The organism is Actinoplanes sp. NPDC000266 (genome assembly GCF_042899005.1).
GTDB lineage: Bacteria > Actinomycetota > Actinomycetes > Mycobacteriales > Micromonosporaceae > Actinoplanes.
Genome location: NZ_JBIAZI010000023.1, coordinates 1 through 56,804, shown reverse-complemented (window position 1 = coordinate 56,804; position 56,804 = coordinate 1). Strand labels below are relative to the sequence as shown.

Here is a 56,804-nt window from a genome sequence, read left to right as displayed (position 1 = left end):
GGCGGCTTTGCGGGTGAGGTCGGTGTAGTCGATGCCGCCGGTCGCGGTGGCCGCGACCGGCACCGCGGGCAGGGCGAGCAGGTGGCAGGCTTTCGGCACGCTGTAGTGGGTTTCGGAGCTGTAGTAGACGGCCGCGCCGGGTAGGGCGGTGCGTGCTTGCAGCAGCGCGTAGAGGTTGCCTTCGGTGCCGCCGGTGGTGACGTAGCCGCCGTGTCCGGCGGGCGCGTGAAACAGGTCGGCGAAGAAGGCGAGGACGTCGCGTTCGAGGTCCATGGTGTGGCCCGGATATTGCGGGTCATTCTGGGGGTCGCCAACGTTGTTGAGTAGGTGCGCGAGCAGCGGCGCGAGCGGCTGGTAGTCCAGGTCGGTGGCGGCGGGGAAGCCGATGTTGCCTGGGGCGGTGGCGGCGCGGGCGCACAGGCCGGCCAGCCGGGCCTCGAGCGCGGCTGGCGGGGCGGCGGGTGAGGTGGCGAGTCTGGTCATCGGATGCCTGCTTCGGTGCTCGGGTGCGCGATGGGGCAGCTTCCGGTCTGCTGGGGGTGTGCGGGCATCGTGCGGTGCTGGCGCAGGGCGGCGCTGGGCCGAGTCGTGAGAGGACGGCTGGTGTCGACGGTGAGGTTGGGGACACGGCGGGCGAGTAGGTGCAGGGCGGTGGTCAGTTCCAGGCGGGCCAGGGCCGCGCCGATGCAGTGGTGGGATCCGGCGCCGAAGGCCAGGTGCTGCCCAGCGCGCGGCCGTGTCGGGTCGAAGACGTGTGGCTGTGAGTAGACGTCGCGGTCGTGTCCGGCGGTGCCGATCGGCACGAGGCAACGGCTGCCTGCCGGAATGGTGACTTGGTCGAGGGTGACGTCGGTGAGGGTCAGCCGCAGCCAGCCGTCGATCGCGGGGCAGTGCCGCAACGTTTCTTCGACGAAGCCGGCCAGGTACTGGTCGTCGCGGGCGAGTCGCGCCCAGCGGCCGGGTTCGGCCAGGGCATGCCGCAGAGCGTTGCCGAGGGCAGCGGCGGTTGTTTCCGAGCCGGCGCCGACGATGTTCAGGGTCAGCGCGGCGACTTCAGCGACGGTGAGTTTGGCGTCATCCTCGTTGCGGTAGCGCAGTAAGTCCCCGACGATGCCACCGCCGAACTGGGTTGCAGCGGCGCGGTGTTCGACGGTGTGCTGGCAGTACTGCCAGAGGGCCACACACGAGCGGGCGCAGGCCAGCTGCTCGTCCGGCGTCGGGTTGCCCCATACGAGGTGGGCGAAGTCGTCGGTCCACGCCTGGATGTCGGCGGCGTCACTGGCGGGCAGTCCAAGGACGTCGAGGATGACCCGCAGGGGCAACTGCACACTGAAGTGCATCAGGTCGACGGTTCCCCGGCCGGCCAGGCTCGTGATCAGCTCCTCGGTACGGGCGGCGACTATCGGCCCCCACTGCTGGCTCGCGCGGGCGGGTGTGGTGGGGAACAGGGCACGCAGGACGGCGCGGGTGCGCAGGTGCTCGGGCCGGTCTGCGGTGACCGAGACCGGGCGTGCGTCGATTCCGGCCAGGACCGCGCGCGTTTGCGGGCTGGCGGCCTGGATCGGGGCGAGAGTGGCGGCGTTGGAGAAGCGGTCGGTGTCGGCGAGCACGGTGCGGACGTTGTCGTGGCCGCCGATCAGCCACAAGTCGAGGGCGGGGTCGTAACCGACGGTGTAGCCGGTGGCGAGCAGCCGTCGCCAGGCGGCGGCGGGGTCTCGGCTGTAGGCAGGACTGAACGGGTCGAGTCGCACGCTGCTGGTCCTTCAGTCAGGATGGCGGAACCCGGACGCCGGGCCGTGCCGCCCGGCAGTTGCCGGGTTTCAGGTCAGGGTGATGTGGTGCCGCTCGAGCCACTCGGCGACTTCGAGGACGTGAGTGATGGGGCTGTGCCTGTACGGTCCGCGGGCGACTGCGGGCATCGTGAGCGCGTCGGCGACGCGTTGGGCGTCGAGCAGGCTGGCCAGCGGCGTGTCCTTGTCCCGGATGAGTTCGAGCAGCCGCAGGTGTTGGGTCCGGTGCCAGGCGGCCATGTTCGGCATCGCCGGGAACGGCAGGGGTTTGAGCCAGGTGATCGGGGCCGGTACGAGGTCGGCGACGGCACGCAGCAGCAGGCCGTTCGCGACGCCGCGCGGATGCCGCAGATAGTTGGGAATGTTGTACAGGTAGGAGGCCAGCAGCCAGTCCGCCATCGGCGTCTGCACGGCCAGACCGGCGGCGCCGGCGAGTTGGTCGAGCCGGACCAACAGCCGCGGCAGGTAGTGCGTCAACGCCAAGTGGGTTTTGATGCGCTGCTGCCTCCCGAGCATCCCGGCGCCGGAAAGATGAGGGACGGTGGCGGTGGCCTGGTCGTAGCGGCGCAGCCGGTATCGGTCCGGGCGCAGCCGCGCCCGGGTTTCCGCGTTGAGAAGATCGGTGGCGGCGAGGCCGTAGGGCCGCCACGGAAAGTCCGCCGTCGCGGGAGAGCTTGGCTGTCGGAGCCAGCGATAGCTACCGAAGACGGTGGCGGCGCCGTCTCCGGTGACGATACTTTCGGCGCCTGTGGCCGCGATCCGGTCCAGCAGTGCGACCAGCGGGGCATCGATCGCAGGCTCGCCTGGCAGGTCGAGGGCAGCCCGCGCGGCGGCCGGCGCTCGGGGCAGCCCCAGCCAGCCGGCGATCAGCAGATGGTGGCGCAGCCGCAGGTGGGACGCGGCCAGGCTGGCTGCTCTCAGATGCGGGACTTTGTTCGGCTTCAGCGGCGTCGAGCCGCCGGAGATGAGAGTCCAGACGCTGCGCTGCTGGTCGCCCGGCCCTGCGGTCATGGCGCCGGCGGCGGCGGACGCGACGCCGCCGGACAGCAGCACGGCGTCGGCGGGGTGAGCACGCAGGTGCTCGGTTCTTGCGGCCAGCAGATCGTGGATAGTGGCGACCGTTTCCGTGAGGCTGTGGTGGTGCACGTCAGCCTCGAAAGAGAAGTAGCGGCGCCGGCGCACCCCGGCGGGAGTAGTCCGGACGAGCTCGCCAGGCAGCACCTCGGCCACGTCGCGGATCACCCCATGCCCCGGGGTCCGAACCGGTCCGAGCGCGAGCAGCTCGTTGAGGCCGTCCGCGTCGACAATCGGTTCGACCTCGGGGTGCGCCAACAGCGCGGTCACCGTTGAGGCGAAAACAACGCCATCGCCGCGCTGGGCGTAGAACAGTGTTTTGGCGCCGATGGCGTCGCGCATCAGGACTAGCTGCCGGGCGCGGTTGTCCCAGATTGCGATCGCATAGCTGCCATCGATGCGGTCGGCGAGCCCGGCTCCCCAGGCCCGGTAGGCGTGTAGCAGCAGGTCCGCGTCACTGGCCAGCGGCCGGGGACGTTCGAACAACTGGTGTTCGAGGTGGGTCCGGTTGCTCAGCTGCCCGTCGACGACAACGGAAAGGTCTGGATCGGGGTGTTCGGGGTGACGCCAGTCGGCGTATCCGGTGCGTGGATGGCAGTGGCCGAACGCGGCGTGCCGGGCGAGCCGGACAGAATCCGCCGGCATCTCGCAGATGCCGAGGGCGGTGGTCATCGTGATGATCGTGCGGTGTTCGTCGCTCAGGTCGCGGGCGTGATGAATCCAGCCGATGAGGCCCATACAAGCCTTCGCTCCAGTTCAGGGTGGTCAGTTGAAGCCGGGCGGCCAGAGCTGGCGGCGCTCCAGGTCTGCGGTGGGCGTGCGCAGCATCGGCTGCACCCAGGGGCCGCCATCAAGCCGGTACGGATCGCCCGGCTGGTACCCGGCCGCGCTCAGCCGCCGGATCGCGGCAGGATCGGCGGCCTGCGCGAACGCCGGAACTGCCGCGCGGTCGAGGCCTCGATGCCGATGGGCGAGCAGGGCTGCCGCATCGGCGTCGTCGGTTGCGACGAGGACCGCAAGATCCAGGTGTTCCACGTCGGGCTGATGTGCGGCCAGGACGGCCAGCCGCTGCAGAACCTTCTCGGTGGCTGTTCCGTCGTTGAGGTTGGCTGGACGGGGCAGGTCCGTGGTTCGATCGAGCCAGATCGCTGCGGAGCGCCCCGCAATCAGATCGACGTACCCATGGCCGAGCGCGTGCGTGACCAGAATCGTCGCAAGCCACCTGAGAATGTGCTCGCGACGTTCGGCACCGGCAATGAGCCAGTCAATGACCGGCTGTCCAGCCATGTAGGTGGCGGCAAGGCTGGCGACCGCGGCGATGTCAGTGGGCGTCGCACACACCACCGCCGCCGGCAGTCGCGCAAGGTGAGCTGCGGTGTACGCGCCGGAATCAAACACGTGTTCACCTTGGCTGAAGCCCACAGGTGCGGGGTAGTTGTCTGGGGTTGTCTGGGGTTATCCGACGCGGTTCGCCTTGACGCACGGGACGGCAAGCGGTTATGCACCTTGAAGACCGTCCGGAACCGAACCGTGCGGTCGCCCGCGATTGCACTGTTCGACCAGGAGACGCCCCAGATGCATGTGCAGACACAGCAGTTGCTGCAACCCGACACCGGAACGCAGCTGACCAATGCGGTGCGCCTGGCGCTGATCGAGATGGGCGAGGCCTGCAACCAAGCCGGCCTGATCGTCAATCAGGCGATCGTCTTCCACGCGCAGGTGCAGGCATACGCCGAGCCGAAAAGAGCCAGGCCCACCGACATCGGTCTGACGACGCAGCTCATCAACGATCTCGAACTGCTCGCCGAGCAGCATCACGATCAGGCGCTCGTAGTGATGGCACGAGCTGCCACGGTGTACGCCGTCTACGCCTCACAAGTGGCGACCGCGGTGGCGCTTCAACAGGTTCCACCGCTGCCACAGGCGGAGGTGATCCTGCCTTCGGACCTGATCCTCGCCTTCGATCATTACCTGCCGCCTGTTCCGTTCAGCGACCCATCGGCGCAATCGGCTGAGCAGATCGACACTCTTGCCGCGGCCCGCCAAGACCTCGCCAGGTTGATCAGCGAGCAGATGCAGGGCGAGCCGATCACCTACTACGACGACGTCGCCGCAGTCACCGCCGAGCTCGGCAGCACGGACCGGCTCACGGACTTCCCTGACGCCCTACACGCCTACGCCGCCGCGCTGGTGTGGTACCTCAGCATCGCCAGCAACGACGCTGAGTGCGACGACGGCAGCCCAGCGCCGCACTAGCGGACCTCCACAGCCGCAGTCCGCCCTCGGGCAGGATGTAGATCAGCAGGCTCTCAGCTCAGAAGCGGAAGTCGGGATCCGCCCACAGGCCTAGATCGACGACAGTCACTCCAAGCGCATGAGCCAGCAGGTGCCGGTTGTACTGGCTGGGCACCTTGTGGCCGTTCTCCCATTTACTCAGCATGATCTTCAGGCTCTCCAGACGGGCTGTGCCACCATGACCAACAGCCGCGTCACGCATCCGCTGCGCGAGTTGTGGCTGTGACCACCGCCGAGCAAGGCGCATCCGGCGCAAGCGCGCCCCGAACAATTTGCCGGTGGGGCGGTCCGGCTCAATTAACTGGCTCGGTTCTATGCAACTAGCTGCAGGCGTTCGGCGGTCAAGCGGCCGCGGAACCTGAGTGGTGCACTCGTCGTCATTTCCATCGTGCCGGCTCACCGCTTCGCCGCCAGCTTGTCGCCCGGTCCGGCGAGATGGATCGCGTACATCGAACCTTCGGTTTCTTGTGCCACCCCCGTCAGGATCCCAGCCTCGGCTGCTATCACATCGCAACGAATGTCCGACATACTCTCCCCCACGAGCTCTCCTCATGAGGCCGCTGGGATGCAGGGCCTCCACGTTCGCCGGCCACGCCTTATGCAGCCGTTGCTGACAGCGGCTCAGGGTGCGGCGATATTTCGCCTGACCCGCCTCGCCCATTTCCTCGCCGAAACGGACGGAAGAACGACTTTCGGTCCCGGCTCAACCCAGGGAAGGCAACACAGGAAGCGCGCCAATCGTGGCCGTGAACGCAAGAAGCGCATCGCACTGCACTGTTCGGATACCGAGTCTGAGCATCAAGGCCGGCGACCGGCTGACCACTCGTTGCAACACCGTCCGGCACAACGCCTCCTTGGCTGCCGTCAACTGGGAACGATGAGCGCGGGCGCTCGCGTACCCGCCGGTTGACACAAGACATAGCCGATCATGAGTATGACTCGCGTCATTGTCAACTGACAGACCGTGATTAAGATCCCGCCTTGAGCACCAGTTGACAACCCATCGAGACGAGAATTCCCAGCTCAAGCCAGCCATGTTCCCCATAGCCGACTTATGAGACATTTAGAGTGAGGTCCCCTTATGGGGACGTAGGGCTCGGCCGAACCGGAGGACGCTCCGACGGCTTGGCCCGCAGATGCGCGCCAACCTCCGCCGCGCTCTACGACGCTGCAGATTCACCAGGCAAGGGCAGGCCAGTCCAGGCTCCAAGCTCATCTGAGCCTCAGCCCGTCAGCCGTCAACCAGTCGTCTCCGCCGACCCCGCGGCCCCAACCGCTGGTTGACACCCTGCCGATCATACGTAGGATCCTCGATGGACGGTTGCCATTCGCATCGATGAATCGCCCGCTGGACAGTTGTTCGGTTGATGAGGGAGCAATGACACGTGGACGCCAAAGAAGGTCCCCCTGAGCTGGACACTCTGCAAGAGCGACTTGCCTACCTGTTCGACAAGATGCGGCCCGCCGGGAAACCCAGGTACACATACCGGCAGGCATCCGACGCTATCCGCGAAGACCAGGGATTCACCATGTCGGGCGCCTACATCCACCAGTTGACTACAGGCGAAAGAGTCAATCCTCGGATAGATCAGGTCAGGGCACTGGCCAGATTTTTCGGCGTTCCGCCAGGCTTTCTCCTCGGCGATGAGGGCAGCGATATCGTCGCCGAGCAGATCGAGCGGCTACAGCAAGCGAAGGAAGCGAAGGAACGACTCCAAAAATTGGATGATGCGATGAAGGATCCGAGCGTCCGTCTCGTCGCGCTGAAGGCACGTAATCTGTCGCCGTCGCATCTCGGTTTGGTATCGGCCGTTCTCGACGAGGTGCTCCGGCTCGAGGGCAAGGAGGACGATGACCCCCCATCGCAATGACAACTACCTGCACTACCTTGGCAGCTCGCATGGCCAGTCAGCCAACGCTGACCGCCTGCTCCATACGTGTCAAGCGCGCCCCCACGACGGCGGGGGCCTCGCGAGGAGTTCTGCGGTGGATGCGAAACCAGTCAGGCGCTACGAGCAACGTCTCCGTGACCTCAAGATCACCATCCCAACCCCGTTCGACGCCCGAGCCTTCTGCGATCATGTCGCAGAACAACGCGGCCGACCAATGACAGTGATCATGATGGATGCGGGCGAGGCGACCGCGCCCTGCGGTTTGTGGCTTGCCACCAAAAAAGCTGACTACATCGTCGTCGACAGCACCGTACCGCCGGTAATGCGCGACCACATCCTTCTCCACGAGACGGCGCACATCATCTGCGATCACCGAGGTTTGCTCAACGTGACACCAGAGATGCTGCAGCTCGACGTCCTGGACCCGGCCGTCGTCGAACGAGTACTCGGGCGAAACAGCGGCATCAATGATCGTTACGACACTGCCGAGGAACGCGAGGCCGAGGGCTTAGCAAGCGTGATTACCGAGTTCGCAGCACGTTGCTCGCCCGTCCCGCGTCCCCGTCAGTCTGGCACCGACACTGCCGCCGTGCTTGACCGATTCAGTTCCGCCCTGGTCGGCGACAGGCACTGGCGGTGACCCGTCCCGATTACGTTGTCGCCGCGCTCATCGCGTTCGTCGCCTGCGGCGTCAAACTCCGCCAACTTCGCCGGGATCCGCACAACCCCGCCCTGCGTGCCATCTGCGGGGCTCTCGCCGCACTCGGGCTGTGTGTCGTGGTCGGCTGGCCGCCGCTGTACGTCGCGCTCGACGAGGCCACCGGCTTGCCGAATATCGCCCGCTACATTGAGCACTCCATCTCCCTCGTTGCCGCCGCCTCGGTGCAGACCCTGTTCCTGTTCCTCGGCGATCCAGAACGGGCCCCTCGTCGAGTACAAATCCGATGGATAGCCCTCGGCGTAGCCGTTGCAGTCATGGGCGCGGCATTTGCTCAGGGCAAGTTCAACGTGGAAGCACCGCTGGACTTCGCAACCCGTTACGCGAACACCCCGCAATTGTCGCAATACATGCTCGCGTTCCTGGCGTTTCTCCTCGTGACGATGTACGACATCCTGCGCAGGTCGGCGCAGTACGGTCAGCAGCTCCCGCCGTCACTACTCCGGCTCGGCACCCGCCTACTGCTGGCCGGCTCCGTGGTCGGCCTGATCTACGTGGCGCACAAGGCAACGTTTCTCATCTGCAGACTGCTCGACCTTCCCCTGTCCTGGGACGAAGGCCCGGTGTCGCAGACACTGTTGCTGCTGGGCATCACGCTCGTCGCGGGAGGCCTCGTAATCCCCGGCATCGGCCCCTACCTAACCGATGTCTGGCAATGGCCACGCAGGTACCGGCTCTACACCGACATGATGCCGCTGTGGGAGGACATCCACGGCGTGGTCCGCGACGTCAACCTGCATCCCCCGCGTAGGCGCCCCAGCATCCGGCTCATGAGCGTCGCGCTGTATCGGCGCGTCATCGAAATCCGCGACGGACTACGCGAGCTACGCAAGTACGTCAACGCGACGGTCGTCTCCCACGCCACCCAACTAGCTACCGAACACGAACTTCCCGCCCGAGACGCCCGAGCCACCGGAGAGGCCGCCGGCATCGCAGTCATGCTGGACTACGTCATCGCCACCCCCGCCGACGCTAGAAAGCCCCTCGCCGACAAAAGCGCTACCCGCGTGACCCAAGACGCCGGAGACAGCCTCGACGAAGACGCCCAATGGCTCGCATCCGTATCCCGTGCATACGCCCAGTCACCTATCGTTGCCGAGGTTCGCCGTGCCCAGCGTCCCACCGCCCCCTAACGACACAACATCGCCGGCGAAACCGGCTGGCGTCCAGCGCCTCGCTCGGTGGATCACCGAGATCTTCACTCCCGGAATCCTGGTCGCCGTCCTGCTGATCCTGGTCGCCTGGCACGCCACCGGCACCGCAACCCAAGCCGCGATCTACGGTCTTATCGCGGCAGGGACCGCCAGCTTCCTTCCGCTGCTCTACATCATCCGCGGCGTACGGAAGGGCCGGCTGAGCGACAAACACATCGTCGTGCACTCCCAACGACGCATCCCCATGTTCGTCATCCTAGTCTCGACCACGGCCGGCACCGCTGCGCTCGCCCTCGCCGGAGCACCTAGGGAACTACTCGCGCTCATCGTCTCGATGGTGGCCGCCCTCCTCGTCGCGGTACCGATCACCGCCTTCGCCCGGTGGGGCGTCTCGATCCACTGCCTCGTCGCGGCCGGCACCGCGGCCGCTCTGGGTGTCATCTATGGCACACTCACCTCGCCATGCTGGTTGCTCGTCGTTGCGATCGGATGGGCGCGGATACAACTGAAAGAGCACACCCTGCGTCAGGTGCTTGCGGGAGCGGCAATCGGAGCTTCCGCGACGGGCTTGCTGTTTCCACTCCTGTCATAAGGGGCTGCGAGACCGATAACGTCCGACACAGGTTGACGACGCCACACAGGACGGCGGCGGACGGAACGGGACGGCGGCACTCTTGTCGGGGTGCGAGTAGGTAAGTGTCGCACCGGTTGATGCCGTATCGGCGGTCATTGAGTGCTCGAACGCTCCACCCATGGCGGCTGGGTGGAACTGGGGTTCGATTCGATTACCTCAAGGACATCCAAATTCGTTCCGGAACCTTCTGAGCTGCGATGTCCAGCACGCGCTCCAGCGACACGGCTAGGCGTGATCGGTCGGGATCAATTGCCCTCGCCCATGCTGCAGGGTAGTAGCGCACGAGGCACGACAAGCCGAAGAGTAAAGCCCACCACAGCATGAACGGGTGAGGCGCCGGCCCGCCTGCGATTGCTGGCAGAGCGAAGCCGACAAGGTGCGGCACCGGCCTAAGCGGGTGGTCCGGCGAAACCTCGATCACAGGAAATAGCCGATCCTCCAGCTCCCAATATTCGGCAAAGGCCATCGATCCGGGGACGGGTAGGCCGAGTGCTGCTCGCTGATCTTCTCCGTGACCGTATGGACCTCGAGTAACTGGATCGTCGGGCTGAGCTTCGATCAGCCCGTTGGGCCCTTGCTTGATCGGCGTCAGGCCGACAAGCGACGGGTAATCGGTGAGCGCAGCCGCGACCTCACTCGCGGTCGCACCGGCGAGTGGGACTTCCACCCCAAGAAACCCACCTGTGGTGATCGGCTCGGTGGTCGAGTCGAAGGTCGGGTTCTGGTACTGATGAATGCCTCGTCCCCCGATCATACGATCAATCGGCCCGTGCCAACTTCCGAACTCGGGCGGTCTCGGTACGTCCTTCAGATCCGGGTTGGCAGCCCACAACGCCCCGAGCTCACCTGCGCCGGCCAGGGAAGGGGAGCCCAGCGCCGCGCAGACGGCTTGGAACGCCCCGTCCCCATGTGGCGTAACCGCGCCTTGAAGAATGTTCTTCTCGCGATGATCGAGGTTGAGCTTCAATCCGTGGCGCTGAGGATATAGGCCAGTACTCTTCGCTGCAGAGATCGCAAAGCCCGCCTGCTCCATTGCGTAGAAAAGGGGCAATGCGCTGGATGCGTATCCTGCCGCAGCAGCTGCGCCTCCAAGCTCCTCGGCATGCCGGAGAGCCGCCCGATAGGTCTCGACCCGCTTGTCATGCGCTTCGTTGAGTACGGCAGGAGCTGCTCTCATCGCGCGGATGTCACGCCATAGATCGCTGGACACCCGATGGTTTTACCATCAACCGCTCAGCACCCGCGCACGGTGTAGCGTGTCCGCCGCGACAGAGGGTGAGGCAGGCTGCCACCGAAGCCTCCCAGCGACGTCGAACAGGGTCCTGGCGAGCCCATCGGCTCCATTCCAAGGTGCCCGGCGGCTTCAGGTATGCATAGGTATCGCGCGTAAGGTGATGTAAGCCGTGCGTGTGCGCCAACCGGGTCATGATCGAGGTTCGCTCTCGACACAAGACGCCGCGTACCCAGGACTCCCGTTCGAACCGCCACATACACCCCAAGCGTCCACACGCAATCGACGTCACGCCATTGGCACCCCCTCGCGGACGAATAACCAGGAGGTCAGTACCAAACCGGCCAGCTGCGGCCACCTTCCGGCAACTCTGCATCTAGCTCCCAGACCGCCGCCTGATGCAGGCGGCGGCCGACAGCGAAGGCAACGTCCAGCGCATCAGCCGTGCGGCACACGCTGCGCTTCCTGCTCCACACGCTTGCCGGCGATACGACGGTTGGCGGATGCAGCCTCTTCAAATCAACCCTGCCCTCAACAATCAGGTCGCCGCGGATGTAGAGATTGGCGTCCAACCACTTCGTACCTTGATCGGTCCAGGTCCCGGCATACAGCACGGACTCCTCCGCCAAAACATCCAGAACAGCCCCAAGGCCACGGATGACGCCTAGCTCCGCGAACCAAGCTCTCGGTTCAGTGCACGCCTGCTCCACCTGCCGCCACCAGTCCGCGACCTCCGCATGAGACCAATCACCGCGACCGGCAAGGGAGTATCGCGGCACGGAAATCAGAAATCCCGTCGCCGGCAGAACATGCGAACCGACCTCGACAGTTGCAGCCTCGCGGCATAACTGATTGACAACCGCAGCTTGCATGCCGACCACCGGAGCCGAATCCATTCGACGAAAACCTTCCTAATAGCCAGCTTCAGGCACGGCTGACCCGAGTCTCACCAGCCGTACTCATCGGAACAAGCCTCCCCCGTCGTCCTCAATAAACGACAGTTGTCTGCGGTTAACCCCGATTGCCAGGCCGGACCGCCTCTCCGACAGCGCAGGAGACAACCACAGACAACTACCCCCATCGCTCTTCATCTGCCAACGCTAGAAGCGGAACCAGCCCATCTAGAGATGGTCGGACTTCCCTTCTTCACGAAGGAGCTTCGCGCGCGCAGGGGGAACCCATGTCAAGGTACGTGGAACGACAGCGCACAACACATCGCCGACGCCGGACAACCCGCCACTCGCTTCACACGTCCCTCGCAGAATCCAATGCCGCTAGGCAGTCCAGCACAATCGATCACAGGTCCGGTGAATAGCTTTGGACCACCCTGAGCAAGCCGCCGGAAATGTCGTAAGAAACTCGGATGAAGCCAGTCATACTGAGCCGGCCGCCCCTCCACCGAGTTGCCCGACCGCCGAAGACTGCTGGGACCAGTTCTGGCTCATCATCGCGCGGGCCCACGCAGACGCATGCCGGCGGGAAGCGGCCCAAGCACGATCTGCACGAGACCAGACCGGCACGCCAGAAAAGCACGCATGAACTATCGTGCCGCAGGACCTACAACTGAGCCATGGCCTTGGTCTTCGTCCAGCTTTCGCCATCGCTCGACCGGAACCACGCGATCCGGTTGCATACGCACATACGCAGGCGCCTTCGGCATCACCACGAAATGATGTACAACCGAAAGCAAAGCATCCCGCTTCGCCGCGTTGTCGAGCCTGTGCCACTCATCAGCCAAAACGCCAAACGCCCGCGTCTGGTCCGGACCATTCAACTGTTGGCGTTCTTCAGCGTCAGACAACGCACCTTCGGCCCGATCCAGATCCAGGGCAATCTCAGCCTTCTGCCGCCGGTAGTCCTCCCGCTCAATGTCGCCATCCGTGTACCCGTCAGACAGACGCGACCGCTTAGCCTTCAACCTGCGCACCTCGGCCTTAGCCGCCTCAACCTCACCTTCGATCCGCCGCGCCAGCTCAAGCCGGCGCGCCTCCTCGGTTACATCGACAGTCTTCTGCGCGTTTGCAGTCAGCCAGGCCAGGATCGCCGATTGGGCAAGCGGGTCGCTAATGTAGTTCGGCGCGTGCGTCCGCTTTTTCCGAGCCGTATTACAACCCCAATTGAGAGCCCGGCCAGCACTCCTCTTCAGCGGTGGCCCCCACTGCACGACCATCGAGCCGCCACACTCCGGCCAGCCGCACTTCATGGCCCCAGACAGGGCATGCACGGCGACCCGCGCCCGAGGCGGCATCGCCGCCAAGATCATCCGCTTTTTCTTGTACTTGTCCCACAACGTAAGCGGAATAACCGGTTGATGGTCGCCCTGGCGCCACACGTCATAACTCGTGATCGAACGCTTCGTGTCCCGCTTCGGGTGGTCCCACGACACCGGCTTCGAATGCTCACGAATCAGGCCTGCACCGAACCCCGTGTCGAGCATCTTCGTCACAGCGGTGTCGTCCCACGCGTTGCCCCGCACGGTCGTCACACCCGCAGTGTTGAGCTCAAGCGCCAACTTGCGCGCAGACACGCCCGCCACGTAGCGCTCGTACAAGCTGGCAAGCACGGGACCGTAGTCCGGATCAGGCCAGAACGAGATTTTGTCGTTGAGATACCCAAACCGTCGGGCACCTGTGTGCGGGAGCCCATTACGCCGACGCCTGTCCTGAGCCTCCTTCCAGCCGTCAGAGATCATGTCCGACTGCAGTTGCGCGATCAGAAGCATTTGGTCGCGGGTGAAGCGACCCATCGTGGTATCTGGATCGAAGTCCTCAGTCGCGGCACGGACAACGCCGCCAGCCTCCTCGGTCTTGCCGAGATAGATTTGAGACTCCTTCATATTGCGACCCCAGCGGGACCACTTCCAGAGCACGACGTAGGTGTACTCGCCCTCGGCGACCTCTTTGACGATCTCAGAGACCTTGCGCCGCGTGAAGTTACGTCCAGACTTGTTCAGCTCTTTGATCCACTTGACGATCCGAACGCCGTTGGCGTCGGCCCACGTTGTGATCGCATACTCCTGCAGCTCAGGCGAGATCAACTCGTCGCCTCGATCGCCAACGTCAGAGACCCTGATGTATCCAATGCCCAGCTTCTCAGCAGGCGCGGTCTCCAACCCCCGCATCAACGTCCGTTGTTCGTGTTGAGCCATTCCAAACCCCCGTGAGCTGCTAGTTCACATTGTGCACTTTAGAGTGAATCATGTTCGTCTTCCAGGAGGAGTACGGAATGAGCGAGCAGCAGTTCGCGTACGTCTTCGCGGGCGGCGCCATCGGCCTCATCGGCGCCACCCAGCTCAACGTGCGGCTGCTGCGCCGCTGGCAGCCGGCCCAGATCCTGAGCGCCTCCCTGCTGCTCGGCACGGTGGCCGGGGTGGTGCTGCTGGTGTTCGCCGAGACCGGCTTCGGCGGCCTGTGGGGACTGCTCGTCCCGCTCTGGATCGTGCTGGCCGCGGTCGGCCTGGCCATGCCGAACGCGCCGGCCCTGGCCCTCTCCCGCCATGGCGAGGCCGCGGGCACGGCGGCCGCGCTGCTGGGCGCGGTCCAGTTCGGGGTGGGCGCCCTGGCCGCACCGCTGGTCGGCGTCCTCGGCAACGGGTCGACCGGCATGGCCGTCGTCGTCTTCGGCGGGATGGCCGCCGCGAACGTGGTGCTGTGGCTGGTCGTACGGCCGATGTCCCTGCCCGTCGAAGAGCCGTCACCCGAGGCGCTCGTCGCCGTCCACTGAGGTTCGTGAATGCGATGCGCGTCGCACCGGCTGCGACGCGCGTCGCTTTTCCGTGACGTGATCTCCGGGCCCGGGTACCCCGCCGCCATGCGCGATCTCTCCCGCCGGTGGGCGTGGCTAGGCGTCCTAGTCATCGGTCTGGCCCTCTACGTCATTGTGCTGCGAACGCTCGTACACACGCAGAACCCGAACCTCGTGCCCGCCCTCCTCCTGCTGGGCGCGACGGTCGTACCCCTGTCGTTCCTGACTTTCGCCCAGGCCCGGACGGGCCGCTGGCAGGTGCCCACCTCGGCCCTGGTCGTCTCCGCCTTCTTCGGCGGCGTCATCGGCATCGTGGTCGCCGGCACCCTCGAATACAACACGCTGCGCGGCCTCGGCGTCCTGCCGCTGGTGCTGGTCGCGGTCATCGAGGAGTCGGCGAAACTCATCGTCCCGGTCATCCTGATGATCACCATCCTGGCCCGGCACAGCCGCCGCCTCCCCTCGGACGGCCTGATCATCGGAGTCGCCTCCGGCATGGGCTTCGCCGCGCTCGAGACCATGGGGTACGCCTTCACGGCGCTGCTCTCCTCGGGAGGCAACATCGGCAGCGTGGAGGAAACCCTGTTCGTCCGGGGCCTCACCTCCCCCGCCGGCCACACCGCCTGGACCGGCCTGACCGCCGGCGCGCTGTGGGCCCTGATGGCCACCCCGAACCTGAAGCACGTGCTGGAGTTCATCGGCACCTTCATCGGCGCGGTCATCCTGCACACCTGCTGGGACACGTTCGGCGGCACATTGACGTACATCATCCTGGCCGTCATCAGCCTCAGCTGGCTGTTCCTCGCCCTGTGGCGCTACCGGGTCTTCGCCGAGCACCGCACGGCCCCGCTGCTCCCGGCCCCCGTACCGGCGTGAGGTGCATTAATCTCGCCGGATGCGCAGCCCCACGCAGCCCCTGCTGACCGTCGCGGACATCGACGCCATCGTGCGGGAGGGCCTCGGCGTCCCGGCGGCGACGGCGTCCGAGCTGAGCGGTGGCGGTTTCGCCGCCGTCTGGCTCGCTTCGCTCACCGACGGGCGCCAGGTGGTGGTCAAGGTGGCGCCGCCGCCGTCGGCTCGCTTGCTGTCGTACGAACGTGAGCTGATCCCGGCCGAAGCCGTGTACTACGGCCTCGTCGCCGGCCTGGCCCCGGTGCCGGCGGTGCTGGCAGTGTCCCCGCGCTGGATCATCTCGACCCTGCTGCCCGGCACGCCCCTGACCGAGGCCGACTCGCCGCGGGCGCGCTTCGCTCTGGGAGCCGCGGTCCGCCGGGTCCACACCGTCACCGGGAGCCACTTCGGCTACACGGGAGACCGCCCTTCGGGCGCCGATTGGGCCACGGCGTTCACCGCGATGATGGCGTCCCTGCGTACAGACGCGGCCTCTTGGAATGTCGAACTTCCGGCGGCGCTGGAGGGAGCGGTCGAGCGCCACGCCCCGGTCCTGAAGGCGGTGACCACCCCGGCCCTGCTCCACTTCGACCTGTGGGACGGCAACGTGCTGGTGGCTCCTTCCGGCGAGCTGAGCGGCCTGGTCGACGGCGAGCGCTACCTGTACGGCGACCCGCTGCTCGACCTGGTGTCACCCGCGCTGTTCCACCGCATCGAGGACGAGCCGGGCCATCCGTTCCTGGCGGGGTACGACCCGGGTCCGTTCGACCGGTCGGCGTTGATCAGGCTGTCGCTGTACCGCGTCCATCTCTACACGCTGATGCTGGCCGAGGGCCCGAGCCGGGGCATCGCAAGCACGGACCGCCGGCAGACGTACGTGACGACGCTGCTGGAGTCCGAATTGGAGCATCTCGATGCCCTCTGACATCACGCGGCCCACGGCGGCGGAGTTGACCCCGCTCTTCGACGAGTACCGGTCCCATTACGGCGAGGCCCCGTTCCCGGCTCGCACCACCGCATGGCTGGAAGAACAGCTGACGTCGGGCCGCCTTCTCGCTTACGCCCTCGACACAGCCGGCTTCATCACGGTGACGATCCAGCCCGCTTCCCTGCGCCTGTCCACAGCCTGGATGATCCGCGATCTGTACGTCCGCCCCACCCACCGTCGCCAGGGCACGGCCCGGGCCCTCCTGACCCACGTGATCACCGAGGCGCGCTCGGCCGGTGCTCTGCGACTCTCCTTGCAGACCGAAACCGCGAACGCCCCGGCCCTGTCCCTGTACACGTCCCTCGGCTTCCACCAGGTGACCGGCCTGGCCCTGCTCAATCTCACCTGGGACGACGCGGCGGCCGGCACCGTATGAGCCCTCTCAGAATTCCGCCCCGAGACCCCGGGCGAACTCCCGGAACTCCTCAGTCATCCGCGCCCCCGCCAGCTGAGCGCCGTTCATCGATTGAATGGCGTCCCAGTCTCTGACCTCCAGGAGGTCGGCACGCTCCAGATTGGCGCCGTCGAAGATCGCTCCGCTGACGACCGCGCCCGTGAAGCTCGCGTTACCCAGGTTGGCCCCGGTGAAGTCGCAGTTCCGCAGATCACAGCTGTCCAGTGAGGCCTTCGAGAAGTTCGCGTTGCGGGCGCTGGCCTTGACGAACTCGGCTTTGAGGAAGTCACCGCCACCGGACAGATCGGCTTCGTCGAGAACCGCACCCGACAAGCCCGCCCCGCGAAGGTTCGCCGAGATCAATAGGGCGCCCTTGAGGTTGCAGCCTTCGGCGCTGACCTGCTTCAGCACGGCGTTCGAGAGATCGCATTGCTGGAGTTCGGAATCCTGAAGGACGGATCGTGAGAGGTCCGCTCCCATCAGCTTCGCCTGCTTCAGGCGGACACCTGTCAGGTTGGCGCCGCTGAGATCGGCGTCGATCAGGCTGCCGTCGCTGAGCCACCCGCCCGCCGCCACCTCCTTGGTGGCCCGGCTCGCCGTCGCCGAGTCCCCGGAGCCCATCTCGCGGATGAGGCGCTCCTTGTTCTGCAGCGCGTCCCTACGCTCGTTCATTCGATCGATCAGCAGCACGACCACCGAGATGCTCAGGATGCTCGTCGCGGCATTCGCGTAGAGGTCGTCGACCAGGCCCGAGGCGGGCCATTGTTCCGGGTACCAGTAGAAGCCAATGACCGCAACGCCGACTACGAGCAGGAGCTTGGCCATTCGCTGACTGGTCATGGCAGGTCTTCCCCGGGGTTGACTCTGGGCGAAGGCGTTTCGTACCGGTCGTAGTTCAGCGTGATCCGGAAAGTGCCCTCGTCCGGAGTCTTCGCGACGATGAAGCCCGCTTCCCCGGCGATCTTGATGCCGAACTCAACAGTTCCCGAGCTGGCCTCCGACCGGCGCAGGCCACGTTGGACGACGTCGGCGACCTGGGCGATGACCTCGTCCACGGAACGATCGAAGCGCGCGAGAACCCCCAGACCGGCACCACGCCGGGCAGCGACGGGATCGTCGATCGCCACCTCGTAGGAAACGCCGTCAGGTGTGCTGACCACTCCTTCGGGGTCCCGCCTTGGAATCGCCATAACCGTCCGCTCCCGACCGTTCGCGCGTCTTCGAGTATCTGGGGGCCTCAAGGTACTGCACCCCCGGAAGGAACAGCTTGTGCCTCACGTGGGGTGAGGCCACATAGTCGTGGGCGTGGACGAGCAACTCACCGTGGGGCGGGTGGCCGAACTGGCCGGCGTCACCGTGCGCACCCTTCATCACTACGACGAGATCGGGCTTCTCCGGCCCTCTGCTCGCACCGTGGGTGGCTATCGGGCCTACTCGGCCGCCGACGTGGAGCGGCTTCGCGAAGTGCTCGCCTATCGGCGGCTGGGTTTCGGGCTTCGGGAGATCGCCGATCTCGTCGATGACCCGCACACCGACGCCGTCGCTCATCTGAGGCGGCTTCGCGGGCTGCTTGTCGAGCAACGGGACCACGCCGCCGTCATGGTGACGGCGATCGACCGGGAACTGGAGGCGCGAGCCATGGGGATCAGGACCACGCCGGAGGAGCAACTACGGGTTTTCGGACCTCAGCTGTACGACACCATCGGATCCGCCTATCCGGCGACGCGCCGGACCGAGCCGCGGATCGCCTCGCGGATCTGGGAAGCGCTCGGCGACGCTCGCACCGTTCTCAACGTCGGGGCCGGGACCGGTTCGTACGAGCCGCCCGACCGCGACGTGACCGCCGTCGAGCCTTCGGCCGTCATGCGGGCTCAGCGACCCGATCGGACGACACCCTGCATCGCCGCCAGCGCCGAGAGCCTTCCCTTCGAGGATCAGTCCTTCGACGCGGCCATGGCGGTCAGCACCGTTCACCACTGGCCCGACCCCGTCGCCGGGTTGCGGGAGATGCGCCGGGTGGCCAAGCGGGTGGTCGTGTTCACCTACGACGCCGATGACACCGGCTGGCGGCGGCGGTTCTGGCTCACCCGCGACTATCTGCCCGAGTTCGCCGGGCTGCTTGCCGGCTGGCCCTCGCTGGCCGATCTCACGCGGGCCATCGACGGTCGGGCCGAGCCCGTGCTCGTTCCCTGGGACTGTGCCGACGGGTTCTTCGAAGCTCACTGGCGACGGCCCGAGGCGTACCTGGACGAACATGTCCGCCGTGCCGTCTCGGTGTGGACCCGGGTCGGGCCGGAGGCCGAGCAGCGGGCGGTCGGCCGGCTCCGCGACGACCTCTCGTCGGGGCGGTGGGCCGAGCGCAACCGTGACCTCGTCGCCCTCGACGCCGCGGAGCTGGGGTTGCGGTTGCTTGTCAGTGGTACGTGAGTTCGCCCGCCTCGATCGCCGCTGAGATCCGGTTCTCGGGTGGGGCCAGCGGGCACTGCCACGCGTCGTCGTACGCGCAGGAAGGGTTGTAAAGGTAGTTGAAGTCGAGCCGCACCCGGGTGCTCGACAGCACCTCGAGGCCACGCCCGTGCGTGCCCTTGACCGTGTCGGTGAGATAGCGCCCGCCCCCGTAGGCGCCGTGGCCGCAGGTGGCGTCGCGGACCGGCAGGAACAGGCCGCCTCCGTAGGCCGCGATCCACCAGAGCGACAGCTCGCCGAGCGGGGTCTCGAGGATGCCGGCGCGCTTGTAGTGGACCACGCCGTCCTCGCCGCCCGTGTCGATGTCGATCTCGCCGTCGGCCGGGCGCAGGGTGGCCTCGACGATGAAGTCGTCGTTCGGCGGCAGGTAGCGCAGGCCGGTGAAGGACGGGCGCTCGGACGGCGGGATCGCCGACTGGGGGTGTGTCGCGAAGAGCTCGTCGCGCTGGGCCCGGAACTCCTTGAGGCCGGTGTCGGCCAGATAGATCCGGGCGACGGCGGCGCGATAGTCGGTCAGCTCCAAGGCGTTCATGTCTTCAACCTACGACTCGGACGAGATGATCAACCAGTCGTGCGCGGACACGGTGTGCTGCTGAGAGTCGATTTCGAAGGTGTACGCCTCGTCGCCGGCGTTGAGCAGCGTCACGAGCTGGTTCTCGCCGTCGGCCGACCTCAGCGCCACCGCCGTGTTCGTCAGGTGCACGGCCGTGGTGCGGGCGTGGGCCAGCCACGCGTGCCGCCGCCTGATGCCGATGAGCCGTTCGTGCAGGCGATAGACCGGCCAGCCGTACGGCGCCAGATCGCCCGGCAGCGCCGGATAGGGCGGCCGGATCTCGTCGTCACCGCCCGCCCGGTCCTCCTTGATCCCGCGATATCCCTGCTCGTCGCCGTAGTAGACGCTCGGCGCGCCGCCGACGGTGAACAGCACGGCCAGCGCGTGGCCGAGGTGCCGCTCGTCGGTGAGCTTGCTGGCGATGCGGGTGACGTCGTGGTTGCCGACGAAGGTCAGCGGCAGCCCCGCCTCGAGCACCTTGCCGTGCCGGTCGAGCGCCCACGCGAGCTCGTAGAAGTTCCCGTCGTTGAGGCTGCTCCAGATCGCCTTCCACAGCTCGTACTGGGTGATCGAGTCGAGGCCGCTGTCGCGCAGGTAGCCCACGTAGTCGCCCTGGATGATCTCCCCGGCGAACCACGACGACGGGTGAGTCTTCCTGACTTCGTCGATGGCCGCCCGCCAGAAGCGGGGCGGCACCGCGTACGCCGCGTCCAGCCGCCACCCGTCGGCCCCGCGGTCGAGCCAGTGGTTCATCACCCGTACGACATAATCCCGCACTTCCGGCGAGTCATGGTTCAGCTCGACAAGACCGGAATGCCCCTCGAAGACCGTCCCGCGCAGCCAGGACGGCGACGGGACCGGAAAGCCACGGCCGACGTGGTTGAACACGCCGTCCAGCATCACGCGCACGCCCCGCGACCTGCAGGCGGCGACCAGCGAGTCGAAATCTTCCTCCGACCCCAGCCGCGGATCGATCCGGAAGTGGTCGAGGGTGTCGTAACCATGGGACTCGGACGCGAACACCGGCCCCAGCTGCAACCCGTTCACGCCGAGCTCGATCGCGTAGTCGAGCCACTTCTCGATCTTGTCGAGGCGCCCGAAGCCGAGCGGATAGACGTGCCACCAGATCGCATGATCAGCCCACTCGCGCATGCGCCCCACTATCCGCCACGCGCGATCCGAACGCACCTCGGTCACCCCGGAACGGGCTCCCGATCTCCCCCGTGGCGGATGTTGCCCCCGTCACAGATCCACATGCATGCTGGGTGCGTGCCTGAAAGGATTGCCGAGGTCACCGCGTTCCTGGCGGAAGTCCTCGCGCCCCGAGCCCCACTGACCGTGATCGTCGACGGCGGCGACCACGGCGCCGCCGCCACCTTCGCCGCCCGCCTGGCCGCCGCGTTCCCGCCGTCGGCCCGCGCCTGGAGCGTCGACGCCGTGCTCGGCCTGACCGGACCGTCCGGCAGTGTCCAGGATTCGGCCCTGAACGTCCTGGAGCCCGCCGCCGACCGCGTCATCGTCTATCTGCGCTCCACCCGGGGCACCGGCGCCACCGGCCCGGGCGAGCGCCGGGCCCAGATCGTCATCGACCACCACGATCCCCAGTGGCCGGTGATCCGCCACGTGCACCCGCGCCTGGCCGACCCGTCCCAGTGGTACCTCTCCGAGAGCCAGGCGTTCTTCGCCCCCAAGGCCGCCGGCTGGGACAAACGCTTCGGAAACGACCTTCCCGCGTACGCCGCCGCGGTGGCCACGGCCGACCCCAGCCCCGGAGACCTGGCCGTCGACGTGGGTTGCGGCACCGGCCGGGCCCTGCCCGCCCTGGCCGCCGCGGTCGGCCCCACCGGCCGCGTCATCGGCCTCGACTGCACCACCGAGATGCTCACCGAGGCCCGCGCCCACAGCCACCCCACTACCCCAGCCCAGACCTTCCCGACCCGGATCTCCCTGGTCAGGGCCGACGCTCTCCACCTGCCCCTGGCCTCCGCCCAGGCCGCGGTCGTCTTCGCCGCCGGCCTGGTCCACCACCTGCCGGACCCCGCCGCCGGCCTGGCCGAACTGGCCCGGGTGACCCACCCCGGCGGCCGCCTGGTCCTCTTCCACCCGAGCGGCCGCAAAGCGCTGGCCGCCCGCCACGGCCGGACCCTCTCCCCGGACGAGCCCATGAACGAGGACGTCCTGACCACCTTGCTCACCAAGACCGGCTGGACCCTGATCCGCTACGAGGACCCCGACGACCACTTCCTGGCCCTGGCCACCCGAATCTCGTAGACCGGCGAGCGGCTTTAGTCGCCGCCGACGGAGAACTCGTCGGCTATCGGTGGGTCCCGGCGGGGGTCGGGGCGCCAGCGCCTCGGGTTCTCCGTGCCGGCCACATGGCGCAGGCAGGTCGCTCCGGGCAGCTCGTGGCACTGGCCGCGGCCTCCGCAATCGGCCAGGTAGCGGTGGCCGCCCTCGACCTCCAGCTGCCGGTCCACGCGGAACAGCAGCGGCAGGACCTCGGGGCCGCACCCCTCGTCGAGCTGGGCCAGGTGGAACGTCTCGGCGAGCCGGGTCATGTCGGGCGGCGTCGCGCGGTGAAGGGGGTGGCCGAGAGCGGCCTCGCAGAAGCCCGCGTAGTCGCGGGTGTCGAGGACCATCTCTCGCCACAGCGCGTCGACGACCGCGGACGGCATGGACAGAGAGGCCTTCGGGCGGCGTACGGCCAGCCGGAACCACTGGCGCGCCGCATCCTCCGCGAGGGCCACGCCGGCGGTGTCGAGGGCGCCGTGCTCCACGGCGAAGCGGTGGCGGACACCGGGCGGGAACCGGTAGCCGTCGACGATGGCGAGCCGTTGAGCGGTTCGCCGATCACGCGATCGGAGCCAGCTCACCCCTTCAGCCTGCGAGCACGGCGGGCCGGAAGCAAGCTCACGAGAGGGTGAGACTCCAGTTCTCGCCGGTGACGGGATATCCGAAACCGGGGTGCGGTTCCTGGGATCGCCGGGTGAAGCCGTGTGCCTCGTAGATGCGGCGGGCCGACGTGCACTCGTCGACCGTCCACAGATCGACCCGGCGACAGCCGGCCTCGCGGGCGAACGCCAGGCACTGCGCGACCAGCTTGCCGCCCAGGCCCAGCCCCCGGGCGGCCTCGGTGACGAGCAGGACGCGCAGCTTGGCCACGCCGGGTTCGCCGGTGGCGACGAGCATGACGCAGCCGGCGCGGTCACCGGCGGGCGTCTCGGCGATCCAGGCGGCGCCGGTGGACGGGTCGTAGTCGGCGACCACCCGCGCCACCAGTGACTCGAAGGAGGTGTCCCAGCCGAACTGGCGCTGGTACTCCTCGCCGTGCGCCATCACGATCCAGCCCAGGTCGCCCGGCCGGTCGGCCCTGCGTATCGATGCCATCAGCCCGCCCCCAACGCCCACTGAAACGACTGTTTCAGTTCAGGATACGATAGCGCCATGAGCGCACGGCGGGACGAGCTCCTCGAGGCGGCCTACCGCTACGCGCTCGACAACGGGCTGGCCGATCTGTCGCTGCGGCCCCTCGCCGCGACGATCGGGTCCAGCCCCCGGGTCCTGCTGTTCCTGTTCGGCAGCAAGGACGGCCTGGTCCGGGCCCTTCTGGAGCGGGCGCGGGCCGACGAGCTGCCCCTGCTGGACGGCACGAAAGATCTCACCCAGGCCGCCGTACGCCTGTGGGAGTGGCTGGCCGCCGCCGAGCACCGCCCGTTGCTGCGGTTGTGGACCGAGTCGTACGCCCGCTCCCTGACCGAGCCGGACGGGCCCTGGGCCGGTTTCGCGAGGACCACCGTCGAGGACTGGCTCGGACTGCTAGCCGCGCGCCAGCCGCCGTCCGAACGGGACACCGCCGGGGGCGCCGCCCGCCGCACCCTGATCCTGGCCGTGCTGCGCGGCGCCATGCTCGACCTGCTGGCCACCGGCGACGAGCCCCGGGTGACCGACGCCGTCCACCACCAGCTCGGCGCGGCGCCCCGGTGACCGAGGCAAACTCGGTTGTCCGGTGGCGGTGGCCGGGCCAGCATGGTCGGCATGGCGCGGGTGCTGCAGGGTGGGCTGCTGCCGGCGGCGGCGCTGTCCGGGCCCGTCGTGGAGATCGCCTGTGACGAGTCCGGGTTCTCGGGGACGAACCTGCTCGACCCGGCCGATCCGGTCATCACCCACGCCGGCGTCGATCTGAGCGGGGCCGAGGCGGTCGAGCTGATCGCCGAGCTGCGGGGGCGGTTCGGGTTCGCCCCTTACGAGCTCAAGTCCGGCAAGTTCCTCCGCCGGCCGAGCGCGCTGGAGTGGTTCCTGGCCGCGCTGGCCGGCCGCGCCCACGTGCACGCCGTCGACAAGGAATTCTTCCTGGTCACCCGGGTCGTCGACCTGGTGCTGGGCGAGCCTTCGTACGCGGCGGGCACCCGCCTGGCCCAGCGGCACCGCCCGGCCGCGCTGGCCCTGCACGAGGCCGGCCGCGAGGCCGGTGCCGCCTGGACGGCCTTCCTCGCCGCCTTTGTCGACCTCGCGCGCGAGAAGCGGCGGCGACGGCCGGTGGAGCCGTTCCTCCGGGCCCGGGACGCGCTGCCCGGCCACCCCGTCCTGGCCGAGCTCACCGACGATCGGGTGTGGACGCTGACCGCCCGGCTCGACGAGGACGACCGCTCGCTGCCGCCGCCGCTGGAGCCACTGCTGCCGGCGCTGGCCGAGACCGTGCTGTTCTTCAGCGGCGGCCACCGCCAGGTGCTGGTCACCCACGACGAGCAGAGCGCCCTCACCGCCGGCCGGCTCGTCCGCCTCCAGCGGGCGCTGGCCGACGGCGACGGCCCCTCGCCCCTGGCCGGCCTGACGATGGCCGACTCCCGCGAGGATCCGCGGGTTCAGGTCGCCGACCTCCTGGCCGGGTCGGCACGAAGGTCACGCTCGGCGAGGGAAGCGGCGGCAAGGGGACCGGCGGCGAGGGAAGCGGCGGAGGAGGAGGCGGCGGCGGCGAGGGAAGCGGGACCGCCGCGGAGGACTGCTTCGTAGGCCGTACGGGCCAGCGGCGCACCCCACTGCGAGCGCGGCCCGCCATAGGCGGCGACCGGCCCGTCCGGTGGGCAGAGGACGGTCACCGCGTCGGTGGCCGTGCCGGTGGCGTCGAGGCCGAGCTCGCGGATCGCCTGCGTCTTGGCCTCGGTGACCGTGGCGACCACGTTCACCAGCGCGCCCTCGCTGAGCCGCTGCGGCACCCACGCCACGAAGTTGACCGTGCCGACGCGCTCGGCGGGACCGGAACCCGCGGCCTGGATCGGCGTGCCGAGGCCGACCGTCGCCCACAGCCGCACTCCCCCGTCCGCCACGTGCACCACCTCGGACACGTCGACGCCGGTCAGCAGGCCGGCGCCGGGGCCGCGCAGAGCGAGACCGGCGGCCAGTGAGCGGAGATGAGAGGCGGGGTCGAGGCGGTCGTACGACATCGGCACCGTCGCGTTCACGACCCAGGCGCACGGTCCGATGCCACCGCCGAGAACCGCCGACGAGACCGCCAGCACCGGGCCGGGCAGGCGCCAGACCAGCAGCGGCAGGGAGCGGCCGTCCTCGTCGCGGCGGGTCAGCTCGGGGTCGTCCACGCGGGCGGTTTCCACTCCGGGGCGAGGACCGCCCAGACCTCCGTGTCGTGGCGGACGCCCTTCCACGGATAGTTGGCGCGCAGCGTGCCCTCCAGCGTCATGCCGAGCCGGCGGGCCACGTTGGAGCTGGACACGTTGTCGGGGCGGCAGTGCCACTCGACCCGGTGCAGGCCGCGCTCGGTGAACGCCCAGTCGATGATCACCGCGGTGGCCCGGGTGATCAGGCCGCGCCCGGTGCCGGCCGGCTCGAGCCAGCAGCCGGCCTCGGCCACGCCCGACCCGGCGTCGAAGGAGACGAACATCGTGCCGCCGACGAGCACGCCGTCGAGCCAGATGCCCCAGATGCCTCCCGTGTCGGCGGCGCGCTTGTCGGCGTACCTCTGAAGGGTCCCGCGGGCCGAGGGAAGGTCGGCGCTGACGCTCGCCCAGGGAATCCAGGGATCGACGGTCTCGCGGGCGCGGTCCATGTGCGCGAAGAACTCGTCCGCCTGCCACGGCTCCAGCGGGCGCAGCTCGGCCCCGCCACCCAGATCGACCTTGAACACCCCAGAAGAGTAGTCGCCCGGCAACGTCGCCGTCGCCCTACGGTCATCCGGCCCCCTTTACATAGACGCGTGTCTATGAGAGGAAAAGGCATGCGCAAGGTAGCGTTCGGACTCGTGGGCGTGCTCGCCGCCGCCGGCATGGCGGCTCCGGCCCAGGCGGCGCCGTCCCGGGCGGAGGTGGCGCTGCGGTGGGCGCCCATCCACTATCAGGACGTGGACGCGACGGGCGGCCACGCGCTGGGCGGAAAATCCGACTACATCACGCGATACGACTTCGACGGGAATCTGAACGGCCGGGACAACTGGGACAACGCCGGGCAGAACACTGACGCCGCGGTCTACTACTCGGTGCTCGAGACCTCGACGCACTACTACCTGACGTACTTCTTCTTCCACCCGCGCGACTGGATCGACCACCCGTTCTTCGAGACCGAGCACGAGAACGACGGCGAGGGCCTGCTCGAGGTCGTGGAGAAGGACGGGTCGGAGTACGGCTCACTCAAGGCCGCGGTGACGGTCGCGCACAGCGACTTCTTCTCGTACGCCCCGAGCGGCAGCACCTGGAAGAACGGCGGCGAGACGATCGACGGGACGCTTCAGCTCCAGTCGTCGCCGCACGACTCGTTCCAGCACCCGGTGACCGCGCAGGAGCGCGGCGGGCACGGCCTGAAGGCATATCCGCAGTACACCATCGACGGCGACGGCATCGTGTACTACCCGTCGGCCGGCGTCTCCGAGTCGCCGAGCAGCACCAACGACCGCGACGTGCGCTACCGGCTCATCGACATCTTCGCGTCCGGCGGTCTGTGGGCGCAGCGGGCCAACTCCAGCCTGTTCGCCTCGCTCGGCACCTTCGCCGGCGACACCACGGGCGGGTGCGGCCAGGGCACGTACGGCTGCGGCACCAACTCGGCCAACGCGCCCTGGGGCTGGGACGACGGCAACGACGTGCCGGCCCGCGGCGAGATCGCGACCGACCCGGCCAAGCTGGCCGCCGCCTACTTCACGATCCCGGGCACGCCGTCCCGGACGTACACCTACAACCCGTACTCCGGCGCCGCCGCCGCGCTGAAGGCGGCACAGTCCCTGCCCCGCACGATCGACTGAGAGCCAGGGGGCGAGCGCCGGTCCCGGGCGCTCGCCCCCGCCCCGCCATGAGTGAAGGCGCCTTTCATCCCTCGTGTCCGACTAGGGTGAAGCTGTGGCGCTGAAGGTGAAAGTGAACAAGCGCGTGATCACCGTGGCCGCCGTCGCGGCGCTGGTGATCATCGCGCTGGTGGTGAGCCGCGGCCGCGGTGGCGACGACGGGCCGGGCACGCTCGACTCCCCGGCCGCGCAGGCCTGCAGCGACTTCAACGCCGGATACGCCAAGGCCAAGAGCGAGAGCACCCGGCTCGCCCTGGCCGACAAGGTCAGCGCCTCCACCATGAAGACGGACAACGACGCGATCTCCGGCGCGGCCATGAAGGTCGGCGACGCCGCCAACGAGACGAACGCCGCGTGGAAGTCGGCCGGCGACGCGATGCTCAAGGCCTGTCGCGACGCCGGCTGGAGCAGCTGACCTCTAGTGCGGCTCACCCTGCGGGCTGTAGGCGGTCAGGAAACGGTCGCGGAACTCGTTCATCGGCCAGACCGGCGCCTGCGGTGACGGCTTCAGGCCGTCGGTCCAGCCCCAGCTGGTGATCCGCTGGAGGACCTTCGGGTCCTTGGCCACGATCGAGATCGGCACGTCCTTGGTCGCGTTCGAGCCCACCACGACCGAGTTCGGCTGGTGGTCGCCCAGCATGACCAGCACCGTGTTCTCGTCGCCGTACTTCTCGACGTACGAGGTGAGGCTGTCGACCGAATAGGCGATCGACCCGGCGTACGCCTGCCGGACCCGCTCCGGGTCCTTGAACAGGCTCTGCGGGCTCTCCGACTCCTTGATCATCGAGTTGTACACCGAGCCGTCGCCGAGCTGGTCCCACGGCAGGGTCCGCGGCACCGGCGTCCACGGCGTGTGGCTCGAGGTGAGCGTGACCTCCATCAGCAGCGGGGGCCGCTTGGCCTTGCCGTGCTCGTACGCCTGGACCTGCTTCATGACGAACTGATCGGGCATCGTCGACCAGCTCAGCGCGGGCCCGTGGTAGCCGAGCGTGTGCGAGTCGTAGACCTGGTCGTAGCCGTAGAAGTCGCCCTCCGGCCAGGCGTAGGTGACGCCCGGCTCGAAGCCGACCGCCCGGTGCCCGGAGCGTTTGAACGCGCTGGTCAGCGTGAGCCGGTCGGTGGCCACGAGGCTGCGGTAGCGGTTCTGGTTGTCGATCCACAGGCCGGACAGGAAGGTCGAGTGGGCCAGCCAGCTGCCGCCGCCGAACGTGGACGAGGTCAGATAGCCGCTCTGCGCCCGGAAGCCCTTGGCGGCCAGGCCCTTCTCGTCGGCCGCGAGCTGGTCGAGGACGGGCCGGTTGAACTCGGGGTTCTCGACGGCGTCGCGGCCGTAGCTCTCCACGAAGCCGATGATCACGTCCTTGCCGCGCAGCGCGCCCAGCAGCTGGTCCTGCGGCATGTCGCGGAACGCGTCGACCCGGACCTCCTTCTCGAAGGCCTTGCGGTCGGCGATGTCCTTGGGCACGGCCAGCACGGTGTCGCGGGCCAGTTCGGTGGCGCTCGTCGAGGCGACCGGGATGCCGCCGACCAGCTGGAAGCTCATCGCGGCCAGCGCCACCCAGGCCACCGCGGCCACCGTGACGCCGGCCTTGACGACCCGTGGCCGTTTCGGCAGGGCGCGGCTGGCCCGGCGTACGGAAAAGGTCATCAGCGCAAGCGTGGCGACTGCGGTGACCACCGCGACCGCCGCGACCCCGAAGGCGCCGGCGGCGCCGATCGAGTCCTCGAGGAAGTGGTAGCCGTCCTCGAACAGGATCCAGTCGAGGACCGGGTCGAACTGGCGGGCCAGCACGGCGAAGAAGCCGATGTCGATGATCTTGAGAATGGTCAGGAGGCCGAGGACCACGCCGAGGACGGTCGCGGTGATCCGCCGGGCCCGCTCGGGCAGGGCCAGCAGCACGGCGATCACGAGCAGCGCCTCGATCGGCACCCGCAGCAACGCGGTGCCCCAGAAATTGCCCGGTGGCAGCCGGGTGATCTGGTCCGGGAGGACCAGGGCCAGGAATACGAGAAGAGCGGCCAACGTGGTGAGCGCTGTGCCGCCGACCCGGCGCGCGTGCTTCATGAGAGTCCTTACCGCCGTAACGTACCTGCTTTCCGGTACACGGCGGCCGGGCCACAACGGTTCAAGCGGCCACGTCAGCCGCACGGGTGAGCAGGGACACGATCTCGCCGGCGCCGGCCGGGCGGCCGAACAGATAGCCCTGACCGTGGTCGATGCCGAGCTTGCGCAGCGTGGCCCACTGGGCGTCGGTCTCGATGCCCTCGGCCACCGTCTTCATCTTCAGCGCCTGCCCGAGCCCGGCCACCGCGTCCACCAGCGCCACGTCGTCCGCGTCGACGTCCACCTCGTCCACGAACGTCTTGTCGATCTTGATGACGTCCACCGGCAGCTGCTTCAGATAGCTCAGCGACGAGTAGCCCGTGCCGAAGTCGTCGATGGCCAGCCGCACGCCCAGGCCGCGCAGGGCGTGCAGGGTCTGCTTGGCGCTCTCGATGTCGGCCATCAGCATCGACTCGGTGATCTCCAGGGTGAGGCTGGCCGCGTCCAGACCCGCGTCCTGCAGCGCGCTCGCGACGTCGTCGACCAGGCCCGCGTACTGGAACTGCCGTGCGCTCAGGTTGACGTTGACGTGCAGCCCGGCCGCCTCCGGCGACTCCCGGCGCCAGCTCGCCAGCTGCGCGCAGGCCTGCCGCAGCACCCAGCGCCCCAGCGGCACGATCAGGCCGTTCGCCTCGGCGTCGGCGATGAAGTGGTACGGGCCGAGCAGCCCGTCGCGGGGATGCTGCCACCGCACGAGCGCCTCGACCGAGGTCAGCTTCTGCGTCTGCATGTCGACGACCGGCTGGTAGAGCACGACGAACTCCTCGTGCTCGAGCGCGTGCTCGATGTCGGCCCGCAGCTGGGCCTCCTCCAGCACCGACATGGTCATCGTCGGGTCGAACACCGCGAAGCCGTTGCGGCCGGCCCGCTTGGCCGCGTACATGGCCAGGTCGGCGTTGCCCAGCAGCTGCTCGGCGTCGGCTCCCTCGGTGGCGATGCCGATGCTCAGCGAGCAGGTCACGTCACGGCTTCCCAGACGTACGGGTTCACGAACGGCGCCCAGGAGCCGTTCGGCCAGCGCGGCCACATCCTCGACGGGAACGTCCCGCAGCAGGATGGCGAACTCGTCCCCGCCGAGCCGGGCCAGCAGGTCGTCCGGCCGCACGTGCCGCCGCAGCCGGTCGGCGATGGTGCCGAGCAGCTCGTCGCCGGCGCTGTGCCCCAGGTTGTCGTTGACCAGCTTGAAGTCATCGAGATCGAGCAGCAGCACGGTGACCGGCTGCCCCTCGGCCACGGCCTCCCGGAGCCGTTCCCGGAACCGGGCCCGGTTCGGCATGCCGGTCAGCGAATCGGTGTAGGCCTGCCGGCTGAGCTGCCGCTCCAGCTCCCGCCGCTTGCTGATGTCGCGCAGGCTGACCACGACGGCCTGCAGGTCCGGGCTGTTCATCCAGTTGGTGGCGATGATGTCGACGTCGACCCCGCCGAAGCTGGCCTCGGTGCGCACGCTCTGCCCGGTGGGCAGCTCGGCCACGTCGGCGAAGAAGACCCGGGCCCGGACCCGCCGCTCGGCCGACATGACATCGTCGAGGCGCCGCCCCATCAGCTCCTTGGCCGAGATCCCGAGCAGCTGCTCGACGGAGGGGCTCACATATTTGACGGTGCCGTCCCGCCCGATGGCGATGACAGCGTCGGCCGAGGCGTTCAGAAGCGTCTCGGCCCGCCGCTCAGCGGTACGCCGCCGGGCGTCGAACCGGCGCCGGCTCTGCGCGCCGACCGCGGTGAGCCCGACGACGCAGCCCATCATGGCGATGAGCAGCGAGGTCGTACCGGCGTCGGCGTGCCCCTTGCTGGGCAGCAGGATCGCGTAGCCGGCGACGGACAGCGCGCCGAGCCAGATGACCACCTTGGGCGACCAGAGGGCCATCCCGGTGATGAGCAGAAGAACGGCGGCGGGCACATAGAGCAGCCAGCCGTCCGGATCAACCATCCCGAAGAGCAGAAGAACGGGCAGTTGCCCGAACCACCAGGCGAGAAGCCGCCCTCGCTTGAGGTCGTCCCGCACGATCCGGTTCCAGGGCGCCCAGAAGCCGGCAACCTGAAGAACAACGACGGCGGCCACGGGAATCAGCCACCATCGGCTTCCGGGCGCCCAGGCCAGAGCAATCCGAATCCCGCCGATAGCGGTGACAACGACAGCGATGCCGGCCCCGATGCGAAGCTGCCGCACCCAGTACTCAGCCGTGTGGTCATCCATCTCGATCCGTCGCACGGCCGCACCGATCGTCACCCCTGTCAGCAACCTGAGAGAAACCGGCTCCTACTCCCAACGGCCAGTGGTCGGAGACGGTCGAGCCGACGGATCTCCCCCGCCGCGGTCTGCGCTCCAAGGCCGTCGTCGATCAGGACGATGACGTCGGATCCCGCCTCCGCGGCCACCACGGCGTGCGCGATCACCATGGTCTCGCCCAGGTCTTTCGACCACTTGAGTCGCTCGGCCATCGGGCTTTGGGTGATCCGATGGACGACTCGTGCGAGTTCTGGGGTCGGTTCATCGGAGAGGACGCTGATCCAATTCGGCGCCAGTCTCCTCCAGGCAGCTGCCGCCGGGCGAAAGCGCTGGTCTCGGGCTGCTTTTCGAAGGACCTCGGCCTCCACCGCTGCAGGAGCGCTGAGCCGGCCCACCATGGCGATGAGGAGCCGCTCTTTGTTGATCGACAAGAAGTTCAGGGCGGGCCCGGCGTCGATGATCGGTCGCTGGGCCATGTCGGTTACCGCTCCTCGGCGCCGAGCGCGTCGTCGAGGGCAGCGAGATCGACATTCGCGTCCGGAAGCTCGTCCGGGTCGGACCACCTGACGGGCTGGTGTCCGGGTGAGATGCCGGCCTCTCGAAGCTCGGTGGCGGCCCTCTCGGAAGTGATGCCCCTCAGCGTCGCGATGGTCTGGGCGGAGACCACGCCCTCCGCGTAGCCGCGGACGGCCCGGGCCAGGAGGCGCTGAGGGGCCCGGCGCTGATCCGCCTCCGTCTCCAGGGCGTGGTAGTGATCGCTCCAGCCGAAACGCACGGCGAGCTGGGGTGCCGTGACCGACATCCAGCCGCTCTTGGTGTCGAGGTCGATGTAGCCAGCCTGTTCGAGGGCGATCGCGGCGATCGGCGGCGACACGAGGAACCTCTGCACGACTGCCGAGAGCCGGGCCAGGCCGACACCAGCGCCCTCGCCCAGGAACGCCCGCAACCCGTCCAGCGGAAGCAGGAGGTGACGCGCGAAGGAGTCGGCCCGGCTCTCGGCGGGCGAACGCCGGCTCCAGTCGCAGCTGCTGTTGTCCGTCCAGTCGCCGAAGACGACATGGCCCAGTTCGTGGGCGAGCGTGCTGCGCTGTCGCATCGGATGGCGGGTGCGCGCCACGCCTATGATGACCGTGTCGCGCCGGGGATCGCGCATCGTCAAGCCGTGCTGGTCGGGCTCGGCGTCGAGGACGGCCACGTCGACGCCGGCCGACTGTTCGATCAGGGCAACCAGATCACCCAGCGGCTGCTGCCCCAGGAAATGTTCCTGACGGAACCGCGCGGCCGCCGTGCGGCCTTCCGCCTCCGGATCCACGATCGTCACCGCCATCAGCTCGTGGCCGGGATGGCCTGCTCGTCCAGGTAGTCGTCGAGCTCGAGGAAGTGGAGCAGCGCCTCGCGCATGCCTTCCATGCCGGAGCCGTTGGTGGCCCGCGCTGCGCACTGGACCCGATCGGCGACCGTGCCGGCACCGGTCAGCTGAGCCACTGTGTGGCCGGTCGCCCAGGAGATCGCCACGATCTCGGGCAGTTTCGCCACACGATCGCCCGAGATGATTCGTGACAACGTGGGTTGCGAGAGACCGGCGGCGTCGGCCAGGGCACGTTGACTGAGGCCCGCGGCAAGCCGCGCTTTTTCTATCAGAGCCCCGACGTTTGCGCTGGTCATGATCACCGCCTCCTCTGTTGAATCACTTTCTTGTCGAGTGATTCAGTCTACTCGGCGGGGTCGCGGGGCGCCATGGGCGGGGGACCCATGACAAATGTCAGTGGATGAGTGAGTGCTCGCTCATTAAGGTGGCTCGCGTGGAGGCCAGACGACGACGGGTGCCCGCTCTGGCGCCTGAGGAGCGGCGGGCGGCGCTGATCGCGGCGACCATTCCGCTGCTGCATGAGCATGGGGTCGATGTGAGCACCCGGCAGATCGCCCAGGCGGCGGGGGTCGCCGAAGGGACGATCTTCGGGGTGTTCGAGACGAAGACTTCTCTGGTGGTTTGCTCGGTCGTTCAGGCCCTTGACCCGGAGCCGACGCTGGTGGCTCTGGGCGCCATCGACCCGGCGGCTCCCTTGAGGGAGCGGCTGGCCGTGGCGGCCGATCTGGTGCATGAGCGGTTCGCCAAGAACGCGCAGCTCATGACCGCGGCCCGCAAGCTGGTGATCGCGGCCCAGGATCCGGACACCGTCAAGCGGATGACCGCCGGGCGCGAAGCGCTGCACGAAGCGATCATCTCGGTCATCGGCGCCGACGCGGACCGGCTTCGCCGGCCGGCCGGGACCGTCGCTACCTTGCTCCTGATGTTCTGCGGCGCCAACACGTTCGGGCCGTTCGGCGACCCGGCCAATTTCAGCGGGGCCGAGACGGTTTCGCTCCTGCTCGACGGATTACTCACACGGGGGGCTCAGTAGTAGTGCTGATCCAACTGCTCCGCGGTCACTTACGGCCGTACAAGAGCGCCATCGCGCTGGTGGTGCTCTTCCAGTTCCTACAGACGCTCGCGACGCTCTATCTCCCCACCCTCAACGCCGACATCATCGACAACGGGGTGGTCAAGGGCGACACCGGCTATGTGATGCGCATCGGCGGGTGGATGCTCCTCGTCACGCTCGCGCAGATCGCCACGCAGATCGTCGCGGTCTACTTCGGCGCCCGTACGGCCATGGCCGTCGGCCGTGACGTTCGAGCCTCCATCTTCGGGCGCGTGCAGGAGTTCTCCGCGCGCGAGGTCGGCCAGTTCGGGGCGCCCTCGCTGATCACGCGCACCACCAACGACGTACAGCAGATCCAGATGCTGGTGTTGTTGACCTTCACCTTGATGGTCTCGGCGCCGATCATGTGTGTGGGCGGCATCGTGCTCGCGCTCAAGCAGGACGTGCCGCTGTCGGCCATGCTGCTGGTGATCGTGCCGATCCTGGTCAGCGTGGTCGCGGTGATCATCGTGCGGATGCGGCCGCTGTTCCGCTCGATGCAGGTGAAGATCGACCGGGTCAACACCGTGATGCGCGAGCAGATCACGGGCATCCGGGTGATCCGCGCGTTCGTCCGCGACGAGCGGGAGCGCGACCGCTACGAGGTCTCCAACGACCAGCTCACCGACGTGTCGCTCAAGGCCGGCAAGCTGATGGCTCTCATGTTCCCGACCGTCATGCTGATCGTGAACATGTCGAGCGTGGCCGTGCTGTGGTTCGGCGGGCACCGGATCGACTCGGGCGCCATGCAGGTCGGCGCGCTCACCGCGTTCCTCAGCTACCTCATGCAGATCCTGATGTCGATCATGATGGCGACGTTCATGTTCGTCATGATCCCGCGGGCCGAGGTGTGCGCCGAGCGGATCGAGGAGGTGCTGGGCACCGAGTCCAGCGTCAAGCTGCCGTCGGCCCCGGTCACCGAGCTGAGCCGGCACGGCTTTCTGGAACTCGAGAACGTCGAATTCCACTACCCGGGCGCCCAGGCGGCCGTGCTCAACGGCGTCGCCCTGACCGCGCGGCCCCGTGAGGTGACAGCCGTCATCGGCAGCACCGGCAGCGGCAAGACGACGCTGCTCAACCTGGTGCCCCGGCTGTTCGACGCCACCGGCGGGCGGGTGCTGGTCGACGGGGTCGACGTGCGTGATCTCGACGCCGGGCTGCTGGCGAAGACCGTCGGGCTCGTACCGCAGAAGCCCTATCTGTTCTCCGGGACGATCGGATCCAATCTGCGGTACGGCAACCCGGACGCCACCGACGAGCAGTTGTGGGAGGCCCTGGAGATCGCGCAGGCCCGCGACTTCGTCGAGAGCATGGAGGGCGGCCTGGACGCGCCGATCGCGCAGGGCGGAACGAACGTCTCCGGCGGCCAGCGGCAACGTCTGGCCATCGCCCGGGTGCTGGTGCACCGGCCGGAGATCTACTTGTTCGACGACTCGTTCTCGGCGCTCGACTACGCCACCGACGCGGCGCTGCGGGCCGCCCTCACCGACCACATCGCCGACGCCACGGTGGTGATCGTGGCTCAGCGGGTCAGCACCATCCGTGACGCCGACCGCATCGTGGTGCTCGACGACGGCCGCGTGGTCGGCACGGGCACCCATACCGAACTCATGGACAGCAACCCGACGTACAGGGAAATCGTCTTGTCGCAGCTCACCGAGCAGGAGGCCGCCGCGTGACCGCTCCAGCCAGACGGCCGGGACCTCCCATGGGTGGTCCGCCCGCCGTGAGAATGATGGCGGGTGGCGCGCCACCGGAGAAGTTGCAGGACTTCAAGGGCTCCACCAAGCGTGTCCTCGGCCTGCTCAAGCCGCAGCGGGCCCTGGTCGGGCTGGTGCTGCTGTTCGGCGCGTGCAGCGTCGTGCTCTCCGTCGTCGGCCCCTACCTGCTGGGCAAGGGCACCGACATCATCTTCTCCGGCTTCATCGGCCAGTCGATCTCCGGGAACGTCACCAAGGAGGAGGCGATCGCGGCCATGCGGGCCCGGGGTGAGAACACCCAGGCCGACCTGCTCTCCGCGATCGACTTCACGCCCGGACAGGGCATCGACTTCGACAAGCTGTTCCACCTGCTGACCTGGGTCGCCGTCGTCTACGTCTGCGCGTGGCTGTTCGGCGTCTTCCAGGGCCGGATCACCGCCATCATCGTGCAGACCGCCGTCTACCGGCTGCGCAACCAGGTCGAGGCCAAGCTGGCCCGGCTGCCACTGTCGTACTTCGACCAGCAGCCGCGCGGCGAGGTGCTCAGCCGGGCCACCAACGACACCGACAACATCGCGCAGACCCTCCAGCAGACGTTCGCCCAGCTGGTGACCTCGTTGCTGATGGTGGTGGGCGTACTGGCGGCGATGTTCTGGATCTCCTGGATCCTGGCCCTGATCGCCCTGATCACGGTGCCGGTCTCGATCCTGATCACCACGACCATCGGCAAGCGATCGCAGCCGAACTTCGTCGCGCAGTGGGCCACCACCGGGCGCCTCAACGGCCACATCGAGGAGATGTTCACCGGTCACTCGCTGGTGAAGGTCTTCGGCCGTGAGGAGGAGGCCCGCAAGACCTTCGAGGAGCACAACGACAAGTTGTACGCCTCGTCGTTCAAGGCGCAGTTCATGTCGGGACTCATCCAGCCCGCCATGATGTTCATCAGCAACCTGAACTACGTGCTGGTGGCGGTGGTCGGCGGCCTGCGGGTGGCGTCCGGCGCGCTGACGCTGGGCGAGGTGCAGGCGTTCATCCAGTACTCGCGGCAGTTCAGCCAGCCGCTCACCCAGATCGCCAGCATGGCCAACCTGGTGCAGTCCGGTGTGGCCTCCGCCGAGCGGGTGTTCGCCCTGCTCGACGCGCCCGAGCAGAGCCCCGACCCGGCGCCGGCCGACCTGGGCCGGGTCCGTGGGGAGATCGCCTTCGAGAAGGTCTCGTTCCGCTATCTGCCGGACAAACCCCTGATCGAAGAGCTTTCCCTTGCCGTACGCCCAGGGCAGACCGTCGCCATCGTCGGGCCGACCGGGGCCGGCAAGACGACGCTGGTGAACCTGCTGATGCGCTTCTACGACGTGACGTCGGGCCGGATCACGCTCGACGGCGTGGACATCACGACCATGCCTCGCGAGCAACTGCGCGAGCACATGGGCATGGTCCTGCAGGACACGTGGCTGTTCGGCGGAACCATCGCCGAGAACATCGCGTACGGCGCCGACTCGTTCGACATGGACGCGGTCCGCGAGGCGGCGGAGGCGGCCCACGTCGACCCGTTCGTCCGCATGCTGCCCGACGGCTACGACACGGTGATCAACGAGGAGGGCTCGAACGTCAGCGCCGGCCAGAAGCAGCTGATCACGATCGCCCGCGCCTTCCTGGCCGAGCCGAGCATCCTGATCCTGGACGAGGCGACAAGCTCGGTCGACACCCGCACCGAGGTCCTGATCCAGCGGGCGATGGCCACGCTCCGCGAGGGCCGGACAAGCTTCGTGATCGCCCACCGCCTGTCCACGATCCGCGACGCCGACGTGATCCTGGTGATGGAGCACGGCTCGATCGTCGAACAGGGCACCCACGACGAGCTGATAGCGGCCGACGGGGCGTACGCCCGCTTGTACTCGGCCCAGTTCGCCCAGGCCGCCGTCGAGGTCGAATAGAAAATGGGGGCGGCCGGATGGCCGCCCCCATTTCTACTGCTGGTGCTTACTTGATGGTCGGGCGAACGATCGCCGACCAGCCGGTGACGATGCCCTTGGCCGGGTCACCCTCGACCCAGGCCCGCAGCGCGACGACACCCGAGGGCGCGGTCGTGGTGGCGGCGTAGGCGCCGTTCACGTTGGCCTTGCTCACCAGGATGTTGGTCCAGGTGTTGGGGCCGGTCCAGCGCTGAACGACGACCTTGCGACCGGCGGCGTTCGGGTTGCTCTTGACCGTGACCGCGACGCGGCCCTTCGAGGGCGAGGTCGCCGTGAGCGTGGCCGCCACCGTGACGGTCACCCGGGCCTCGTTCGAGTTGATCTCCTGGGACTGCGTCACGAAGCGCATGCCCTGCGTGATCGAGCGCGAGAAGGAGTAGGCGCCCGCCGCGCTGGCCTTGGTGTTCGCGATCCAGGCGAGCTCGCCGCCGCTGATCGGGGCACCCCACAGCTCGACCGTGGCGTTGGCCGCGACCTTACCGGTGATGCTCACCGGGCCGGTGCCGGTGACGGTGGCCGGAGCCGAGATGGTCGGCTTGGGAGTCTCACCCGGCTGCTCCGGGCCGGTCGGCTCGGCACCGTCGTTCGCGGCGATGGTGATCACGCCGTCCTTGACGGTCGCGGTGTCACCGACGCCGTAGCCGGTGACGATGATCGTCTCGGCCGGCTCCTTGATCTCGTCGTCGACCGTGTCCACCGAGCCCATGCTGACCAGCGTGCCCGGCAGAGCACCCGCCGGAATGTTGGCCGAGATCGTGCCCGGGTCCACGTAGTCAGCCGGGCTCGCCGCGGCACTACCCTTGACCGATCCGCCCTTGACGAAGACGTTGAGCGGGGTCTGCGCCTGGGCGACGCCCTCGGTCAGACCGGTGATCCGGGCGGTGTCGCCCTCCTCGACCGTGGAGTCGATGACCGTGACCGTGGGCTTCGGGTCGTCGTCGGTGATGGTGGCGACGGCGTCCTTGCTGATCTGACCGAAGAAGGTCTCCGTCGGGCTTCCCGACGCGGGGGCGACCGCGACGGTCACCTTCTCGTCCTTCTCGTAGACCTGGTCACCGGTCACCAGGAAGTACAAGTAACCCTGGTCCGCACCGTACGGGATGTCGGCCGTGCCGGCCGGGGCGACGTAGTCCGACATGCCGGGAGCAGAGCCGCCGGTGTCGGCCGTGGTCTTCAACGAGTCCACGGTCGTCTCGAACGTCGCGGTGGCCGCCCACGGGTTGGACAGCTTGATCGGCACGATGACGGCCGTCGCGTCGTTGCCCTCCTTGACGGTGGCCGTGCCGACACTGTAAGTCGGCTTGGCGTCGTCGTCGTCGATCGAGAAGATCGTGGAGTCCGCGGCAACCAGCGTGACCGGCGGGTTCGCCTGCTGCCCGGCCTGGACAGCCGCCGCGTCCGGGACCACAGCGGTCGCGCTGTGCAACTCGACCGCGAACTTCTCGTAGTCCTCGATCGGGTTACCGTTCTGGTCTTCCGCCGGCAGGTTGGTGTTGGGATCCTCGGCCTGCACGAACTCGTACATCCGGTCGCCGACGATGTCGACGGTGAACGTCTTCTGCGTCTCGCCCGGGTTGAACATCAGGGTTCCGGACGACATGATGAAGTCCTCGCCCTGCTTGGCGGGGATGGAGCCCGGGGCCGCGGGCCCGGGGACCTCAGCGGTGCGGTAATCGACGCCGATCTTCGTTCCGGCCGGGCCGCTCAGCTTGACCGTGAAGGTCTGCGCCTTGCGGCCGGAGCTGCCCTCGACGATCCGGGTGTTCACCGGGAGCAGGCTCACGATGGGCGGAGTGTTCCGGTCGTTGATGCCGCCGGTGGCCTCCTTGTCGGCGCCCAGCTTGGCCACGGTCGGGTCGGCCAAGGTGACGTGCATGTCCTCGGCCTGCTCGTAGATGTTGTCGGTGCGGGTCTGCACGGTGATCGTCTGCGCGGTGTTCGTGGGGCCAGCGTTGCTCGTCACCCCGGGGAACGTGACCGTGCCCTTGCCGGCGGCGTAGTCGGCGCCGGCGGTCGCCTTGCCACGGCCCGTCAGAAGCGACGGGTCCATGTCCTTGCCCGGCCCGTCCGCCGTGCTCCAGGCCGCGGTGACGTTCCGCTCCGAAGGTCCGGAGAGCGCGACGTCGAAGCTCAGCGGGCTGCCCTCGTTGGCGGTGGTCGGAGCGACGGTGATCTCCGGCTGCTGCTCGTCGTCCATGATGTTGACGGCGACGGTCGGCGTGCCGGTGACCGTGGTCGAGGAGCCACCCCGGATGCTGAAGGTCTGCTTCGACTCCTCGTAGAGGTCGTCATCCAGGATCGCTACCTGCAGCGGAGAGCTCTCGGTCTGCCCGGCCGACACGGTGAGCGTGGTGTTGGGCGCGATCGAGGTGTAGTCCTGGCCGGCCTTGGCGCTGCCCGGGCCGGTCGGCGACGAGGAGGTGACCGGGATCGTCACTTCCTTGCCGGACGGCGTGTCGAGCACGGCTGTGACATTGACCGACCCCGTCGTCTCGGACGGGTTCGGATCGTCGACGACCAGCTTGTAGGTCGGCGCCGGGTCGTTGTCGAGAATGGTTCCGTGGCCGACGACATCGTTGATGCCCGCACCGCTGATCGTGATGGTGAAGTACTCGCTGTCCTCGTCGAGCCGGTCGTCGATGGTGTCGACAGCGATGGTGCGGTGCTGGTCGTCGTACGGGTCCGTGGTGTCGGCCGGGAGAGTCAGATCGCCCGACATGGTGCGGACGTCGTTCTCGTCGATGCCGGCGTGCGCCTGGTTGTTGTCACCGGAGGTGATGGTCCAGGTCAGAGGCATCTCGTCGAGAGCGGCCCCACCGGCGCTCCGGGTGAGGTTGAAGGTCATCCGGCCGCCCTCGGTCACCTCGAGGGAGGTCTCGTCGAGCGAGACGGAGCCGGGCGCGGCCTGCGCCGGGGAGGCTGAGATGACGGCCGGCATGAAGCCGATCGCACCCGCGACGGCGACCGCGATGGCCCGCCTCACGGACTTGGGGCCACGCAGCATGAACGGAACCGAGCCGCTCGTGGCTGCATGGGCTGTGGAATAGCGCATGTCTTTCTTTCTCCTTCGGCGGCTGGGCTACCTCCGTCGGGGGAGGCCCCTGGCTTTGCGTCCCCGCCTTGCGACGGGTTTGCCTGTTCGGGCACCGCATGGGCGGCTCGGAGGGACCGGCCAAGCCGGTCTGAGCAGCGCGTGAGGTCGCGCCTTCCGTAATCTAACCGGCGTATCCCCCCGTTAACGGCGGAATGCTTTATTCGGCTTAAATCCGCCTAAGGCGCGCATCACAGCATCGAAGAGCGACGACGCCACGCGGCTCCTACCAGCCACGGAGCGGATCCGAGGGCCAAAAAGAAGACCAGCAACGGCAGGCGCCAGAAATGGGATATCTGGCGCTTTGGCGGCGAATGCGCATCAAATACCCAGGGACGGGCCGATTTCGACCAGGCCAGGAAGGCGTCGCCGATCGGGGCGGCGCCGAAGGCGTACCTCTTGGTCCACGGGGTCGAGATCGGCAGGCCGGCGACCTCGCCGAAATTGGCCAGCCCGTCGGCCAGGGACTCGTCGCCCTGGAGCTTGGCCGCGCCGATGGTCACGACCGTGGCCGAGAGGCTCACGCCGAGGACCAGGGGGCCGGAGTCGACGTTCGAAGGGCCGTCGGCGCCGTTCGGGTGCTCGCGCACGGCCGGGCCGATGCCCAGGGGCGCCGACAGGAACGCGGTGCGGAACAAGCCGTACTGCTGACGGGAGAACTCCGGGTCGATCTCGGGCAGGAAGCGCTGGATGATGCTCTGCGAGGTGCCCTGCGCCCCGGAGGTGGGCTCGCCGGTGTCGGGATCGGCCGTGTGCGACATCAGGCCCGACGCCGGGTCGAGGCGGGCCCGCACGTTGGCCACCCAGCGGATCACCGTCGTGTCGTAGGCCGGCGTGAGCAGCTTGTCGTGCAGCCGCAGCGAGGCCATGGCCACGGTCGAGTCGACCGGCCAGGCCTGGCCTGGATAGGAGACCAGGAACGGCGTCGGCGAGGCGTCGAAGGCGGCCGCGATCTGGGCCGAGTCCTCCTCGAAGCGGCGGAGCTCCGCCGCGTCACGCTGCTTGGCGAGGATGCCTCCGCGCAGCCAGTTGGTCCAGCCGCGGTAGAAGACGCCGTACTCCAGGGACATGTCGCCGCCGAAGGGCGCACGCCCGGCGTCCGACTCGAGATGGTCCAGCGCCCACCGGGCCTCGTCGATCTCGTTCATGTCGACCGCGGTGAGCCCGTAGAGGGCGTACAGGAAGAAAAAGCCCTCGGGGAACTGGCTCTGGGCCTCCTCGGCCGCGCCGGACTCCAGCCGCTGCTTCAAAAAAGCCAATTGCCGGCGTACGCCTGAATCGCCGTCAGCGGGCGCGACCAGCCGGACCATCCCGATCAGGGCGAAGGCGCTGATCAGCGTCGCCAGGAGCAGCCGCACCACGCGTGCCATCGGCTGATCGTAAAGACCCGCCACAACTCGGGCGAATCACCGCGTGTCGCGGAGCAGGCGCAGGGCGAGGGCCGGGCAGCGGTCGACGGCGCGCTGGGCGGCGGGCTCCAGAGGAGCGGGCACCGCGGGCGACGGGTCGCCGTCGCGGGCGATCGGGAAGCCCCAGTCGTCCTCGGCCAGCAGTTCGGGCAGGAGCTCGGCGCAGAGGCCACGCCCGTCACAGGCGGTCCAGTCGATATGCAGGCGGCTCACGCGTGGGCCTCCGTCGCCAGGCAACGACCGGACATGTGGGCCGCCACGTCGGTGTCGAAGGCTCGCATCGCGCTGGCGATCAGGCGGGCCGTGCCGTCGGGGTGGCGGCAGGCGCCCCGGCCGGTGACCAGGCGGGTCAGGCGTTCCACCTCGGCCGGGAGGCCGGGGCGGGCCCGTCGGGCGGCCAGGTCGGCCAGCGTGGACGCCAGCCGGGGAAGGCCGTTGACGCACGGGCCGCACTGGCCGGCCGACTGCCCGGCCAGATATCCGGCGATCCGGGCCGTCTCGGCCAGGCCGCAGGCGCCCATCGGCAGGGCCATCACCACGCCCGCGCCCGGGGAGGCACCATACGGAGCCAGCGCCGCCCGGCTCACCGGCAGTTCGGGGCCGGCCGGGACCCACGCCCCGTGATAGCCGCCGACCAGGACCGCCGACAGCCGGGCGCTCGGCCCACCCGCGGCCGCGATCAGCTCACCCAGGGTCACCCCGTATCCCGCCTCGACCACTCCCGGCGCGGCCACCGCCCCGCTCACCGTGGCCAGGAAGGTGCCGGGTTCGTCGTACGTGCCGGCCGCCCGGAACCAGCCGGCGCCGTAGCGGGCGATCATCGCCAGGTGGGCCAGCGTCTCGACGTTCTGCACCAGCGTTCCCGTGTCGGGCAGCCTCGACAGCTTGTCGGCCGGCACCGCGCCCCGGCCGGCCACCGCCGAGGCGACCGCCGACTCCTCCCCCGACACGAACGCGTCCGGCGCGGTGACCAGCGTGACCGGGATCGGGTCGCGGCGGGCCTGGAGCACGGCCCGCAGGGCCGACGGCCGCGGGACGTACAGATGAGCGGTCGACGCCCGGGCCGCCCGGGCCACCAGCTGCAGACCGTCCAGGACCAGGTGGGGCTGGTACGCCAGCAGCGCCTTGTCCTTGCCCGAGGCCGGTTCGCCCTCGGCGCCGTTCGCGATGATCACCGGCGGGCGGCCGGAGGCGATCACGGCGTTGAGCTTGCGCCACAACGGGAAGCCGGAGCCGCCGCGGCCGGTCAGGCCGGCGTCGCGGGCCATGCCGACCAGCTGGGCGGCGTCCGGGGTGGGCAGTGGGCCGTGGTCGCCGTCGGCGAGCAGCCGGCGTTGCACGGCGCCCGTGTGGGCTTCCGCGACACTCGTCATCGGACCTCCTCCAGGGGGCGCAGCCGCTCGGCGACCTTGCGCTCGGCGCGCTGCGGGAAACGGGTGAAGTTCGGGGTGAGCCGCCAGATCACGGCGGCCAGGACCACCGCCACGCAGACCATGGAGATCGCCCACAGCCAGACCGTGCCGTTGTCCGATCCGGTGCCGAGGCCGTGCATCAGCGCGACCGGCCAGCACAGATAGGCCAGCCAGTGCACGGCCCGCCACGCGCGGGCGCCGATGCGGTGCCGCAGCAGGCTGGTCACCACGATCGCGATCATCAGGTCGAGACCGAGCGTGCCCAGACCCTGCCACAGCGGCCGATAGTTGCCGGCGAACGGCAGGACCAGATCAAAAAGTCTTAATTGGGCGTACGGGTCGAAGAGCAGACTGACCACATGAAGCACCAGGAACACCACGGCGAGCAGCGCGGCGTTGCGGTGCAACAGGTTCACGGCGAAGCGGGGCAGATTGAACGCCGTACGGCCGGACCTGGCTCCGATGCCCAGCGCGACCACGACGGTCAGCAGAACCAGCGACACGACGCCGCTGCCCCGCGCGAAATACCAGAGGGCGTCGGTCACGTCGGCCACCCGCCCAGCCGGACGACGTCGAGCTCCGGCGTGACCAGGCGGCTCGGCACGCTTCGCAGCAGGCGGGAGGCGCGCTGCCCGCGGACGATGGCGGCGGTGGTGAGCGTGTTGGCCCGGAGGCACGAGTACGCCGCGACGGTCACCGTGCGCCACACGCGCGGGGCGGGCAGCCCGGTGCGAGGGTCGAGGATGTGGTGCAGATGTCCCCAGGTGCGACTGGCCGTGCTCGATGTCGCGACCGCGGCGCCGGACGGCAGGCGTACGGCATGGGAAGGGTCTCCGGGTCTGTCCTGAACCAGGACCTTCCAGCCGCCGTCCGGCGCGGGCCCGGCCGTGGCGATGTCGCCGCCGAGCGCGACCATGACGCCGGCGCCGAGGCGCTCGAAGACCAGGGCGGCGCAGCGGTCGGCGGCCACGGCCTTGGCCGTCGCGCCCAGATCGAGAAGGACGCCGGTGGGTACGGTCAGGTAGCCGTCGTGCAGCCGGACCGCGCGCCAGTCGGGCGCGGCGAAGACGCGTACGGCCGGAGCGGCCGGCCGGCCGGTGATCGCGGCGAAGTCCCGGTCGTACCCGAGGCCGCAGAGGGCGGCGCCGACCGTCGGGTCGACGTCGCCGCCGGTCTCGCGGGCGGCCTCGAGGGCGGCGCCGACGAGCTCGGCCAGCAACGGACTGACCTGGACGGCACGGCCTGGCGTGATCTGGCGCAGCTCGGAGTCGGGCCGGAAGCGGCTGACGGCGAGGTCGATGGCGGCCAGCTCGTCACGGACCAGCGCGGCCGCTTCATCGGTGTAGGCGGGATCGGTGACGACGACGCGGGCCACGGTGCCCCAGACGGTCCACTGTGCGGTGTCGGCGCCGATCGGCAGCGTTTCGACGAGAGGCATCACGAGCCTCCCGAGGTGGCGCCGCTGCTGCCTGACGACGTGCCGCTGTCACTTCCGCTGCTGCTTCCGCTGTCGCTTCCGCTGCTGCTTCCGCTGTCGGTGGACAGCGATGGCGAATCGTCGGTAGTCGTCGCCGTGTCGGAATTGTCGGTCGTGGTGACGGTGGTCGTGCTGTTGTCGGACGCGTAAGCAGCCACGGCCACGGCCGCGGTCCCCACCGCCGACGCCGCCACCAGGACGCCGGTGAGCAGCGCGGTGCGCCGCAGTCCGGTCTCCCGCTTCATCTCGAGCCCCCTCACGTGTGATTGCTTGACACCTCAACCACCTTGCGGGTTCCCCCTCGCCCTGACCTGTGCCGTTGCTTGGTGGTTGCTGTGAGAGTCGGCGACCCTCGCGATAGGTTTCGGCCATGCGGGTGATCGGGCGTGAGGACGAGGTGGCGGTCCTGTCCGCGCTGCTCGACCGCGTCGCCGCCTCGGGCCGGGGCGGCTCGCTGGCGCTGCGCGGTGACGCCGGGGTCGGCAAGTCGACGTTGCTGGGCTGGGCCACCGAGGAGGCCGGCCACCGCGGCTTCGCCACGATCGGGGTGACCGGGGTGCAGGCCGAGTTCGGCCTGGCCTTCGCGGGCCTGCACCGGCTGCTGGGCGACCAGCCGCTGGTCCGCGCCGCGCTGGACGGCGACCAGAGCCCGGTGCGGGTCGCGCTGGCCCTGCTGACCCATCTGACCGACGCCGCCACCGAGGAACGACCGCTGCTCATAGTGGCCGACGACGCGCATTGGCTGGACGGGCCGAGCTGGGACGCGCTGACCTTCGTGGCCCGGCGCCTGTCCGGCGACCCGGTGCTGATCCTGATGGCGATGCGCACCGGCGCCGAGACGACTGCCCGTTTGACCGGCGCCGGCCTGCCCGAATCGACCGTACTTCCGCTGGACGAGGCATCGGCCGAGCAGCTTCTCGACCGGTCGGCGCCGTCGCTGCGGCCGGAGGCGCGGGCCCGGGTGCTGGCCGAGGCCGCGGGCAACCCGCTCGGGCTGGTCGAGCTGGCCGCGGCCGGCGACCGTCCCGGCCGTCTGCCGGAGGACCTGCCCCTTTCGGTACGCCTGGAGCGGTCCTTCGCCCTGTCGGTGGCCGAGCTGCCGGCCGCCACCCGCACCCTGCTGTTGGTGGCGGCCCTGAACGAGGGCGCCGGCCTGCACGAGACCATCGCGGCGGCGAACCGCGTCCCGCCGATCATCACCGCCTCCCCCGTCACCACCGCCTCCCCCGTCACCACCGCCTCGCCCGTGACCGCCGACGACGTCACGCCGGCCGTCGCCGCCGGTCTGGTTCAGCTCGACGGCGACGCCCTGAGATTCCGGCATCCGCTGATCCGCTCGGCGCTGCGCCAGACCGCGAGCGCGGCCCGGCGCCGGCGGGTGCACGCCGCTCTCGGCGCGACCATCACCGACGGCGAACGCTCGGTCCGGCACCGGGCCGCGGCCGCCGACGCCCCCGACGAGCGGCTGGCGGCCGAGCTGGAACGGGCGGCCCAGCGTGACCGGCTGCGGGGCGCGCCGGCGGCGGCGGTGGCCGCGCTGGAGCGGGCCGGCCAGCTCAGCGAGGACCCGGAGGCGCAGGCCCGCCGGCTCATGTGGGCGGTCTTCGCCGCGTACGACCTGGGCGACGGCGACACGGTCCGGCGGCTGATGGATGGCCTGGCCGACCGGCGGCTGCCGCCGGCGGCGGAGGCACAGCTGGCCTGGCTGCGCGAGGCGGCGCTGGGCAGCGGCTGGTCGGGCGCCGACCGGGTGCCGGCGTACCTGGAGATCATCGAACGGTTGCGGCAGGCGGGCGACATGGAACTGGCGCTGTCCGAGCTGACGTCGATCTCGCTGCGCTGCTACTGGTCCAATCCCAACGCTGGGACGATCCGCCTGGTGATCGAGCAGGCGGATCGTTTCGACGTGCCCGCCGACGACCCGTACCGGGTCTCGGCGCTGGCCATGGCGGCCCCGTTGGACCGCGGCCCGGACGTCGTGGAGCCGCTGACCCGCCTGTCCCGGCAGCTGGTCGGCGGCCGCCCCGAGGAACTGGACGTGCTGGCCACGGCCGCGTCAGGCTTGGGCGCGTTCCCCCGCTCCCTGGTCTTCGCGCGGGCCGCGGCCGACGAGCTGCGGGCGCAGGGCCGGCTCGGCGTACTCGCACAGACGCTGACCACGCAGGCCACTGTGGCCGGCAAACTGGGCGACGTACGGCTGGCCGAGCAGTCGGCGGTCGAGGCGCGGGCGCTGGCGCTGGAGACCGGCCAGCCCCGCTGGGCGGTCACGGCCGACCTGGCCCGCGCGCATGCGCTGGCCCTACGAGGCGAGGGTGCGGAGGCCCGGCGCCTGGCCGACGCCGCGGAGAGCGCCCTGCTGCCGATCGGCGCCCATCCCATGCTGGCGCTGGTGCAGCTGGTCCGGGGCGCCGACGCGATGGCCGAGGCGAACCACACGGCGGCCTACGAGCACCTGGCCCCGATCTTCGACCCCGGCGCGGTGCCCTACCACCCGGTGCTGCGCTTCTGGGCGCTGACCCAGCTGGCGGACGCGGCGATCGGCAGCGGCCGGGAGGCGGCGCTGCGAGCCGTCCTCGACTCCTTGCCCGATGTGGACATCCCGGTGGCGGCAATAGCCCGCACCTACACGCGAGCGCTGCTCGAGGAGGACTTCACGGCGGCGATCGACCCGGAGTGGCCGTTCGAAAGAGCGAGACTGCAGCACGCGTACGGCGCCTGGCTGCGCCGCAAGCGCAGAATCAGCGAATCCCGCCTCCCCCTGCGCGCCGCGATCTCCGCCTTGACCGCCCTGGGCTGTCGCCCCTGGGCCGACCGAGCCCAGGCCGAACTTCGCGCCACGGGCGAAAGCAGTCCTCGCCGAGAGGACGCCCGGGACCGGCTGACCCCGCAGGAGTTGCAGATAGCGATGCTGGCCGCCGACGGCCTGACGAACCGCGACATAGGCCAGCGCCTGTTCCTGTCACCGAGAACGATAGGCACCCACCTCTATAAGATCTTCCCCAAACTGGGCGTCTCCTCCCGAACAGAGCTGGTGCGCGCCCTGATGACGTAGGTACGTCAGTTCGCGGTCAGATCAAGTCGTGTTCCATGGCTGTGGTGACTGCTGCGGTTCGGTCTGTCACGTCCAGCTTGGTGAACGCTCTCAGCAAATGCGTCTTCACCGTGGCCTCGGAGATGTACAGGGTTCGGCCTATGTCGGCGTTTGTCAGGCCCTTTGCCACCAGGCGCAAGACCTCCGCCTCTCTCGCCGACAGTGCTGGTGGGGGCGGCTTTCGGACCTGGCGGACCAGTGTCGAAGCCACGCTCGGGGACAGCACCGTTTCGCCTCGGGCCGCCGCTCGGACCGCGTTCGCCAGTTCTGTGGGGGAAGCGTCCTTCAGCAAGTAGCCGCCCGCGCCCGCCTCGATGGCTCTCAAGATGTCCCGGTCGGACTCGTATGTCGTCAGGACCAGGACCCGGACGCTGCCGGCTCGGGCTGTTATCTGTTCGGTCGCTGTCACTCCGTCGCCGCCGGGCATGCGCAAGTCCATCAGGACTATGTCTGGCTGCAGAGATGCCGCCATCTCCACGCCCTCGGGGCCCGATGACGCCTCGCCCACCACTGTCAGGTCCGGCTCCGACTCCAGCATTCCTCTCAAGCCGTGCCTCACCACCGGGTGATCGTCGACCAGGATGATGCGGATCATGCGGGGACCTCCAGCTCGATCGTCGTTCCGGCCTGGGGGTCGCTGCGTACGCGCAGGTCGCCGTTGATCTGGGTGGCCCGCTGCAACATGCCGGACAGGCCGAAACCGTCGGCCGCCGACGGCTCGAAGCCTCTGCCGTCGTCTCGGACCACCAGGCGTACGCACGATGGGGTGTACGCCAGGAGCACTGATGCCTCGTTGGCCTCCGCGTGGCGCCGTACGTTCGTCAACGCCTCCTGAGCCGCCCTCAGCACCACCACCTCGACCGCCGTGGGCAACGCCCTTTCGTCACCGCTTGTTCGGAACGTGGCCGGCACTCCCGACTCCTCGGCGAAGCGGGACGCCTGACGGCGTACGGCCTCGGGCAGTGACGCCGAAGCCAACGGCGAGGGTGACAGGGCTCCGACCAGCGCCCTCGCCTCGGCGAGATTCTCTTTGGCCGTACGGACCGCGAGCGCCAGGCGTTCGTCGCGCAGCGCCGGGTCGATCGACTGGAGCAGGGTGATGATGCTCGTGAAGCCCTGCGCCAGCGTGTCGTGGATCTCGGCCGCCAGGTGGGTGCGCTCGGCCTCCCGGGACAGGCGGGCCACCTCCGAGCGCGAAGCCTCCAGATCGGCGATGAGCTGCCGGCGTTCGAGGCTCTGCTCGATCACCCGGGTGATCCAGACACCCAGCCAGATGCCGGAAGCGGCCGAGATCACCGCGATGATCAGGTCGCCGATCACCTGCTGGGGGCGCAGGAACAGGTCGGCCACCGGTGGGACCAGGACGATCGCGATGATCGCGATGACCGCCGCGCGGAGGCGGACCATCTGGAAGATCAGGGGGATCATGGCGAAGAGCAGCCAGTTCATCACCGGCACGGTCACGATGGCGATCGCGAACAGCACCAGCTCGGCGGTCAGCAGGTGCACGTTCCCGCGTTCGTCCCGGATGACCGCGCGGCCCCACACCATGTGCAGGACCACGATGGCGGCGACCGCGCCGATCGCGACGAGGCGTTGCCACAGCGAGAAGCCGTACGACAGGAAGACCGCAAGCGAGACGACCGCCGTGACGACCCCGAGGAAGGTCTCCCAGGCCCCGGGGTAGCTGTTGTGCACCTCGTCGGTGGAGGTCACTTGTCGCGGCTCCAGCGGAACGTCAGCAGGCACAGGACCAATCCGATCACAGACCAGGCGCCCAGCACCAAGGCGATGCGACCCAGCTCCCACTGGCCGGCCGGCTCCTGGTCCTTCATGACGTCGGGCAGGAAGACGTACCGGAAACCCTGCGCCATCCACTTCACCGGGAAGAACGAGGCGACCTGGATCAGCCACGACGGCAGCTGGGTCACCGGGTAGATGAACACGCCCGAGATGAACTGCAACGCCACCACCGGCACGTTCAGGATCGCGCCGGCCGTGCGGGCGTGCTTGACGATGCCACTGACCGCCATGCCGAGCAGTGAGCACGTGATCACCGACAGCAGGAACAGCCAGGTGAAGGTCATCCAGTGACTCGCGTCCGGCAGGGCCATGTCGAAGACCAGCGCGCCCACGCCGATCAACAGGATCACCTCGGCCACGCTCAGGGCGAAGACCAGGACCAATTTCCCGATGACGTACGACGTAGCCGTGATCGGTGTGCCGTGCAGCCGCTTCAGCGTGCCGTCCTCGCGGTCCATGGCCAGGCCGGCGCCCATCGTGACGAAGGCGGTGGACAGGATGCCGTACGCGATCATGCTGGCCGAGAAGACGTTGCTGGCGCTGACCCCGGCGTCGGTGTACTGGTCGCCGAAGATCGTGCCGAACAGCAGGAGCAGCATGGCCGGGAAGGCGAAGGTGAAGATCACCGCGGTGCGGTCGCGGAGGAACATCAGCAGCTCGACGTGGCCGCGGCTGAGCCCCATGGTGCCCGTGCTCATTTGTCCCCCTTGATGAGGCTCAGATAGGTGTCTTCGAGAGTCGGCCGGGTGACGGTCAGGGTGCGAAGGTCGGCCTCGGTGGCGACCAGCTTGCGGATCAGCTCGGTCGGGTCGGCGACCTGCTCCTGTTTCAGGACGCCGTTGTCACGCCAGGTCACCTTGGTGGCCTGCGTCCCGCCGCCGAGCGTGGTCGGCGTGCCCTCGGCCAGGATGCGGCCCTCGGCCAGCACGGCCAGCCGGTCGGCCAGCGCCTCCGCCTCCTCCAGATAGTGCGTGGTCAGCAGGATCGTCGTGCCCTCGGCGGCCAGCTCCCGGATCAGATCCCAGAACTGCCGCCGCGCCTGCGGGTCGAACCCGGTGGTCGGCTCGTCCAGGAAGAGCAGCTCGGGCCGGCCGACGATGCCGAGCGCGACGTCGAGCCGGCGGCGCTGACCGCCGGAGAGCGCCCGGATGCGGCTCTTGCTCTTGGCGGTCAGGCCGACCAGGTCGATCACCTCGGCCACCGGGCGCGGGCTCGGATAGAAGCCGGCGATGTGCCGCACCATCTCGGCGACGGACAGGTCCGCCGCGTCGTCGGCGTCCTGCAGCACGATGCCGATCCGGGCCCGCCACTCCCGGCCCCCCGTGGCCGGGTCGGCGCCGAGCACGCTCGCGTCGCCGCCGTCCCGCTTGCGGTGGCCCTCGAGGATCTCGGTGGTCGTCGTCTTGCCGGCGCCGTTCGGGCCGAGCAGGGCGAACACCTCACCCCGGGCCACGTCGAGATCTATGCCGCGGACCACTTCCTGGCCGCGGTAGGACTTGCGAAGCCCCCGTACTTCAATGGCGTTCATGCCATTGATAGTGGCTGTCGCCGTCCCCTCTCCGGAACGACCGGGTGGCCGTCAGTGGCTGTCAACCGATCGGTGGACACTCACTCCCATTTGAACTTGCGGGCGGCGGCGGTCACGAAGACGACGGCCCACAGGGCGAGGCTGAGCCAGATGGAGAGCGGGATCGAGGCGTCGTGCGAGAGCGTGGCCCGCAGCGCCTCGGCGTGCGCGGCCAGCGGCAGCACGAACCAGCCGAACGTGCCCAGGTCGGGCGCGGCGAACATGATGCCGCCGGCGGCCAGCATCAGCACGTAGATCAGCGTGGCCGCGGCGGTCGTGGTCTCCGGGCGGAGGACACTGGCGAGGAGCAGGGCCAGGCCGCTGTACGCCGCGGTGGCGAGCACGGTGATGCCGAGCGCCGGGAGGATCTGGGCGAAGTGTGGCCGCCAGCCCACCGCGACACCGACCAGGGCCAGCACCAGAAGCTGCACCACGATGAGGCCGAGCACGGCGGCGGTCTTGGCGAGGAGCAGACCGGGACGGCTCAAGGGCGAGGCGCCGAGTCTTTTCAGTACGCCGTAGCTGCGCTCATATCCGGTGGTGATGGCCTGGCCGGTGAAGGCGGTCGACATCACGGTCAGCGCGAGCACGCCCGGCACCACGAAGGCCAGGCGGTCGTCCCCCGGCACGTTGGTGACCTTGGTGAGGCCGGCGCCGAGCAGCACCAGCAGCGGCACGCCCATGGCGAGCACCACGGCCTCGCCGCGCCGGGCGGTCAGCACCAGCTCCATCTTGATCTGGCTGGACAGCACGGTGCGCATGGGAGCCCGGCCGGGAGCCGGTGCGAAGGTACTCATCGATAAGCTTCCGCTTTGGTCAGGGCGAGGTAGACGTCTTCGAGGGTGCGCCGGCGCGTGTTCAGCGAGGTGACCGTGGCCCCCACGCTCGCGAACCAGCCGAGCACCTCGGCGATGGTGGCCGCGTCGAGGGCGCCCGTGATGGCGTACTCACCCGGGCTGGTCTCGGTGACCTTGAGGTCGGCCAGGCGGCCGCCGGGGACGAGACCGGAGTCGGCCCGCACCTCCAGCAGGTCGATGCCGGCGGCGGCGGTCAGCTCGGCCGGCGTGCCGGTCGCGGCGACCAGGCCGTTGCGCATGATGACCACCTCGTCGGCCAGGCGCTCGGCCTCGTCGAGCAGATGGGTGGTGAGCAGCACCGACACGCCGTCGGCGCGCAGCTCCTCGATCAGCTCCCAGGTGGTGTGGCGGGCCTCGGTGTCCATGCCGGCCGTCGGCTCGTCGAGGAAGACCAGCTCGGGGCGGCCGACCAGCGCGATGGCCAGGGACAGCCGCTGCTGCTCACCGCCGGAGAGCCGCCGGAACCTCGTACGCTCGAAACGCCGCAGGCCCAGACGGTCGAGCAGCATGTCGACGTCGAGCGGGTTCGCCGCGAACGAGGCGAAAAGCCGCAGGATCTCGCCGGCCGTGGCCCACGGATAGACACCGCCCGACTGGAGCATGATGCCCAGGCGTGGCATGAGCTCGTCGTGGTCGTCCATCGGGTCGAGCCCGAGCACCCGCACCTGGCCGCCGTCGGCCCGGCGGAAGCCCTCGCAGACCTGGAGCAGGCTGGTCTTGCCGGCGCCGTTGTGCCCGAGCAGGGAGAGCACCCGGCCGCGGGGCACGGTCAGCGACACACCGTGGACCGCGGTCGTGTCGCCGTAGCGCACGACAACGTCCCGTACCTGGACCGCCTCGTCAGTCAAAACCCGCCTGCCCTCACTCAGCGCAACTTCCCTACCTTACGTCCCGGGGCCGCGCCCTTATTAAGGTGCTCCCATGAGCGTGGTGGAGATCTACACCGACGGGGCCTGCGCGCCCAACCCCGGGCCGGGCGGGTGGGGAGCGGTGCTGCGCTACGGCGCCAAGGAGAAGGACCTGTGCGGCGGCTCCGCCGAATCGACGACGAACAACCGGATGGAGCTGATGGCGCCGATCCGGGCGCTGGAGACGCTCAACCGGGCGCCGATGACGGTCAAGCTCTACACCGACAGCATCTACGTCCGCGACGGCATCACGAAATGGCTGCCCCGCTGGAAGGCGAACGGCTGGCAAACGTCGGCCAAGCAGCCGGTCAAGAACGTCGACCTGTGGCAGCGCCTCGACGAGGCGGTCCGCAAGCACGACGTGCAGTGGCACTGGGTGAAGGGCCACGCCGGCCACCCGGAGAACGAGCGGGCCGACCGCCTGGCGGCCCGGGGGCTGAAGGAGGCGCTGCAATCCGGTACGGAGTGATCCTGCCCGGCGGCACGGCGGCCGAGCAGGTGGAGCAGGCGGTGCTCGCCGAGCGGGCGGGCTGGGACGGCGTCTTCGTGTGGGAGGCGGCGTACGGGGTCGACGCCTGGGGTCTGCTGTCGGCGATGGCGGTGGCGACCTCGGGCGTACGGCTGGGAACGATGTTGACGCCTTTGCCGTGGCGACGCCCCTGGAAGGTGGCGAGCCAGGTGGCCACGCTCGACCAGATCTCCGGCGGGCGGGCGATCCTCACGGTGGGTGTGGGCGCGCTGACGACGGACCTCCCCCTGACGGGCGAGGAGACCGATCTGCGGGTACGGGCGTCGATGATGGACGAGGGCATCGACCTGATCCGGGCGCTGTGGGCGGGCGAGTCCCGCTTCTCCGGGCAGCACTACCGGTACGAGGTCGAGCGGAACGACCTGGCGGTCACCGGCCGTCCCGTGCAGGAGCGGATCCCGATCTGGGTGGTCGGCGTGTGGCCGCGCCCCAAGTCGATGCGCCGCGTGCTGAAATGCGACGGGGTGGTGCCGGGCGGGGAGATGACGCCTTCGTCCGTACGGGAGATGCGCGCGTGGCTGTCTTCGCATGGCGCCGCGGCCACGGTCGACGTGATCGCGGAGGGAGAGACCCCGGGCGCCGACGTGGCGGAATGGGCGGAGGCGGGCTGCACGTGGTGGATGGAGACGCGGTGGGAGATGCCGCATCACAGCGCGGAGCGGATGGCGCAGATCCGGGAACGGATCGCGGCCGGCCCGCCCCGTTCCTGATTCCCTTCGACGCCGGCGTCATCGAGGATCTCCGGGGGCGGCTGCGGCGGACACGATGGCCGGAAGCGGCGACGGCCGAAGGGTGGGAGCAGGGGACGCCGCTGGACTACGCGCGGGAGCTCTGCGCGTACTGGGCGGACGGCTACGACTTCTCGGCGGCCCTCGAACGGCTCAATCACCATCCGCAGTTCCGTACGACCGTGGACGGCCTCGGGATTCACTTCGTGCACGTACGGTCGCCGGCGCCGGACGCGGTGCCGCTGCTGATGACCCACGGGTGGCCGGGATCGGTGGTCGAGTTCTCGGCGGCGATCCCGTTGCTGACCTCCGCCTTTCATGTGGTGTGCCCGTCGCTGCCGGGATACGGCTTCAGCGATCGGCCCGCTTCTTCCGGATGGGGTGTCTCGCGGGTCGCGGACGCGTGGGCCACGCTCATGCACCAACTCGGATATTCGCGATTTGTCGCCCAGGGGCACGACTGGGGGACGAGTGTCAGCACCTCCCTCGGCCTGCGGCATCCCTCCCGGGTGATCGGGTTGCATCTGATGCCGCCGCTGGTGGCCCCGCTGCCGCCGGTCGGCGAGCGGGAACAGGCGGCGGTGGACGATCTGTCGGCGGCGGCCTCCGGCGACGGGTACTCGTTCGTGCAGTCGACACGGCCACAGACCATCGGGTACGGGCTGGTGGACTCGCCGGCGGCGTTGTGCGCGTGGATCGTCGAGAAGTTCCGGGCGTGGACGGACGGGGATCCGCTCTCGCCGGATCAACTGCTCGACAATCTGATGATGTATTGGCTGCCGGGAACGGGGGCGTCGGCGGCGAGGCTCTATTGGGAGAGCTTCGGCGAGGTGCAGAATCTGTTCCGCTCGGGCGGCGGCGAAACGGTTTCCGTGCCGATCGGTGGCTCGATCTTCCCGAAGGAGAACCCGCGGCCCACGCGGCGGTGGGCGGAGCAGCGGTTCACGGACATCCGGTACTGGAACGAGCCGCCGCGCGGCGGGCATTTCGCGGCCTTCGAGCAGCCGGAGCTGTTCGCACAGGAGGTCCGGGCGTGCGCGGCGGCGCTGATGAGTAGTTGAGCCTTTCAGTTAATTCGATTGGGGTACGTCAAACGGGCCATAGCTTCCGGTCTATCCTTTTAGTCATCATCAGTACATGACCGCGCCCGGCGACTCCGTTCTGATCTTCATTCTCGTGGCCGTGTTCTTCGCGTGCTGCGGATACGCCGCCGGGCGGCTCCATCAGAAACGCCAGTCGGCCCACGACCGGGAAGAGGCCTACCGGGAGGGTTACGAGAAAGCGTCGAACCGTCCGTTCGACCCGGGCCCTCGACGGGCGGCGCCGTCGCCGGTCGAGGCTCCTCCCGCGGCCGCGCCTCACCCGGCCGCGCCTCACCCGGCCGCGGCTCACCCGGCGCCCCGGCCGGCCGCGCCTTCGCAGGGCAGCTTTCCCGTGCCGCCGCCTCCGCCGCCGAACGTGCGGGTCGAGCCGGCCGCGGTGGGCGGGGTGACCTACCAGCCGTTCCCGGACCCTCGGCCGGCCGCGCCCGAGCAGGACACAGTTGCCTCCCCCGCCCCGCAGCCCAAGCCGTCGGGGCGGCACACGGTTCCGGACGAGCTCGTGCAGGCCAAGACGTACCGTCTGCCGGCGGACCGGGTCTTCCGCGCGAAGGTCCCCGACAGCAAGCCGCTGCCCGAGGAGCCGACCATCCCCTCGGTGCCGAAGCCGCGCCGCTCCTGATCTTCGGGAGCCCGAAGTGTCGTACCCCCGCCGTAGGGTCCTCACATGGTCACCGTCGACGACGTGCGGCAGGTTACGCGCGACCTGCCCCGCAGCTCAGAACACCTGATAAACGACCGGGTCAAGTTCCGCGTGGGCCAGATCGTCTATGTCGCCTTCTCCCGCGACGAGACCGTGATGGGCTTCGCCTTCCCCAGGGAGGAGAGGGCCGCCCTGGTCGCCTCCGAGCCGGAGATCTTCCACCTGCCCCGCGAGTCCGACATGCGCTTCAACTGGGTCCAGGCGTGGATGGAACAGCTCGGCGAGGAGCGGATGACCGAGCTGGTGCTCGACGCCTGGCGCATGGTGGTGCCCAAGAAGGTCTGGTCGGCCTACCTGCCGAGGCTGACATGAGGCGGCCGTGCCCGCGCGACCCGGTCGGCGCAGTGTGAGCCGGTGCGGGGCACGGCCGCGCCTCCGCAGCGGGCGGCCGACAGCACCGACTGGGTTCGGTGTGCCGGGGCCATCGGCCGTCCGCTCGGAACAGCCAACCAACCCGGCCTAGTGTCGTGAGTCGTTAATGCGTGTGCAGTAGCGGGCGATGGATTCGAGGATCTGGTCGGCGGTTTTGGTCCACACGTAGGGCCGCGGATCGT

Annotated in this window: 56 protein-coding genes, 1 pseudogene and 1 riboswitch (1 of these 58 running past the window's edge); of the genes and pseudogenes, 23 read left to right on the top strand and 34 right to left on the bottom strand. The window is 68.9% G+C overall.

Annotated features, from left to right (window positions below):
* The 4 genes from ACFY36_RS50525 to ACFY36_RS50510 form a co-directional block, all read right to left on the bottom strand.
* Positions 1–483, bottom strand: the 5' end (the start) of a protein-coding gene (locus ACFY36_RS50525; protein WP_499753087.1) for a histidine decarboxylase. It extends 663 nt beyond the left edge of the window; the window shows 483 of its 1,146 coding nt (coding positions 1–483); it begins with the start codon at positions 481–483; its stop codon lies beyond the left edge, outside the window.
* A complete protein-coding gene (locus tag ACFY36_RS50520) occupies positions 480–1,751 on the bottom strand; it encodes a cytochrome P450 (RefSeq protein ID WP_499753086.1) in 1,272 nt (423 codons plus the stop codon). Before ACFY36_RS50520 ends, ACFY36_RS50525 begins: the two co-directional genes overlap by 4 nt.
* 69 nt (positions 1,752–1,820) lie before the next feature.
* On the bottom strand, positions 1,821–3,602 hold the full coding sequence (locus ACFY36_RS50515) for an asparagine synthase-related protein (RefSeq protein ID WP_499753085.1): 1,782 nt from the start codon (positions 3,600–3,602) through the stop codon (positions 1,821–1,823).
* Between the two features lie 27 nt (positions 3,603–3,629).
* Positions 3,630–4,262, bottom strand: a complete 633-nt coding sequence (locus ACFY36_RS50510) for a hypothetical protein (protein ID WP_499753084.1) — start codon at positions 4,260–4,262, stop codon at positions 3,630–3,632.
* A 108-nt stretch (positions 4,263–4,370) separates the two neighbouring features.
* Here ACFY36_RS50510 and ACFY36_RS50505 point away from each other — a divergent pair, with 108 nt between their 5' ends.
* Positions 4,371–5,120, top strand: a complete 750-nt coding sequence (locus ACFY36_RS50505) for a hypothetical protein (protein ID WP_499753083.1) — start codon at positions 4,371–4,373, stop codon at positions 5,118–5,120.
* Positions 5,121–5,178: 58 nt separating this feature from the next.
* Here ACFY36_RS50505 and ACFY36_RS50500 read toward each other — a convergent pair whose 3' ends face one another.
* Positions 5,179–5,304, bottom strand: a complete 126-nt coding sequence (locus tag ACFY36_RS50500) for a hypothetical protein (protein WP_499753082.1) — start codon at positions 5,302–5,304, stop codon at positions 5,179–5,181.
* Between the two features lie 1,240 nt (positions 5,305–6,544).
* Here ACFY36_RS50500 and ACFY36_RS50495 point away from each other — a divergent pair.
* The 4 genes from ACFY36_RS50495 to ACFY36_RS50480 all read left to right on the top strand — a co-directional run bounded on the left by ACFY36_RS50495 (position 6,545) and on the right by ACFY36_RS50480 (position 9,515).
* Positions 6,545–7,030, top strand: a complete 486-nt coding sequence (locus ACFY36_RS50495) for a helix-turn-helix domain-containing protein (protein ID WP_499753081.1) — start codon at positions 6,545–6,547, stop codon at positions 7,028–7,030.
* Positions 7,031–7,145: 115 nt separating this feature from the next.
* Complete coding sequence (locus ACFY36_RS50490; protein ID WP_499753080.1) at positions 7,146–7,691, top strand: hypothetical protein; 546 nt, start codon at positions 7,146–7,148, stop codon at positions 7,689–7,691.
* Entirely contained in the window at positions 7,688–8,902 is a 1,215-nt protein-coding gene (locus ACFY36_RS50485; protein ID WP_499753079.1) for an MAB_1171c family putative transporter, read from the top strand. Before ACFY36_RS50490 ends, ACFY36_RS50485 begins: the two co-directional genes overlap by 4 nt.
* Positions 8,877–9,515 (top strand): phosphoesterase PA-phosphatase, encoded by a 639-nt coding sequence (locus ACFY36_RS50480; RefSeq protein WP_499753078.1) that lies wholly within the window; start codon positions 8,877–8,879, stop codon positions 9,513–9,515. The genes ACFY36_RS50485 and ACFY36_RS50480 overlap by 26 nt, the downstream gene beginning before the upstream one ends.
* 193 nt (positions 9,516–9,708) lie before the next feature.
* Here ACFY36_RS50480 and ACFY36_RS50475 read toward each other — a convergent pair whose 3' ends face one another.
* The 3 genes from ACFY36_RS50475 to ACFY36_RS50465 all read right to left on the bottom strand — a co-directional run bounded on the left by ACFY36_RS50475 (position 9,709) and on the right by ACFY36_RS50465 (position 13,936).
* Entirely contained in the window at positions 9,709–10,767 is a 1,059-nt protein-coding gene (locus tag ACFY36_RS50475; RefSeq protein ID WP_499753077.1) for a YaaC family protein, read from the bottom strand.
* Positions 10,768–11,117: 350 nt separating this feature from the next.
* Positions 11,118–11,684, bottom strand: a complete 567-nt coding sequence (locus ACFY36_RS50470) for a hypothetical protein (RefSeq protein ID WP_499753076.1) — start codon at positions 11,682–11,684, stop codon at positions 11,118–11,120.
* A 644-nt stretch (positions 11,685–12,328) separates the two neighbouring features.
* A complete protein-coding gene (locus tag ACFY36_RS50465; RefSeq protein ID WP_499753075.1) occupies positions 12,329–13,936 on the bottom strand; it encodes a recombinase family protein in 1,608 nt (535 codons plus the stop codon).
* A 53-nt stretch (positions 13,937–13,989) separates the two neighbouring features.
* Between ACFY36_RS50465 and ACFY36_RS50460 the strand changes: the two are divergent.
* The 4 genes and pseudogenes from ACFY36_RS50460 to ACFY36_RS50445 all read left to right on the top strand — a co-directional run.
* Positions 13,990–14,511, top strand: a pseudogene (locus ACFY36_RS50460) (MFS transporter); the annotation flags it as partial.
* An 87-nt stretch (positions 14,512–14,598) separates the two neighbouring features.
* A complete protein-coding gene (locus tag ACFY36_RS50455; protein WP_499753074.1) occupies positions 14,599–15,408 on the top strand; it encodes a PrsW family intramembrane metalloprotease in 810 nt (269 codons plus the stop codon).
* 19 nt (positions 15,409–15,427) lie between these two features.
* Positions 15,428–16,348 (top strand): phosphotransferase family protein, encoded by a 921-nt coding sequence (locus tag ACFY36_RS50450; RefSeq protein ID WP_499753073.1) that lies wholly within the window; start codon positions 15,428–15,430, stop codon positions 16,346–16,348.
* Positions 16,338–16,787: a GNAT family N-acetyltransferase gene (locus ACFY36_RS50445; protein ID WP_499753072.1), complete on the top strand. Its 450-nt coding sequence runs from the start codon at positions 16,338–16,340 to the stop codon at positions 16,785–16,787. The genes ACFY36_RS50450 and ACFY36_RS50445 overlap by 11 nt, the downstream gene beginning before the upstream one ends.
* Positions 16,788–16,793: 6 nt before the next feature.
* Here the strand turns inward: ACFY36_RS50445 and ACFY36_RS50440 are convergent, their stop codons facing one another.
* Together ACFY36_RS50440 and ACFY36_RS50435 are read right to left on the bottom strand one after the other, a co-directional pair.
* Positions 16,794–17,645, bottom strand: a complete 852-nt coding sequence (locus ACFY36_RS50440) for a pentapeptide repeat-containing protein (RefSeq protein WP_499753071.1) — start codon at positions 17,643–17,645, stop codon at positions 16,794–16,796.
* Positions 17,642–17,932 (bottom strand): CU044_2847 family protein, encoded by a 291-nt coding sequence (locus ACFY36_RS50435; protein ID WP_499753070.1) that lies wholly within the window; start codon positions 17,930–17,932, stop codon positions 17,642–17,644. Before ACFY36_RS50435 ends, ACFY36_RS50440 begins: the two co-directional genes overlap by 4 nt.
* 178 nt (positions 17,933–18,110) lie before the next feature.
* Between ACFY36_RS50435 and ACFY36_RS50430 the strand changes: the two genes are divergently transcribed.
* On the top strand, positions 18,111–19,232 hold the full coding sequence (locus ACFY36_RS50430) for a MerR family transcriptional regulator (RefSeq protein ID WP_499753069.1): 1,122 nt from the start codon (positions 18,111–18,113) through the stop codon (positions 19,230–19,232).
* On the opposite strand, the gene ACFY36_RS50425 is transcribed toward ACFY36_RS50430, so the two are convergent.
* Together ACFY36_RS50425 and ACFY36_RS50420 are read right to left on the bottom strand one after the other, a co-directional pair.
* Positions 19,219–19,803 carry a DUF1684 domain-containing protein gene (locus ACFY36_RS50425; protein ID WP_499753068.1) on the bottom strand — a complete coding sequence of 195 codons (585 nt, stop codon included), beginning with the start codon at positions 19,801–19,803 and terminating at the stop codon, positions 19,219–19,221. The genes ACFY36_RS50430 and ACFY36_RS50425 overlap by 14 nt on opposite strands.
* 9 nt (positions 19,804–19,812) lie before the next feature.
* On the bottom strand, positions 19,813–20,976 hold the full coding sequence (locus ACFY36_RS50420; protein WP_499753067.1) for an alpha-amylase family protein: 1,164 nt from the start codon (positions 20,974–20,976) through the stop codon (positions 19,813–19,815).
* Between the two features lie 117 nt (positions 20,977–21,093).
* On the opposite strand from ACFY36_RS50420, the gene ACFY36_RS50415 reads away from it, so the two are divergent.
* Positions 21,094–22,095 carry a methyltransferase domain-containing protein gene (locus ACFY36_RS50415; RefSeq protein WP_499753066.1) on the top strand — a complete coding sequence of 334 codons (1,002 nt, stop codon included), beginning with the start codon at positions 21,094–21,096 and terminating at the stop codon, positions 22,093–22,095.
* Positions 22,096–22,109: 14 nt separating this feature from the next.
* Here the strand turns inward: ACFY36_RS50415 and ACFY36_RS50410 are convergent, their stop codons facing one another.
* The gene (locus tag ACFY36_RS50410) at positions 22,110–22,697 is read right to left on the bottom strand and encodes a UCP032817 domain-containing protein (RefSeq protein ID WP_499753065.1); all 588 of its coding nucleotides are present in this window, start codon (positions 22,695–22,697) and stop codon (positions 22,110–22,112) included.
* 37 nt (positions 22,698–22,734) lie between these two features.
* Complete coding sequence (locus ACFY36_RS50405; RefSeq protein WP_499753064.1) at positions 22,735–23,211, bottom strand: GNAT family N-acetyltransferase; 477 nt, start codon at positions 23,209–23,211, stop codon at positions 22,735–22,737.
* Positions 23,212–23,268: 57 nt separating this feature from the next.
* Here ACFY36_RS50405 and ACFY36_RS50400 point away from each other — a divergent pair, with 57 nt between their 5' ends.
* Positions 23,269–23,808, top strand: coding sequence for a TetR/AcrR family transcriptional regulator (locus tag ACFY36_RS50400; protein ID WP_499753063.1), 540 nt, complete (start codon positions 23,269–23,271; stop codon positions 23,806–23,808).
* An 878-nt stretch (positions 23,809–24,686) separates the two neighbouring features.
* Here the strand turns inward: ACFY36_RS50400 and ACFY36_RS50395 are convergent.
* On the bottom strand, positions 24,687–25,418 hold the full coding sequence (locus ACFY36_RS50395; protein WP_499753062.1) for an adenosylcobinamide amidohydrolase: 732 nt from the start codon (positions 25,416–25,418) through the stop codon (positions 24,687–24,689).
* Complete coding sequence (locus ACFY36_RS50390; RefSeq protein WP_499753061.1) at positions 25,400–25,963, bottom strand: GNAT family N-acetyltransferase; 564 nt, start codon at positions 25,961–25,963, stop codon at positions 25,400–25,402. Before ACFY36_RS50390 ends, ACFY36_RS50395 begins: the two co-directional genes overlap by 19 nt.
* Before the next feature lie 90 nt (positions 25,964–26,053).
* Here ACFY36_RS50390 and ACFY36_RS50385 point away from each other — a divergent pair, with 90 nt between their 5' ends.
* Positions 26,054–27,070, top strand: coding sequence for a hypothetical protein (locus tag ACFY36_RS50385; RefSeq protein ID WP_499753060.1), 1,017 nt, complete (start codon positions 26,054–26,056; stop codon positions 27,068–27,070).
* A gap of 94 nt (positions 27,071–27,164) precedes the next feature.
* Entirely contained in the window at positions 27,165–27,524 is a 360-nt protein-coding gene (locus ACFY36_RS50380; protein ID WP_499753059.1) for a hypothetical protein, read from the top strand.
* Positions 27,525–27,527: 3 nt separating this feature from the next.
* Here ACFY36_RS50380 and ACFY36_RS50375 read toward each other — a convergent pair whose 3' ends face one another.
* From ACFY36_RS50375 to ACFY36_RS50355, 5 genes are all read right to left on the bottom strand, one after another.
* A complete protein-coding gene (locus ACFY36_RS50375) occupies positions 27,528–29,174 on the bottom strand; it encodes a sulfatase-like hydrolase/transferase (protein ID WP_499753058.1) in 1,647 nt (548 codons plus the stop codon).
* Between the two features lie 61 nt (positions 29,175–29,235).
* Positions 29,236–31,422 carry a putative bifunctional diguanylate cyclase/phosphodiesterase gene (locus ACFY36_RS50370; protein ID WP_499753057.1) on the bottom strand — a complete coding sequence of 729 codons (2,187 nt, stop codon included), beginning with the start codon at positions 31,420–31,422 and terminating at the stop codon, positions 29,236–29,238.
* A gap of 23 nt (positions 31,423–31,445) precedes the next feature.
* A complete protein-coding gene (locus ACFY36_RS50365) occupies positions 31,446–31,916 on the bottom strand; it encodes a PIN domain-containing protein (RefSeq protein WP_499753056.1) in 471 nt (156 codons plus the stop codon).
* Between the two features lie 5 nt (positions 31,917–31,921).
* On the bottom strand, positions 31,922–32,761 hold the full coding sequence (locus ACFY36_RS50360) for an ImmA/IrrE family metallo-endopeptidase (RefSeq protein ID WP_499753055.1): 840 nt from the start codon (positions 32,759–32,761) through the stop codon (positions 31,922–31,924).
* Positions 32,762–32,766: 5 nt separating this feature from the next.
* Complete coding sequence (locus ACFY36_RS50355) at positions 32,767–33,105, bottom strand: helix-turn-helix domain-containing protein (RefSeq protein WP_499753054.1); 339 nt, start codon at positions 33,103–33,105, stop codon at positions 32,767–32,769.
* Positions 33,106–33,263: 158 nt separating this feature from the next.
* On the opposite strand from ACFY36_RS50355, the gene ACFY36_RS50350 reads away from it, so the two are divergent.
* The 3 genes from ACFY36_RS50350 to ACFY36_RS50340 are packed head-to-tail and all read left to right on the top strand — an operon-like array spanning position 33,264 to position 37,536.
* A complete protein-coding gene (locus tag ACFY36_RS50350; RefSeq protein WP_499753053.1) occupies positions 33,264–33,842 on the top strand; it encodes a TetR/AcrR family transcriptional regulator in 579 nt (192 codons plus the stop codon).
* 2 nt (positions 33,843–33,844) lie between these two features.
* Positions 33,845–35,581, top strand: a complete 1,737-nt coding sequence (locus ACFY36_RS50345) for an ABC transporter ATP-binding protein (RefSeq protein WP_499753052.1) — start codon at positions 33,845–33,847, stop codon at positions 35,579–35,581.
* A 56-nt stretch (positions 35,582–35,637) separates the two neighbouring features.
* The gene (locus ACFY36_RS50340; protein WP_499753116.1) at positions 35,638–37,536 is read left to right on the top strand and encodes an ABC transporter ATP-binding protein; all 1,899 of its coding nucleotides are present in this window, start codon (positions 35,638–35,640) and stop codon (positions 37,534–37,536) included.
* A 46-nt stretch (positions 37,537–37,582) separates the two neighbouring features.
* Here the strand turns inward: ACFY36_RS50340 and ACFY36_RS50335 are convergent, their stop codons facing one another.
* From ACFY36_RS50335 to ACFY36_RS50305, 7 genes are all read right to left on the bottom strand, one after another.
* Positions 37,583–40,627 (bottom strand): Calx-beta domain-containing protein, encoded by a 3,045-nt coding sequence (locus tag ACFY36_RS50335; protein WP_499753051.1) that lies wholly within the window; start codon positions 40,625–40,627, stop codon positions 37,583–37,585.
* Positions 40,628–40,641: 14 nt separating this feature from the next.
* Positions 40,642–40,721, bottom strand: a riboswitch (cyclic di-GMP riboswitch).
* Between the two features lie 136 nt (positions 40,722–40,857).
* Positions 40,858–42,036 (bottom strand): hypothetical protein, encoded by a 1,179-nt coding sequence (locus ACFY36_RS50330; protein WP_499753050.1) that lies wholly within the window; start codon positions 42,034–42,036, stop codon positions 40,858–40,860.
* Between the two features lie 36 nt (positions 42,037–42,072).
* Positions 42,073–42,288, bottom strand: coding sequence for a ferredoxin (locus ACFY36_RS50325; protein ID WP_499753049.1), 216 nt, complete (start codon positions 42,286–42,288; stop codon positions 42,073–42,075).
* Entirely contained in the window at positions 42,285–43,448 is a 1,164-nt protein-coding gene (locus ACFY36_RS50320) for an NADH-ubiquinone oxidoreductase-F iron-sulfur binding region domain-containing protein (RefSeq protein ID WP_499753048.1), read from the bottom strand. Before ACFY36_RS50320 ends, ACFY36_RS50325 begins: the two co-directional genes overlap by 4 nt.
* Positions 43,445–44,032, bottom strand: a complete 588-nt coding sequence (locus ACFY36_RS50315) for a ferric reductase-like transmembrane domain-containing protein (protein WP_499753047.1) — start codon at positions 44,030–44,032, stop codon at positions 43,445–43,447. Before ACFY36_RS50315 ends, ACFY36_RS50320 begins: the two co-directional genes overlap by 4 nt.
* Complete coding sequence (locus tag ACFY36_RS50310) at positions 44,029–44,925, bottom strand: FAD:protein FMN transferase (RefSeq protein ID WP_499753046.1); 897 nt, start codon at positions 44,923–44,925, stop codon at positions 44,029–44,031. Before ACFY36_RS50310 ends, ACFY36_RS50315 begins: the two co-directional genes overlap by 4 nt.
* Complete coding sequence (locus tag ACFY36_RS50305; RefSeq protein WP_499753045.1) at positions 44,925–45,224, bottom strand: hypothetical protein; 300 nt, start codon at positions 45,222–45,224, stop codon at positions 44,925–44,927. Before ACFY36_RS50305 ends, ACFY36_RS50310 begins: the two co-directional genes overlap by 1 nt.
* A gap of 110 nt (positions 45,225–45,334) precedes the next feature.
* Between ACFY36_RS50305 and ACFY36_RS50300 the strand changes: the two genes are divergently transcribed.
* A complete protein-coding gene (locus ACFY36_RS50300; protein WP_499753044.1) occupies positions 45,335–48,016 on the top strand; it encodes a helix-turn-helix transcriptional regulator in 2,682 nt (893 codons plus the stop codon).
* Between the two features lie 16 nt (positions 48,017–48,032).
* Here ACFY36_RS50300 and ACFY36_RS50295 read toward each other — a convergent pair whose 3' ends face one another.
* From ACFY36_RS50295 to ACFY36_RS50270, 6 genes are all read right to left on the bottom strand, one after another.
* Positions 48,033–48,650, bottom strand: coding sequence for a response regulator (locus ACFY36_RS50295; RefSeq protein ID WP_499753043.1), 618 nt, complete (start codon positions 48,648–48,650; stop codon positions 48,033–48,035).
* Positions 48,647–49,771, bottom strand: a complete 1,125-nt coding sequence (locus ACFY36_RS50290) for a sensor histidine kinase (RefSeq protein ID WP_499753042.1) — start codon at positions 49,769–49,771, stop codon at positions 48,647–48,649. Before ACFY36_RS50290 ends, ACFY36_RS50295 begins: the two co-directional genes overlap by 4 nt.
* The gene (locus ACFY36_RS50285; protein ID WP_499753041.1) at positions 49,768–50,556 is read right to left on the bottom strand and encodes an ABC transporter permease; all 789 of its coding nucleotides are present in this window, start codon (positions 50,554–50,556) and stop codon (positions 49,768–49,770) included. The genes ACFY36_RS50290 and ACFY36_RS50285 overlap by 4 nt, the downstream gene beginning before the upstream one ends.
* Positions 50,553–51,386: an ABC transporter ATP-binding protein gene (locus ACFY36_RS50280; protein ID WP_499753040.1), complete on the bottom strand. Its 834-nt coding sequence runs from the start codon at positions 51,384–51,386 to the stop codon at positions 50,553–50,555. The genes ACFY36_RS50285 and ACFY36_RS50280 overlap by 4 nt, the downstream gene beginning before the upstream one ends.
* 80 nt (positions 51,387–51,466) lie before the next feature.
* The gene (locus ACFY36_RS50275; protein WP_499753039.1) at positions 51,467–52,222 is read right to left on the bottom strand and encodes an ABC transporter permease; all 756 of its coding nucleotides are present in this window, start codon (positions 52,220–52,222) and stop codon (positions 51,467–51,469) included.
* On the bottom strand, positions 52,219–53,130 hold the full coding sequence (locus ACFY36_RS50270; protein ID WP_499753038.1) for an ABC transporter ATP-binding protein: 912 nt from the start codon (positions 53,128–53,130) through the stop codon (positions 52,219–52,221). The genes ACFY36_RS50275 and ACFY36_RS50270 overlap by 4 nt, the downstream gene beginning before the upstream one ends.
* Before the next feature lie 73 nt (positions 53,131–53,203).
* Between ACFY36_RS50270 and rnhA the strand changes: the two genes are divergently transcribed.
* From rnhA to ACFY36_RS50245, 5 genes are all read left to right on the top strand, one after another.
* Complete coding sequence (gene rnhA, locus ACFY36_RS50265; RefSeq protein ID WP_499753037.1) at positions 53,204–53,659, top strand: ribonuclease HI; 456 nt, start codon at positions 53,204–53,206, stop codon at positions 53,657–53,659.
* Positions 53,656–54,429, top strand: coding sequence for an LLM class flavin-dependent oxidoreductase (locus tag ACFY36_RS50260; protein ID WP_499753036.1), 774 nt, complete (start codon positions 53,656–53,658; stop codon positions 54,427–54,429). The genes rnhA and ACFY36_RS50260 overlap by 4 nt, the downstream gene beginning before the upstream one ends.
* A complete protein-coding gene (locus tag ACFY36_RS50255) occupies positions 54,351–55,508 on the top strand; it encodes an epoxide hydrolase family protein (protein WP_499753035.1) in 1,158 nt (385 codons plus the stop codon). Before ACFY36_RS50260 ends, ACFY36_RS50255 begins: the two co-directional genes overlap by 79 nt.
* A gap of 76 nt (positions 55,509–55,584) precedes the next feature.
* Positions 55,585–56,169 carry a hypothetical protein gene (locus tag ACFY36_RS50250; protein ID WP_499753034.1) on the top strand — a complete coding sequence of 195 codons (585 nt, stop codon included), beginning with the start codon at positions 55,585–55,587 and terminating at the stop codon, positions 56,167–56,169.
* Between the two features lie 45 nt (positions 56,170–56,214).
* Positions 56,215–56,562, top strand: coding sequence for an MmcQ/YjbR family DNA-binding protein (locus ACFY36_RS50245; RefSeq protein ID WP_499753033.1), 348 nt, complete (start codon positions 56,215–56,217; stop codon positions 56,560–56,562).
* Positions 56,563–56,804: the final 242 nt, after the last annotated feature.

Coding starts and splice junctions, on each gene's coding strand:
- ACFY36_RS50515 (WP_499753085.1), bottom strand. CDS start 3,602: ATGGGCCTCATCGGCTGGATTCATCACGCCCGCGACCTGAGCGACGAA.
- ACFY36_RS50500 (WP_499753082.1), bottom strand. CDS start 5,304: ATGCTGAGTAAATGGGAGAACGGCCACAAGGTGCCCAGCCAGTACAAC.
- ACFY36_RS50470 (WP_499753076.1), bottom strand. CDS start 11,684: ATGGATTCGGCTCCGGTGGTCGGCATGCAAGCTGCGGTTGTCAATCAG.
- ACFY36_RS50465 (WP_499753075.1), bottom strand. CDS start 13,936: ATGGCTCAACACGAACAACGGACGTTGATGCGGGGGTTGGAGACCGCG.
- ACFY36_RS50455 (WP_499753074.1), top strand. CDS start 14,599: ATGCGCGATCTCTCCCGCCGGTGGGCGTGGCTAGGCGTCCTAGTCATC.
- ACFY36_RS50450 (WP_499753073.1), top strand. CDS start 15,428: ATGCGCAGCCCCACGCAGCCCCTGCTGACCGTCGCGGACATCGACGCC.
- ACFY36_RS50445 (WP_499753072.1), top strand. CDS start 16,338: ATGCCCTCTGACATCACGCGGCCCACGGCGGCGGAGTTGACCCCGCTC.
- ACFY36_RS50440 (WP_499753071.1), bottom strand. CDS start 17,645: ATGACCAGTCAGCGAATGGCCAAGCTCCTGCTCGTAGTCGGCGTTGCG.
- ACFY36_RS50425 (WP_499753068.1), bottom strand. CDS start 19,803: ATGAACGCCTTGGAGCTGACCGACTATCGCGCCGCCGTCGCCCGGATC.
- ACFY36_RS50420 (WP_499753067.1), bottom strand. CDS start 20,976: ATGCGCGAGTGGGCTGATCATGCGATCTGGTGGCACGTCTATCCGCTC.
- ACFY36_RS50405 (WP_499753064.1), bottom strand. CDS start 23,211: ATGGCATCGATACGCAGGGCCGACCGGCCGGGCGACCTGGGCTGGATC.
- ACFY36_RS50400 (WP_499753063.1), top strand. CDS start 23,269: ATGAGCGCACGGCGGGACGAGCTCCTCGAGGCGGCCTACCGCTACGCG.
- ACFY36_RS50385 (WP_499753060.1), top strand. CDS start 26,054: ATGCGCAAGGTAGCGTTCGGACTCGTGGGCGTGCTCGCCGCCGCCGGC.
- ACFY36_RS50375 (WP_499753058.1), bottom strand. CDS start 29,174: ATGAAGCACGCGCGCCGGGTCGGCGGCACAGCGCTCACCACGTTGGCC.
- ACFY36_RS50365 (WP_499753056.1), bottom strand. CDS start 31,916: ATGGCCCAGCGACCGATCATCGACGCCGGGCCCGCCCTGAACTTCTTG.
- ACFY36_RS50355 (WP_499753054.1), bottom strand. CDS start 33,105: ATGACCAGCGCAAACGTCGGGGCTCTGATAGAAAAAGCGCGGCTTGCC.
- ACFY36_RS50340 (WP_499753116.1), top strand. CDS start 35,638: ATGGCGGGTGGCGCGCCACCGGAGAAGTTGCAGGACTTCAAGGGCTCC.
- ACFY36_RS50335 (WP_499753051.1), bottom strand. CDS start 40,627: ATGCGCTATTCCACAGCCCATGCAGCCACGAGCGGCTCGGTTCCGTTC.
- ACFY36_RS50330 (WP_499753050.1), bottom strand. CDS start 42,036: ATGGCACGCGTGGTGCGGCTGCTCCTGGCGACGCTGATCAGCGCCTTC.
- ACFY36_RS50320 (WP_499753048.1), bottom strand. CDS start 43,448: ATGACGAGTGTCGCGGAAGCCCACACGGGCGCCGTGCAACGCCGGCTG.
- ACFY36_RS50310 (WP_499753046.1), bottom strand. CDS start 44,925: ATGCCTCTCGTCGAAACGCTGCCGATCGGCGCCGACACCGCACAGTGG.
- ACFY36_RS50300 (WP_499753044.1), top strand. CDS start 45,335: ATGCGGGTGATCGGGCGTGAGGACGAGGTGGCGGTCCTGTCCGCGCTG.
- ACFY36_RS50295 (WP_499753043.1), bottom strand. CDS start 48,650: ATGATCCGCATCATCCTGGTCGACGATCACCCGGTGGTGAGGCACGGC.
- ACFY36_RS50285 (WP_499753041.1), bottom strand. CDS start 50,556: ATGAGCACGGGCACCATGGGGCTCAGCCGCGGCCACGTCGAGCTGCTG.
- ACFY36_RS50280 (WP_499753040.1), bottom strand. CDS start 51,386: ATGAACGCCATTGAAGTACGGGGGCTTCGCAAGTCCTACCGCGGCCAG.
- ACFY36_RS50275 (WP_499753039.1), bottom strand. CDS start 52,222: ATGAGTACCTTCGCACCGGCTCCCGGCCGGGCTCCCATGCGCACCGTG.
- rnhA (WP_499753037.1), top strand. CDS start 53,204: ATGAGCGTGGTGGAGATCTACACCGACGGGGCCTGCGCGCCCAACCCC.
- ACFY36_RS50250 (WP_499753034.1), top strand. CDS start 55,585: ATGACCGCGCCCGGCGACTCCGTTCTGATCTTCATTCTCGTGGCCGTG.
- ACFY36_RS50245 (WP_499753033.1), top strand. CDS start 56,215: ATGGTCACCGTCGACGACGTGCGGCAGGTTACGCGCGACCTGCCCCGC.